The organism is Tabrizicola fusiformis (genome assembly GCF_013328815.1).
Lineage (GTDB): Bacteria > Pseudomonadota > Alphaproteobacteria > Rhodobacterales > Rhodobacteraceae > Fuscibacter.
In genome coordinates this window covers 1-55,543 of record NZ_JABUHN010000015.1, presented here as the reverse complement: position 1 = coordinate 55,543, position 55,543 = coordinate 1, and the positions used below count along the sequence as shown (strand labels likewise).

Annotated in this window: 57 protein-coding genes (1 of these 57 cut by a window edge); 30 read left to right on the top strand and 27 right to left on the bottom strand. The window is 64.8% G+C overall.

All coding sequences use genetic code 11. The annotated features are described in order from the left end of the window. The 5 genes from HS053_RS18780 to HS053_RS18760 form a co-directional block, all read left to right on the top strand. Nucleotides 1–872 carry the 3' portion of a DNA polymerase III subunit gamma/tau gene (locus HS053_RS18780; protein ID WP_174212781.1) on the top strand. 868 nt of this gene lie to the left of the window's left edge, so 872 of the gene's 1,740 nt are visible here — the last part of the coding sequence; the start codon falls outside the window, past its left edge; it ends in the stop codon at nt 870–872. Nucleotides 873–939: 67 nt separating this feature from the next. After that, nucleotides 940–1,284: a YbaB/EbfC family nucleoid-associated protein gene (locus tag HS053_RS18775; protein ID WP_174212796.1), complete on the top strand. Its 345-nt coding sequence runs from the start codon at nt 940–942 to the stop codon at nt 1,282–1,284. A gap of 1 nt (nt 1,285) precedes the next feature. Beyond that, nucleotides 1,286–1,882: a recombination mediator RecR gene (recR, locus tag HS053_RS18770; RefSeq protein WP_174212780.1), complete on the top strand. Its 597-nt coding sequence runs from the start codon at nt 1,286–1,288 to the stop codon at nt 1,880–1,882. A 172-nt stretch (nt 1,883–2,054) separates the two neighbouring features. Next, nucleotides 2,055–2,249, top strand: a complete 195-nt coding sequence (locus HS053_RS18765) for a hypothetical protein (RefSeq protein WP_174212779.1) — start codon at nt 2,055–2,057, stop codon at nt 2,247–2,249. Between the two features lie 166 nt (nt 2,250–2,415). Next, entirely contained in the window at nt 2,416–2,622 is a 207-nt protein-coding gene (locus HS053_RS18760; RefSeq protein ID WP_108436549.1) for a cold-shock protein, read from the top strand. Nucleotides 2,623–2,690: 68 nt separating this feature from the next. On the opposite strand, the gene HS053_RS18755 is transcribed toward HS053_RS18760, so the two are convergent. After that, the gene (locus HS053_RS18755; RefSeq protein ID WP_174212778.1) at nt 2,691–3,146 is read right to left on the bottom strand and encodes a hypothetical protein; all 456 of its coding nucleotides are present in this window, start codon (nt 3,144–3,146) and stop codon (nt 2,691–2,693) included. A 147-nt stretch (nt 3,147–3,293) separates the two neighbouring features. Here HS053_RS18755 and HS053_RS18750 point away from each other — a divergent pair, with 147 nt between their 5' ends. Together HS053_RS18750 and HS053_RS18745 are read left to right on the top strand one after the other, a co-directional pair. Beyond that, nucleotides 3,294–4,217, top strand: a complete 924-nt coding sequence (locus HS053_RS18750) for an alpha/beta hydrolase (protein WP_174212777.1) — start codon at nt 3,294–3,296, stop codon at nt 4,215–4,217. Further along, nucleotides 4,214–4,960 carry a class II aldolase and adducin N-terminal domain-containing protein gene (locus HS053_RS18745; RefSeq protein WP_174212776.1) on the top strand — a complete coding sequence of 249 codons (747 nt, stop codon included), beginning with the start codon at nt 4,214–4,216 and terminating at the stop codon, nt 4,958–4,960. The genes HS053_RS18750 and HS053_RS18745 overlap by 4 nt, the downstream gene beginning before the upstream one ends. A 5-nt stretch (nt 4,961–4,965) precedes the next feature. Here the strand turns inward: HS053_RS18745 and HS053_RS18740 are convergent, their stop codons facing one another. The 7 genes from HS053_RS18740 to HS053_RS18710 all read right to left on the bottom strand — a co-directional run bounded on the left by HS053_RS18740 (nt 4,966) and on the right by HS053_RS18710 (nt 13,957). Continuing rightward, nucleotides 4,966–5,808, bottom strand: a complete 843-nt coding sequence (locus tag HS053_RS18740; protein ID WP_174212775.1) for an alkaline phosphatase family protein — start codon at nt 5,806–5,808, stop codon at nt 4,966–4,968. A gap of 61 nt (nt 5,809–5,869) precedes the next feature. Beyond that, a complete protein-coding gene (locus HS053_RS18735; RefSeq protein WP_174212774.1) occupies nt 5,870–7,504 on the bottom strand; it encodes a nickel ABC transporter ATP-binding protein NikE in 1,635 nt (544 codons plus the stop codon). After that, a complete protein-coding gene (locus HS053_RS18730; protein WP_174212773.1) occupies nt 7,497–8,312 on the bottom strand; it encodes an ABC transporter permease in 816 nt (271 codons plus the stop codon). The genes HS053_RS18735 and HS053_RS18730 overlap by 8 nt, the downstream gene beginning before the upstream one ends. After that, on the bottom strand, nt 8,309–9,265 hold the full coding sequence (locus HS053_RS18725; protein ID WP_174212772.1) for an ABC transporter permease: 957 nt from the start codon (nt 9,263–9,265) through the stop codon (nt 8,309–8,311). Before HS053_RS18725 ends, HS053_RS18730 begins: the two co-directional genes overlap by 4 nt. Nucleotides 9,266–9,272: 7 nt before the next feature. Continuing rightward, nucleotides 9,273–10,862: an ABC transporter substrate-binding protein gene (locus tag HS053_RS18720; RefSeq protein WP_174212771.1), complete on the bottom strand. Its 1,590-nt coding sequence runs from the start codon at nt 10,860–10,862 to the stop codon at nt 9,273–9,275. Between the two features lie 94 nt (nt 10,863–10,956). Further along, nucleotides 10,957–12,984, bottom strand: coding sequence for a CocE/NonD family hydrolase (locus HS053_RS18715; protein WP_174212770.1), 2,028 nt, complete (start codon nt 12,982–12,984; stop codon nt 10,957–10,959). Nucleotides 12,985–13,042: 58 nt separating this feature from the next. After that, complete coding sequence (locus tag HS053_RS18710) at nt 13,043–13,957, bottom strand: LysR family transcriptional regulator (RefSeq protein WP_174212769.1); 915 nt, start codon at nt 13,955–13,957, stop codon at nt 13,043–13,045. Between the two features lie 91 nt (nt 13,958–14,048). On the opposite strand from HS053_RS18710, the gene betC reads away from it, so the two are divergent. Continuing rightward, nucleotides 14,049–15,560: a choline-sulfatase gene (betC, locus tag HS053_RS18705; RefSeq protein WP_174212768.1), complete on the top strand. Its 1,512-nt coding sequence runs from the start codon at nt 14,049–14,051 to the stop codon at nt 15,558–15,560. Between the two features lie 199 nt (nt 15,561–15,759). On the opposite strand, the gene HS053_RS18700 is transcribed toward betC, so the two are convergent. The 6 genes from HS053_RS18700 to HS053_RS18675 all read right to left on the bottom strand — a co-directional run bounded on the left by HS053_RS18700 (nt 15,760) and on the right by HS053_RS18675 (nt 24,230). Then, nucleotides 15,760–17,376, bottom strand: a complete 1,617-nt coding sequence (locus tag HS053_RS18700; RefSeq protein WP_174212767.1) for a GMC family oxidoreductase — start codon at nt 17,374–17,376, stop codon at nt 15,760–15,762. Between the two features lie 147 nt (nt 17,377–17,523). Beyond that, nucleotides 17,524–18,318 carry a carnitinyl-CoA dehydratase gene (locus HS053_RS18695; protein ID WP_174212766.1) on the bottom strand — a complete coding sequence of 265 codons (795 nt, stop codon included), beginning with the start codon at nt 18,316–18,318 and terminating at the stop codon, nt 17,524–17,526. Nucleotide 18,319: 1 nt separating this feature from the next. After that, nucleotides 18,320–20,311, bottom strand: coding sequence for an acetate--CoA ligase family protein (locus tag HS053_RS18690; RefSeq protein ID WP_174212765.1), 1,992 nt, complete (start codon nt 20,309–20,311; stop codon nt 18,320–18,322). Nucleotides 20,312–20,564: 253 nt separating this feature from the next. Further along, entirely contained in the window at nt 20,565–21,728 is a 1,164-nt protein-coding gene (locus HS053_RS18685; RefSeq protein WP_174212764.1) for an acyl-CoA dehydrogenase family protein, read from the bottom strand. 3 nt (nt 21,729–21,731) lie between these two features. Beyond that, nucleotides 21,732–23,198 (bottom strand): carnitine 3-dehydrogenase, encoded by a 1,467-nt coding sequence (locus tag HS053_RS18680; RefSeq protein ID WP_174212763.1) that lies wholly within the window; start codon nt 23,196–23,198, stop codon nt 21,732–21,734. A gap of 117 nt (nt 23,199–23,315) precedes the next feature. After that, the gene (locus tag HS053_RS18675; protein WP_174212762.1) at nt 23,316–24,230 is read right to left on the bottom strand and encodes a beta-keto acid cleavage family enzyme; all 915 of its coding nucleotides are present in this window, start codon (nt 24,228–24,230) and stop codon (nt 23,316–23,318) included. A gap of 73 nt (nt 24,231–24,303) precedes the next feature. On the opposite strand from HS053_RS18675, the gene HS053_RS18670 reads away from it, so the two are divergent. From HS053_RS18670 to HS053_RS18640, 7 genes are all read left to right on the top strand, one after another. Then, on the top strand, nt 24,304–25,332 hold the full coding sequence (locus HS053_RS18670) for a GlxA family transcriptional regulator (RefSeq protein WP_174212761.1): 1,029 nt from the start codon (nt 24,304–24,306) through the stop codon (nt 25,330–25,332). Then, nucleotides 25,329–26,207 (top strand): HAD family hydrolase, encoded by an 879-nt coding sequence (locus HS053_RS18665; protein WP_174212760.1) that lies wholly within the window; start codon nt 25,329–25,331, stop codon nt 26,205–26,207. The genes HS053_RS18670 and HS053_RS18665 overlap by 4 nt, the downstream gene beginning before the upstream one ends. A 116-nt stretch (nt 26,208–26,323) precedes the next feature. Then, nucleotides 26,324–26,767 (top strand): MaoC family dehydratase, encoded by a 444-nt coding sequence (locus HS053_RS18660; RefSeq protein ID WP_174212759.1) that lies wholly within the window; start codon nt 26,324–26,326, stop codon nt 26,765–26,767. A 27-nt stretch (nt 26,768–26,794) separates the two neighbouring features. Further along, nucleotides 26,795–27,718: a bifunctional riboflavin kinase/FAD synthetase gene (locus HS053_RS18655; protein WP_174212758.1), complete on the top strand. Its 924-nt coding sequence runs from the start codon at nt 26,795–26,797 to the stop codon at nt 27,716–27,718. A gap of 84 nt (nt 27,719–27,802) precedes the next feature. Beyond that, entirely contained in the window at nt 27,803–28,381 is a 579-nt protein-coding gene (locus tag HS053_RS18650) for a GNAT family N-acetyltransferase (RefSeq protein WP_174212757.1), read from the top strand. Nucleotides 28,382–28,420: 39 nt separating this feature from the next. Continuing rightward, the gene (locus tag HS053_RS18645) at nt 28,421–28,873 is read left to right on the top strand and encodes a YcgN family cysteine cluster protein (protein ID WP_174212756.1); all 453 of its coding nucleotides are present in this window, start codon (nt 28,421–28,423) and stop codon (nt 28,871–28,873) included. Continuing rightward, nucleotides 28,873–29,904: a threonine aldolase family protein gene (locus tag HS053_RS18640; RefSeq protein WP_174212755.1), complete on the top strand. Its 1,032-nt coding sequence runs from the start codon at nt 28,873–28,875 to the stop codon at nt 29,902–29,904. The genes HS053_RS18645 and HS053_RS18640 overlap by 1 nt, the downstream gene beginning before the upstream one ends. Before the next feature lie 5 nt (nt 29,905–29,909). Here HS053_RS18640 and HS053_RS18635 read toward each other — a convergent pair whose 3' ends face one another. Both HS053_RS18635 and HS053_RS18630 read right to left on the bottom strand, forming a co-directional pair. Beyond that, nucleotides 29,910–30,704: an alpha/beta fold hydrolase gene (locus HS053_RS18635; protein WP_347233355.1), complete on the bottom strand. Its 795-nt coding sequence runs from the start codon at nt 30,702–30,704 to the stop codon at nt 29,910–29,912. Further along, on the bottom strand, nt 30,704–31,297 hold the full coding sequence (locus HS053_RS18630) for a 2-hydroxychromene-2-carboxylate isomerase (protein WP_174212754.1): 594 nt from the start codon (nt 31,295–31,297) through the stop codon (nt 30,704–30,706). The genes HS053_RS18635 and HS053_RS18630 overlap by 1 nt, the downstream gene beginning before the upstream one ends. A 99-nt stretch (nt 31,298–31,396) precedes the next feature. Here HS053_RS18630 and HS053_RS18625 point away from each other — a divergent pair, with 99 nt between their 5' ends. Then, nucleotides 31,397–32,416, top strand: coding sequence for a ribose-phosphate pyrophosphokinase (locus HS053_RS18625; RefSeq protein ID WP_174212753.1), 1,020 nt, complete (start codon nt 31,397–31,399; stop codon nt 32,414–32,416). Nucleotides 32,417–32,521: 105 nt separating this feature from the next. Here HS053_RS18625 and HS053_RS18620 read toward each other — a convergent pair whose 3' ends face one another. The 7 genes from HS053_RS18620 to HS053_RS18590 form a co-directional block, all read right to left on the bottom strand. Next, a complete protein-coding gene (locus HS053_RS18620) occupies nt 32,522–32,872 on the bottom strand; it encodes an H-type lectin domain-containing protein (protein ID WP_174212752.1) in 351 nt (116 codons plus the stop codon). Between the two features lie 107 nt (nt 32,873–32,979). Beyond that, the gene (locus HS053_RS18615) at nt 32,980–33,372 is read right to left on the bottom strand and encodes a F0F1 ATP synthase subunit epsilon (protein WP_174212751.1); all 393 of its coding nucleotides are present in this window, start codon (nt 33,370–33,372) and stop codon (nt 32,980–32,982) included. 9 nt (nt 33,373–33,381) lie between these two features. Next, nucleotides 33,382–34,800 (bottom strand): F0F1 ATP synthase subunit beta, encoded by a 1,419-nt coding sequence (gene atpD, locus HS053_RS18610; protein ID WP_174212750.1) that lies wholly within the window; start codon nt 34,798–34,800, stop codon nt 33,382–33,384. 18 nt (nt 34,801–34,818) lie between these two features. Beyond that, complete coding sequence (locus HS053_RS18605) at nt 34,819–35,685, bottom strand: F0F1 ATP synthase subunit gamma (RefSeq protein WP_174212749.1); 867 nt, start codon at nt 35,683–35,685, stop codon at nt 34,819–34,821. Nucleotides 35,686–35,706: 21 nt separating this feature from the next. Then, nucleotides 35,707–37,245, bottom strand: coding sequence for a F0F1 ATP synthase subunit alpha (atpA, locus tag HS053_RS18600; protein ID WP_174212748.1), 1,539 nt, complete (start codon nt 37,243–37,245; stop codon nt 35,707–35,709). Continuing rightward, nucleotides 37,245–37,805 carry a F0F1 ATP synthase subunit delta gene (locus tag HS053_RS18595; protein WP_174212747.1) on the bottom strand — a complete coding sequence of 187 codons (561 nt, stop codon included), beginning with the start codon at nt 37,803–37,805 and terminating at the stop codon, nt 37,245–37,247. The genes atpA and HS053_RS18595 overlap by 1 nt, the downstream gene beginning before the upstream one ends. A gap of 320 nt (nt 37,806–38,125) precedes the next feature. Continuing rightward, nucleotides 38,126–38,896: a class I SAM-dependent methyltransferase gene (locus tag HS053_RS18590; protein WP_174212794.1), complete on the bottom strand. Its 771-nt coding sequence runs from the start codon at nt 38,894–38,896 to the stop codon at nt 38,126–38,128. 62 nt (nt 38,897–38,958) lie between these two features. On the opposite strand from HS053_RS18590, the gene gloB reads away from it, so the two are divergent. The 4 genes from gloB to HS053_RS18570 all read left to right on the top strand — a co-directional run bounded on the left by gloB (nt 38,959) and on the right by HS053_RS18570 (nt 43,538). Beyond that, entirely contained in the window at nt 38,959–39,726 is a 768-nt protein-coding gene (gene gloB, locus HS053_RS18585; RefSeq protein ID WP_174212746.1) for a hydroxyacylglutathione hydrolase, read from the top strand. A 190-nt stretch (nt 39,727–39,916) separates the two neighbouring features. Further along, nucleotides 39,917–42,238: an ATP-dependent Clp protease ATP-binding subunit ClpA gene (gene clpA, locus HS053_RS18580; RefSeq protein ID WP_174212745.1), complete on the top strand. Its 2,322-nt coding sequence runs from the start codon at nt 39,917–39,919 to the stop codon at nt 42,236–42,238. A 170-nt stretch (nt 42,239–42,408) separates the two neighbouring features. Next, complete coding sequence (locus HS053_RS18575; RefSeq protein WP_174212744.1) at nt 42,409–43,080, top strand: pyridoxamine 5'-phosphate oxidase family protein; 672 nt, start codon at nt 42,409–42,411, stop codon at nt 43,078–43,080. Further along, nucleotides 43,077–43,538 carry a low molecular weight protein-tyrosine-phosphatase gene (locus tag HS053_RS18570; RefSeq protein ID WP_174212743.1) on the top strand — a complete coding sequence of 154 codons (462 nt, stop codon included), beginning with the start codon at nt 43,077–43,079 and terminating at the stop codon, nt 43,536–43,538. The genes HS053_RS18575 and HS053_RS18570 overlap by 4 nt, the downstream gene beginning before the upstream one ends. Here HS053_RS18570 and HS053_RS18565 read toward each other — a convergent pair. Further along, nucleotides 43,523–43,837 (bottom strand): hypothetical protein, encoded by a 315-nt coding sequence (locus HS053_RS18565; RefSeq protein WP_241699935.1) that lies wholly within the window; start codon nt 43,835–43,837, stop codon nt 43,523–43,525. The two genes, HS053_RS18570 and HS053_RS18565, sit on opposite strands and share 16 nt — an antisense overlap. A 267-nt stretch (nt 43,838–44,104) precedes the next feature. On the opposite strand from HS053_RS18565, the gene lepA reads away from it, so the two are divergent. Continuing rightward, nucleotides 44,105–45,904, top strand: a complete 1,800-nt coding sequence (lepA, locus tag HS053_RS18560) for a translation elongation factor 4 (protein ID WP_174212742.1) — start codon at nt 44,105–44,107, stop codon at nt 45,902–45,904. Between the two features lie 377 nt (nt 45,905–46,281). On the opposite strand, the gene HS053_RS18555 is transcribed toward lepA, so the two are convergent. After that, nucleotides 46,282–46,794 carry a BrnA antitoxin family protein gene (locus HS053_RS18555; protein ID WP_174212741.1) on the bottom strand — a complete coding sequence of 171 codons (513 nt, stop codon included), beginning with the start codon at nt 46,792–46,794 and terminating at the stop codon, nt 46,282–46,284. 141 nt (nt 46,795–46,935) lie between these two features. Between HS053_RS18555 and HS053_RS18550 the strand changes: the two genes are divergently transcribed. Continuing rightward, a complete protein-coding gene (locus HS053_RS18550) occupies nt 46,936–47,223 on the top strand; it encodes a hypothetical protein (RefSeq protein WP_174212740.1) in 288 nt (95 codons plus the stop codon). On the opposite strand, the gene HS053_RS18545 is transcribed toward HS053_RS18550, so the two are convergent. Then, nucleotides 47,220–47,399 (bottom strand): hypothetical protein, encoded by a 180-nt coding sequence (locus HS053_RS18545; protein ID WP_174212739.1) that lies wholly within the window; start codon nt 47,397–47,399, stop codon nt 47,220–47,222. The genes HS053_RS18550 and HS053_RS18545 overlap by 4 nt on opposite strands. A 146-nt stretch (nt 47,400–47,545) precedes the next feature. Between HS053_RS18545 and HS053_RS18540 the strand changes: the two genes are divergently transcribed. Genes HS053_RS18540 through HS053_RS18530 form a run of 3 tightly spaced genes read left to right on the top strand, consistent with a single transcriptional unit; the run spans nt 47,546 to nt 48,788 of the window. Next, the gene (locus HS053_RS18540; protein WP_174212738.1) at nt 47,546–47,863 is read left to right on the top strand and encodes an antibiotic biosynthesis monooxygenase family protein; all 318 of its coding nucleotides are present in this window, start codon (nt 47,546–47,548) and stop codon (nt 47,861–47,863) included. 12 nt (nt 47,864–47,875) lie between these two features. Then, nucleotides 47,876–48,463, top strand: coding sequence for an NYN domain-containing protein (locus tag HS053_RS18535; protein WP_174212737.1), 588 nt, complete (start codon nt 47,876–47,878; stop codon nt 48,461–48,463). A gap of 55 nt (nt 48,464–48,518) precedes the next feature. Next, nucleotides 48,519–48,788, top strand: a complete 270-nt coding sequence (locus HS053_RS18530) for a GlsB/YeaQ/YmgE family stress response membrane protein (protein WP_241699934.1) — start codon at nt 48,519–48,521, stop codon at nt 48,786–48,788. A 39-nt stretch (nt 48,789–48,827) separates the two neighbouring features. Here the strand turns inward: HS053_RS18530 and uvrB are convergent, their stop codons facing one another. Next, on the bottom strand, nt 48,828–51,005 hold the full coding sequence (gene uvrB / locus HS053_RS18525) for an excinuclease ABC subunit UvrB (protein WP_174212736.1): 2,178 nt from the start codon (nt 51,003–51,005) through the stop codon (nt 48,828–48,830). 338 nt (nt 51,006–51,343) lie between these two features. On the opposite strand from uvrB, the gene HS053_RS18520 reads away from it, so the two are divergent. The 5 genes from HS053_RS18520 to HS053_RS18500 all read left to right on the top strand — a co-directional run bounded on the left by HS053_RS18520 (nt 51,344) and on the right by HS053_RS18500 (nt 55,406). After that, a complete protein-coding gene (locus HS053_RS18520) occupies nt 51,344–51,655 on the top strand; it encodes an ETC complex I subunit (protein WP_174212735.1) in 312 nt (103 codons plus the stop codon). 47 nt (nt 51,656–51,702) lie between these two features. Next, nucleotides 51,703–53,145 (top strand): hypothetical protein, encoded by a 1,443-nt coding sequence (locus tag HS053_RS18515; RefSeq protein WP_174212734.1) that lies wholly within the window; start codon nt 51,703–51,705, stop codon nt 53,143–53,145. Beyond that, nucleotides 53,142–53,606 (top strand): GNAT family N-acetyltransferase, encoded by a 465-nt coding sequence (locus HS053_RS18510; RefSeq protein WP_174212733.1) that lies wholly within the window; start codon nt 53,142–53,144, stop codon nt 53,604–53,606. Before HS053_RS18515 ends, HS053_RS18510 begins: the two co-directional genes overlap by 4 nt. A 193-nt stretch (nt 53,607–53,799) precedes the next feature. Further along, nucleotides 53,800–54,996 carry a tyrosine-type recombinase/integrase gene (locus HS053_RS18505; protein WP_174212732.1) on the top strand — a complete coding sequence of 399 codons (1,197 nt, stop codon included), beginning with the start codon at nt 53,800–53,802 and terminating at the stop codon, nt 54,994–54,996. Between the two features lie 176 nt (nt 54,997–55,172). Continuing rightward, nucleotides 55,173–55,406 (top strand): helix-turn-helix transcriptional regulator, encoded by a 234-nt coding sequence (locus tag HS053_RS18500; RefSeq protein WP_174212731.1) that lies wholly within the window; start codon nt 55,173–55,175, stop codon nt 55,404–55,406. The last annotated feature ends 137 nt before the right edge of the window (nt 55,407–55,543 follow it).

Genomic DNA, 55,543 nt, shown 5'->3' with positions numbered 1-55,543 from the left:
TGGCAGTGCTGCGCGATCTGGCCGAGATCACCCATTGGGTTTCGGTGATCAAGATCACACCCGAGGCCGCCGACGACCCCACGGTGCCGCCGGATGAACGGGCGCGCGGGCTGGACCTTGCGGCGCGGCTGCCGATGCGGGTGTTGACGCGGATGTGGCAGATGCTGCTCAAGGCCATCGAAGAGGTGGCACTGGCGCCCAATGCGATGATGGCGGCCGAAATGGCGGTGATCCGGCTGACCCATGTGGCCGACCTGCCCGACCCGGAAACCCTGATCCGCAAGCTGCAGTCGGAACCGCGCCCGCCGATGCCGGGTGGAGCGCCTGCGGGCGGTGGCGGTGGCACGCTTCATGCCCCGATGATGCGCGCACCGATGGCGCCTGCGCGCGGGCCGGCCATGGCCGCCACGGCGCCCCTGCTGGCCGAAGGGCAGTTGCAGGTTTACAGTGGCTTTCCGCAGATCGTCGAACTGATCCGCGAAAAGCGCGACATGAAGCTGCTCTATGAGGTGGAAACCGGGCTGCGGCTGGTCCGCTATGCGCCGGGCCGGATCGAGTTTGAACCGGCGCCTGGGGCCGTGCCCGACCTTGCCGCGCGGCTTTCGCAGCGGTTGCAGGGCTGGACCGGCGCGCGCTGGGGGGTTTCGGTGGTTTCGACCGGCGGGGCGCCCACCATCTCCGAAGACCGCGACCGCGAAGAGGATGCCGCCCGCGCCGAGGCAATGGCGAACCCGCTGGTGATGGCCGTGATGGCGGCCTTTCCGGGGGCGAAGATCGCCGAAATCCGCACGCCCGAGGCGCTGGCCGCCGAAGCCGCGGCCCAGGCCCTGCCCGAGGTCGAAGACGAATGGGATCCGTTCGAGGACGGGTAGGATGGGCAATATTGCCCATCCCGCGGGCGACGCCTATCTTGGACGCATGATTTGAGGAGATATGGCGATGCTGAAAGGGCTGGGCGGGCTTGGCGATATGGCCAAGATGATGAAAGCCGCGACCGAGATGCAGTCGAAACTGGCCGAGATGCAGGCCGATCTGGCCCGCGTCGTGGTGGTGGGCGAATCCGGGGCCGGTCTGGTCAAGGCGCGCTGCACCGCCAAGGGCGAGGTGACGGGGCTGGACATCGACGCTTCGATTCTGGTGCCGACCGAAAAGGAAGTGCTGGAAGATCTGATCCTTGCCGCGATCAAGGACGCACAGGCCAAGGCCGCCGGAAGGCAAGCCAGCGAGATGCAAAAGATGGCCGAGGGGCTGGGCCTGCCGCCCGGCATGTCGCTGCCGTTCTGAGATGGAGGAAACCCGCGACATCGAGGCGCTGATCGAGCTGATGGCCCGGCTCCCGGGGCTTGGCCCCCGCTCGGCCCGGCGCGCGGTTCTGGCCTTGCTCAAGAAGCGCGGGCAGTTGATGGCCCCCTTGGCCCAGGCCATGGCGACCGTGGCGCTGAACGCCCGCGATTGCGCGGTCTGCGGCAACATCGGCACGGCGGACATCTGCCCGATCTGCGCCGATCCGGCCCGCGCTACCGGCGAAATCTGCGTGGTCGAGGATGTGGCCGACCTTTGGGCGATGGAGCGGACCGGCGCCTTCAAGGGGCGCTATCATGTGCTGGGCGGCACGCTTTCGGCGCTGGACGCGGTGGGGCCGGAGGAGTTGGGCATCCCCCGCCTTCTGCGCCGCGTGGCCGAAGACGGTGTGGGCGAGGTCATTCTGGCGCTGAACGCCACGGTGGATGGCCAGACCACGGCACATTACATCGCCGATGCGCTGGCCGCGACTTCGGTGCAGCTTTCCTCGCTGGCGCAGGGTGTGCCGATCGGCGGAGAGCTGGACTATCTCGACGATGGCACCATCGGTGCGGCGCTGCGGGCGCGGCGGCGGTTTTAGAGCCTGTCCGGGCCCCCTTGAAATCAAGCGAGCGAAAATTGCCTTCGAGCATCCGCGAGGGGCCGCGAATTTCGCTTCGGATCGAACCGGACACGCTTGAGCTTTCCCAGATTTGGCCCAAGTTGTGCCGCAATCGACGCCGAATCCTTGTCCGGTAGGACAGGAGGCAACAATGGCGGCAATCGCGGTGATTCTGGGCGGCGGCTTGGGCTTCATGGCTGCCTTGGTGACATGGGCCGTCGGTCTGCCCTTCGTCACCGGGTTGGGGGTCTGGTCTCTGGGCGGTGCCGGAGTGGCAGCATTGTTGTTGCTGGCAAGCGGCGGGCGCAGGGAAGAAACCGTTTCGCTTTCGACCGAAAGCGTCTGAGCGCGCCGATTTTTCTTGAAACGCCGGGGAAACGGCCCCATATCCAACCTGCGACGTTATCTACACTCGATCCCTGTCTCCGATTTCCGGCCACAGCATTCGACTAAAGCTGACGGTGCCGGGCTGCTGCAATCTCGCGGGCGGCATATCTAGAGGAGACTTCACGATGGCCAAGGGCACCGTGAAATGGTTCAATGAAACCAAGGGCTACGGCTTCATTGCCCCGGAAGGCGGCAAGAAGGACGTGTTCGTTCACATCACCGCGCTGGAGCGCGCTGGCCTGCGTGGTCTGAAGGACGGCCAAGCCGTGACCTTCGACATCGAAGCCGGTCGTGACGGCCGCGAATCGGCGACCAATCTGTCGCTGGCGTAATTTCGCTGCTCAAGAATTGAAAAGGCGGGCCCCGGTGGCCCGCCTTTTTCATTTTGGCTCAGGCAGTTTCAGGCCGCCTTGTGCGAATTTCCGATCATGCGCGCCGCCAGACGGTCGCGCAGCGCATGTTCAAAGCCCACCCGCAGCGACACGCTGGACAGGGGCGCGCGCAGTTCGGTTGCCGCGTCGCGGCCATCGGGGAAGCGTTGCTGCCGGCATTCGGCGCTGATCAGGATGACCGGCACCCGCCGCACGGTTTCGCCCAGCATGGCAAAGGCTTTGCGGCCCACCTCGATCCCGCCGAGCGAATCGCAGTCGATCACGAACAGGCCGAACTCCACCGGATCGTCGATCACCGTGGAGAGCGCGGTAAACAGCTCTTCCTCCACCGCGACACGGCCACCAAGCCCGGCCAGTCGCCGCACGATCGGCCCGTCAAGCGGTTGCCGCGTCAAAAGCAGCACGCGAATGCCGAAACCGACGAGTGCCGCCTCTTCCTGTTCGATTGCCCGGATGAACTGCATGATAACCCCCGTGACCCTGACCCTGCCGACTCTGCCGGGCTGGTGTGGCAAAACTATGAGCGATTTTCGGCAATTCCGTCGCAACCGGACAGGCGCAGACAGCGAACCCTGTCACGATGCGCGAAGACCGGCATCACAGGCATCAGCATGGCAGCGCCCGATTACCAAAGCCTTATCGACGCCCCGACCTGGGCCTTTATCCGGGCGACCGATGCTGCCTATCCGCCCGACACCGCCAGTCTGACTATCGCCGAACAGCGCGCGATCTATGACGACATGTGCCGCACCTTTCATCGCGGCTATCCGCCCGGGGTGACGGCGCGTGACCATGCGATTGCCGGCGTGCCCTGCCGCGATTTCGCCGGGGCGGGGCCGGTGGTTCTGTATCTGCATGGCGGCGGCTTCGTGGTGGGGGGGCTTGAAAGCCATGACGATGTCTGCGCCGAAATCTGCGCCCGCACTGGGCTGCGGGTGGTCTGCGCCGATTACCGCCTGTCGCCTGAACACCGCCACCCGGCGGCCTTTGACGATGCCTGCGCCGTGGCCCGTGCCCTGCTGGCCGGGGGGCCGATCCTGCTTTGCGGCGACAGCGCGGGGGGCAACCTGTGTGCCGCCGTGGCCCATGCGCTGCGCGGGGCGGCAATTTTGGGCCAGGTGCTGATCTATCCCGGTCTTGGCGGCGATCCTGACCAAGGCAGCTATCTGACCCATGCCCATGCGCCGATGCTGACGCGCGATGATGTCCTCTTCTACAAGGACATCCGCCACGGCGCCCCGCCGCCGCAAGGCGATGCCACCGTCAGCCCCTTGCAGGACCGCGATTTCAGCCGTCTGCCGCCGACGCTGGCGATTTCCGCCGAATGCGACCCGCTGGCCGATGATGCCCGCGATTATGCTGCCCGCCTGACCGCAGCCGGGGGCCGCGCGGTCTGGGTGCAGGAGCCGGGCCTTGTCCACGGCTATCTGCGCGCCCGCGCCAGCGTGCCGCGCGCTGCTGCCAGTTTCGACCGCATTGTCACCACCCTTGCCGCCATGGCGGCAGATCATTGGCCCGAAGGAGAGACCCGATGAACGCCCATGCCAACCTGACCCATCAGGCGGACCGCGCCGACCTTGCCGCCGCCTTCCGCTGGACCGCCCGGCTGAACATGCATGAGGCGGTGGCGAACCATTTTTCGCTGGCGGTAAACCCCGAAGGCACGCGGTTCCTGATCAACCCCAATGGCCGGCACTTTTCCCGCATCAAGGCCAGCGACCTTCTGGAGCTGGACGCGGACGACGCCGAGACGATGAACCGCCCCGATGCGCCCGATCCCACCGCCTGGGGCCTGCATGGCAGCATCCACCGCGCCCTGCCCCATGCGCGCTGCCTGATGCATGTGCATTCCATCCATGCCACGGTTCTGGCCAGCCTTGCCGACAGCCGCCTGCCCGCCATCGACCAGAACACCGCGATGTTCTTTGACCGGCAGGTGGTGGACGAACATTACGGCGGCATGGCATTCGAGGAAGAGGGCGCGCGCTGTGCCCAACTGCTGGCCGATCCGAAGATTTCGGTGATGATCATGGGCAACCATGGCGTGCTGGTGGTGGGCCGCACGGTGGCCGAAACCTTCAACCGGCTGTATTACTTCGAACGCGCGGCCGAGACCTATATCCGCGCGTTGCAAACCGGCAAACCCTTGCGCGTGCTGCCCGATGCCGTGGCGGAAAAGACCGCGCAGGAATGGGAAAACTACCCGGGCTTTGCCACGCTGCACCTGCGCGAGATGAAGGCGATCCTTGACGAGGAAGGCAGCACCTACGCAGCCTGAAACCATCAGGCGGTAAAGAACGGCGCCGCCTTCATCGAGGGCGGCACCGACACCCCCAGCCGCGTCAGGATCGACGGCGCCAGCGCAAGCTGGTCCAGCACCACATCCTTGCCCGGCATCTTGCTGTCGCCAAAGTAATAGAAGGCGAAATCCTGCTGCGCCTCACCCGTGCCGCCGTGATGGCCGCGGGCATCCTGCCCATGGTCGGCGGTCACGATCACCTCATATCCCGCGGCGCGCCAGCGGTGCAGGAAGGGCGCCAGCATCGCATCCATCACATAGCAGGCATTATCCATCTCTTCGCAGTCGTGATAGAAACGGTGCCCCATGCTGTCGAGCGTGCAGGTATGCAGGATGCCGTAGTCGATCCCCTTCACCTCGGCCAGCCGGGTCAGCGTGGCGAACAGATCCACATCCGAGGGCGTCATCTGGTTGATGTTGCCATAGCCGGTCATGGTGTGGAAACGACCGTGGTGGATCGGGCCTTCCGGTTCGTCATATTCGATGTCGCGGACCAGATCGAACGGGCTGCGGTTGAACAATTCCGACCAGAAACTGTGGGTGACCGCGCCGGTTTTCCGCCCCGCCTTGGACAATTCCGAGAAGATGTCGGGTTGCTCCAGCCGATAGACCGCCTCATTCCCCCAGACCCGATGCACCTGCGGCGGTACCCCGGTATGGATCGAGGCATAGCAGGAGGCCGAGGTGGAGGGCAGCGTCGCCCGCATCCGCCAGACCCGCGCCATCCCCTGCGCCACCCAGCCTTCGAGATTGCCGAAGAGGCGCCGCCAGTTGGCATAGGGCACGCCATCAAGGATGATCAGCAGCAGTTTGCGGCCATTGGGCATCACGGTCTCCTTGCCCCGCGCGGCGGATGCCTCCGGCGGGGATATTTAGGCCAAGATGAAATCAGTTCCCGGCGCTTTCCATCTTGCGGTGGGCCAGCACCTGTTCCAGCCAGCCAAGGCGCATTTCGGGCACCGAGGACAGAAGGAGGTCGGTGTAATCGTCGAAGGGCGGCGCCAGAACGTCGCTCTTCTGGCCGTAGCGGACCACCTGCCCCTTGAACATCACCGCAATGCGGTCGGCGATGGCGCGGACCGTGGCAAGGTCATGGGTGATGAAGAGATAAGCCACGCCTTCCTGCGCCTGCAGGTTCAGCAACAGCTTCAGGATGCCGTCCGCCACAAGCGGATCAAGCGCCGAAGTCACCTCGTCGCAGATGATCAGCTTTGGCTTCGCCGCCAGCGCCCGGGCGATGCAGACGCGCTGTTTCTGGCCGCCCGAAAGTTCGGCCGGATAGCGGTTTTCATAGCCCTTGCCCATCTCGATCTGTTCGAGAAGCTCTTGCAGCCGCTTGCGTTTCGCCTCGCCCTTGAGGCCGAAGTAGAACTCAAGCGGGCGGCCGATGATGGTGCCGACCGTCTGGCGCGGGTTCATCGCGGTGTCGGCCATCTGGTAGATCATCTGCAATTCCCGCAGATCATCCTTGGTGCGGCCCGCCAGATCGGCCGAAAGCGTGCGCCCGGCAAAGGTGATGCGACCCTGACCGGGCGGCAGCAGGCCGGTGATCGCACGAGCCAGCGTCGATTTGCCCGAGCCGCTTTCGCCCACCACCGCCAGCGTCTGACCGGGGGCCAGATCGACGGTGACATTCTTCAGCACGTCGAAATTGGTGCCACGATAGCGCGCGGTCACATTGGCGACCGACAGCACCGGCGCGGCCGGCCCCTTCTCGGCATGGTCGATCGAACGGACCGAGACCAGCGCACGGGTATAATCCTCACGCGGGGTATTGATGATCTGGTCGGTGGTTCCGTATTCCACCTTTTTGCCGTGGCGCAGCACCAGAATGTCATCGGCCACCTGTGCCACAACCGCAAGGTCATGGGTGATATACAGCGCCGCCACCCCGGTTTCATGGATCGCCCGCTTGATCGCCGCCAGCACGTCAATCTGGGTCGTCACATCCAGCGCCGTGGTGGGTTCGTCAAAGATCACCAGATCGGGTTTCGGGCACAGCGCCATCGCCGTCATGGCCCGCTGTAACTGCCCGCCGGACACCTGATGCGGGTAACGCTCGCCGAATGTATCGGGATTGGGCAGGCCAAGCTGGGCAAACAGGCTTTTCGCCCGCGCCTCGGCCTCGGCCTTGGACATCAGCCCATGGGAAAGCGAGGTTTCGATCACCTGCTCCATCAGGCGCCGGGCCGGGTTGAAGGCCGCCGCCGCCGATTGCGCGACATAGGTCACCTCGCGCCCGCGCAGAGCCCGCAGCGCCCCTGCCCCGGCCTGACGGATGTCGCGGCCGTTCAGCAGTATCTGCCCGCCCGTCAGCCGCACCCCGCCCCGGCCATAGGCCATGGCAGAAAGGCCGATGGTGGATTTTCCGGCGCCCGATTCACCGATCAGGCCCAGCACCTTTCCCTTTTCAACGCTGACCGAGACATCCTCGACCAGCGTGACATGTCGGGGCGGCTCTCCGGGGGGGTAGGATGTCGCCTCGATCTTGAGGTTCTTGATCTCGAGAAGCGTCTCAGGCACCGCGGCCCCCTTTCAGGCTGGTGGTGCGGCTGAGAATCCAGTCCGCCACGAGGTTCACCGAAATCGCCAGCGCGGCAATCGCCAGCGCGGGCATCAGAGCGGCGGATTTGCCATAGACCAGCGCATCCTTGTTTTCCTTGACCATGCCGCCCCAATCCGCCAGCGGCGGCTGGATGCCAAGACCAAGGAAGGACAGGGTCGAGATGAACAGCACCGCAAAGATGAAGCGCAGCCCGAATTCGGCCACCAAGGGTGAGAGCGCATTGGGCAGCACTTCACGGAAGATCACCCATCCCTTTCCCTCACCCCGCAAGCGGGCCGCCTCGACGTAATCCATCACGGTGATGTCCACGGCCACCGCCCGCGACAGGCGAAACACCCGCGTCGCATCCAGAATGCCCATCACCAGAATAAGCACCGTCAGGTTGATCGGCAGCACCGACAGCACCACCAGCGCGATGATCAGCGAGGGGATCGCCATGACCAGATCGACCAGCCGCGACAGAAGCTGATCCACCCAGCCGCCTTGCGTCGCCGCGAGAAAGCCCAGAAAGGCCCCCAGCGAAAAGGCCAGCAAAGATGAGGCGGTGGCGACGAAAATGGTGATCTGGCCGCCATAGATCATCCGGCTCAGGATATCGCGCCCGATGGTGTCGGTGCCCAGCCAGTATTGCGCCGAAGGCCCCTCCCACACGCCGCCCACGGCGGCATCCAGCGGATAAGGCGCGATGAAATCAGCAAAGATCGCTGCCAGAAAGAAGGCGCCGGTAAAGATCATGCCCAGAAGGGCCGAGAGCGGAATTCTCATTTCGGGTGCCTCAATCGCGGGTTGGCGACGATCGAGATGACGTCGGCAAGGATGTTCAGCCCGATATAGACGGCGGCAAAGATCAGCCCCACCGCCTGCACCACCGGCAGGTCGCGCTTCGACACATGGTCAACCAGATATTGGCCAAGGGCGTTATAGCTGAACACCACCTCGACCACGACGACGCCGACCACCAGATAGGCCAGGTTCAGCACCACGACCGAAACGATGGGCGCGATGGCATTGGGGAAAGCGTGCTTCCAGATCACCTGCATCGGCGACAGGCCCTTCAGTTCGGCCGTTTCGATATAGGCCGATTGCATGACGTTCAGGATCGCCGCGCGGGTCATCCGCATCATATGGGCCAGCACCACCAGAACCAGCACGATCACCGGCAGGGCCACGGCGTGCAGCTTTTCCCAGAACCCCATGCCCGGGAAGACCATCGCCACCGGGTTGAAGATCGGAATCAACTGCGTCAGCAGATAGATCACGAAATAGGCCGCCACGAACTCGGGCAGCGAAATCGTCGAAAGTGTGATGCCCGAGATCAGCTTGTCCGGCCATCTGCCGGCATAGCGGGCCGCCACCAACCCCAGAAGGATCGCCAGCGGCACCGAGATCACCGCCGCGCAGGCGGCAAGGAAGATGGTGTTACCAAGGCGTTGGCCGATGGCCTGCGCAATGTCCTGCCCGTTGGTCAACGCCGTGCCAAGGTCACCCGTCAGCACCCCGCCAAGCCACGAGAAATAGCGGTAGAGCGCCGGCTCGTTCAGACCCAGCTTGTCACGCAGGTTCGCCAGCGCCTCGGGCGTGGCGGATTGGCCAAGGATGGCGCTGGCCACATCCCCCGGCAGCGCCTCGGTGCCGGCGAATATCACCACCGAGACGGCCAGAAGGAGCAGCAGGCCCAGCGCAATCCGCTGGGCCACGAGTTTCAGGACGGGGTGCATCCCGGCCTCAGGCGTTCAGCCAGCACTTGGCCAGCGCGCGCCCGTTCATCAACTCGCCGTTCGGGTCGGGCTGCCAGCCGCCAACTTCATCCCGCTTGGCTTCAACGAAATCGTTGAACATCGGGCAGATCAGCCCGCCCTCGTCGCGCAGCAGGTTGGCGAGTTCGGAATACATCGCCTTGCGCTTGGTGGCGTCCAGCTCGGCCCGGGCCGCGATCAGCACCTCGTCGAACTTGGGGTTTTTGAACTTGGTGTCGTTCCAGTCGGCGGTCGAGAGATAGGCCGTCGAATACATCTGGTCCTGCACCGGGCGGCCGCCCCAATAGCTGGCGCAGAAGGGCTGCACGTTCCACACATCCGACCAATAGCCGTCATCGGGCTCCAGCTTGACCGTCAGCGGGATGCCCGCCGCATTGGCCGAAGCCGCGAAGAGTTGCGCCGCCTCGACCGCACCGGGGAAGGCGCCGGGCGCGGTGCGCAGTTCGATCGGGCTGCCGTCATGGCCGGATTTCTTGTAGTATTCCGCCGCCGCCGCCGCATCATATTCGCGCTGCGGAATGGTGTCGTCAAACAGGGGATAGGCCGAGTTGATCGGGAAGTCGTTCCCGCGCGAGCCATAGCCGCCCAGAATCTTGTCCACCATTTCCTGCCGGTTGATCGCCAGCTTCAGCGCCATGCGCAGGTCGTTGTTGTCAAACGGCGCCTTGTCCACATGCATGATGAAGACATAATGCCCACGTCCAGCGACATGCTGGATCGAGATGCCCGGGGCACCTTTCAGCAGTTCGATGATCTTGGGGTCCACCCGGTTGATCATCTGGACCTGACCCGCCTGCAGCGCGGCGGTGCGGGCGGTGTTGTCGTTGATCACAAGGATTTCGACCTGATCGGCATGGCCCATCGTGCTGTCGAAATAATTGGCGTGCTTTTCAAAGCCATGGCGCACGCCCGGCTCGTTCACCACCACCTTGTAGGGGCCGGCGCCGATGCCTGCCGCCGGATTGTCCACACCACCGCCGGGCTGGATGATCAGGTGATAATCGGCCATCAGGAAGGGAAGGTCGGCATTACCCGAAGCCAGAGTCAGGGTGACCATATCACCCTCGGCCTTCATCTCGGTGATGCCCTTGACGATGCCCAGCGCGCCGGATTGCGCCTTTTCATCGGTATGGCGCTTCAGCGTAGCCACCACATCATCCGCCGTCACGGTGGCGCCGTTGTGATATTCAACGCCCGAACGGATCTTGAATTTCCATTCCTTGGCATCGGGCGAGGAGGAGATTTCCTCGGCAATGCGATAGTCGATCTCGCCCTTGGCGTTCACGTCCACCAGCATTTCGCCCCAGATCATGTTGACCGCAAAGGGCACTTCCGAAGCGGCCAGCGCCGGGTCCAGCGTGTTGGTTGACTCGCCCCCCTGCATCCCCGCGCGCAGAAGCCCGCCCTTCTTGGGTTCTTCGGCGCGCGCCGCGGTGGCGAACATGCTGGACGCGACGGCAGCCGAAACGCCCAAGGCGGCGGCGCGGCTGTTGAACTCGCGGCGGGTCATGCGGCCCTTGGCGGCCATGCGGGCCAGATGGCTCAGTTGGTCGGTCATGGTCTTCTCCCTGTCTTGCCCCACTTTTCGGAGGCCATTTCGTTTATTTTCAAGCAGTAGAAACCGATTCTTCGCTCAGGCAAAGAAGAATCGCTCAGACAAAGCGGCGCGGCACCTCAGAGTTGTAATGGCGGTCAAAGACCTGCTCCTCACCTTCCCACGCGGTCAGACGGGCGCGGAAAACCAGATGGGTCGCGGTGCCGGTCATCTCGGCCTCGGCCCGGGTCTTCACCGCCCAATCGCCGCGCGACAGGCGCTGTTCCCAGACATGCACCGCGCGGGCCGAAAGCGGGTCGTCGGGGTGAATGTCCCAAAGCTCGCTCATGGTTTCGCCGGTGCAAAGACCGTGGTCCAGATTCTCGGCGTCCCCCAGATCGTCACTGATCACCAGCGCCACGCGCCCGGTGATCAGGTCGGTCTCGATCTTGCGGGTGGTCTTGCCTGCCCGCAGCACCTTGTGCGCCCAAGGGCTTGCCGCCTCCGGTCCCGGCGGCTGCCATTCCGGCCCGCTGCCCTGATGCACCGGCAGGTCAAGCGACCCGCCCGTCACCGTGATCCGCCCCGCCTCGGGCGAGGGCCAGACGAACGGCCAATAGGCATTCGACAGGGCCAGCCGCAGCCGGTGCCCCGGCGCCAGCCGATAGGCCATCTGGTCAAGGTCAAAGGCCACCTCCACCGCCTGCCCCGGCACCATCAGCTGCGGCTGCTCGGCCCCGCCCCGATGGCACAAATTCAACATTCCATGCGCGATCCGCACCGATGCCCCATCCGGCGCCACATCGCACAGCCGCGCCACGACAAAGCCCAAAGGTTTGTCCGAAGCCAGCCGCAGCACCAGCCGCGCCGCACCCAGCACCTCCAGCGGCGCCTTCAGCACGGCGCCGTCAAAACAGAGCGACAGCGCATCGTCGCCCGCCTGATCCCCCGGCATCTCGGCATTCAGCCCCATGGGAAAGAACTCGCCCGTCTGCATCCCCAGATGCTGCGGGCTGGCGATCTCGGCCCGGAATGCAATTTCATCTTGGCCCAAATATCCCGGGGCCCGGGGCAGCGCCCCGGTGCCGACGTCAGCCCCCAAGTGCAACACCTGCCGCCCCACCCGCCGCGAGGGCCATTCCGCTTCGGCCACCCAATGGCCTGCCCGGTGGCGCGGGCTGGCATCCGGCGGTTCGGAATGCAGCATATAGGCGCGATAGGGTGCATCGCCCTCGGCCCCGTTCTCGATACCCTTCAGCCAGCGGTCCCACCAGCGGATTGCCAGTTGCAGAAAACCGATCTGCGGCCCCGGCACGGCGGTATGGGGATATTGATGCACCCAAGGCCCGACAATCGCCTGCACCGGCCCGGCGCAGCCCGCCACCAGCGCCGCTGAGGTGTTCATGTAATTGTCGGCCCAGCCGCTGATTGACAGCACCGGCACCGTCATCCGCCCGAAATCCTCGCAGACCGAGCCGTGTTTCCAGTAATCGCCGCGCTCTTGCAGCCCGGCCCAGCGCGGCGCCAGAAACGGCTCCGCCTCAAGCCGTTTCAGCCATTCCTCGCGCCAGTCCGCCCGCAGCGCGGGGTCCGGCGGGCGGCTGGAATAAGACAGCATCACCGCCCCCCAGCCGAAATTCTCGCCCAGAAGGCACCCGCCCTTGTAATGGATGTCATCGGCAAAACGGTCGGTGGTCGAGCAGACCGAGATCACCGCCTTCAGCGCCGGCGGCTGCAAGAACGCCGTCTGCAGGCAGTTGAACCCGCCCCAGCTCTTGCCCATCATCCCCACCGTGCCCGAACACCACGGCTGCGCCGCCAGCCATGCGATCACCTCGCAGGCATCCGACAACTCCTGCGCGGTATACTCATCGGCCATCAGACCGTCGCTGTCGCCATTGCCGCGCATATCCACCCGCACGGTGGCATAGCCATGGCCAGCCACATAGGGGTGCATCAATGCGTCGCGTGGCGTGGTGCCGTCACGTTTGCGATAGGGGATATATTCCAGCACGGCGGGCACCGGATTTGCTCCGGCATCATCGGGCATCCAGACACGCGCCGACAAACGGCAACCATCGGACAGCGTGATCCCCATATCCGGCGTCTCGACAACGCGGTGGGGAAACGCGGTGACGGTCTGCATCAAGGGCTTCTCCTGTGTGATGCCGCATTGGGCACCCCAAGGCCGGGGAATCTGCAGTCTATTGCGACGCATTCCGGCCGAATGCGACAGATGCCACAAGACCCGCTTGCGCCGGCCCCTCCTGACCGGCCTCTTGCGCCAGCCACTCGGCAAAAGCCCGCTGCGCCGCCGTTTGCGGCCCCGTCCCCTCAACCCAATAGCCGGTGCCCGCGCCCGGAAGCTCCGGCGCCAGTGCCACCAGCGTTCCTGCTGCCAGATGCGCGGCAACCAAGGGCAACCAGCCCAGCGCCACCCCCTGCCCGGCCAGCGCCGCCTGTATCACCAGATCATAGGTGTTAAGCTGTAACTCCCCCGCGCGCCGCCCCCGCAACACCCCCTGCGCCGCAAACCAGTCCGCCCATGTCAGCCATCCGGCCCCGGGCGGCGCCTCCAGATGCAGAAGGCTCGCCCCCTGCCCGCCCTGCCAATCGCCGCGCCAGGCGGGGCTGGCGACCGGCACCACCCGCTCCGGCATCAGCAGCCATCCGCCCAGCGGCGCGCTCCGGGCAAAGCGGATCGCCACTTCGCCCGGACGCGGGTCGGGCACCACCTGCGCCGCGGTGATCTGCGTCTCCACCCCGGGATGCCGGGCGCGAAACCCCGCCAGCCGCGGCAAAAGCCATTGCCCCGCCAGCCCGAAATCGGTCAGCACCCGCAAAACCGGCGCCCGCCCCATCGCCGCCACCTCGGCCAGCGCCGCGTCGATCTGCGCCAAGGCCGGCAACAGCGCCGCCAGCAACACCGCCCCTTCCGCGGTGGGGGCGCACCCCGGCCGGCCGCGTCGGAACAACCGGCAGCCCAGCCGCGCCTCGATCCGCGCCAGACGATAGCTGATCGCGGGCTGCGTCATGCCCAGCGCGGCAGCGGCCCGGGTCAGGCTGCCCTGCCGCGCCACCGCCTCCACCACCCGCAGCGCCTCGGGGTCCAGTCGCATAAAGATCCTTTATGATCATCATGGAAATTCAACGGCTTTTCAGCCGTCACAATATGCGATTTCAATGGCAGCACCAGCGAAAGGACGCCCGATGACCGCCGCCCGCCCGAATATCCTGATCCTGATGGTTGATCAGTTGACCGGAACCCTGTTTCCCGACGGCCCGGCGCCCTTCCTGCACACGCCGAATCTGCGCGCGCTGGCCGCCCGCTCGGTCCGCTTTCAGAATGCCTATACCGGCTCGCCGCTCTGCGCCCCGGCCCGTGCGGCCTTCATGTCAGGCCAATTGCCGCGCCGGACGCGGGTTTACGACAATGCCGCCGAATTCACCTCGGACATTCCAACCTATGCCCACCACCTGCGCCGCGCGGGCTATCAGACGGCCCTTTCCGGCAAGATGCATTTCGTCGGCCCCGATCAGCTCCACGGTTTCGAGGAACGCCTGACCACCGACATTTATCCGGCCGATTTCGGCTGGACCCCGGACTATCGCAAGCCCGGCGAGCGGATCGACTGGTGGTATCACAACATGGGCTCGGTCACCGGCGCCGGCGTGGCCGAGATCACCAACCAACTGGAATATGACGATGATGTCGCTTTTCAGGCTCAACAAAAACTCTACGACCTGTCGCGCGGCCTTGATGCCCGCCCGTGGTGCCTGACCGTCAGCTTCACCCACCCGCATGACCCTTTCGTCGCCCGGCGCAAATACTGGGATCTCTACGAAGGTGCCGCCGAACTGGAACCACCGCCCGCGCTGGCCTATGACGATATGGACCCACATTCGCAGCGCCTGATGGACGCCTGCGACTGGCGCGGGCTTGAGGTGACGGCGGACCATATCCGCCGCTCCCGCCAAGGCTATTTCGCCAACATCTCCTATGTCGACGACAAGATCGGCGAGATTCTGGCGGTGCTGGAAGCGACCCGGCAAGAGGCGATCATCCTCTTCGTCTCGGACCATGGCGAGATGCTGGGCCGCAAGGGCCTGTGGTTCAAGATGAATTTCTTCGAAGGCTCGTCCCGCGTGCCGCTGATGGTCGCGGCGCCCGGCCTGACGCCCGGGCTTATCGAAACCCCCGTCTCCACCATTGCCGTGACCCCCACCCTCTGCGACCTCGCCGGGATTTCGATGGCCGAGGTCATGCCCTGGACCGATGGCGAAAGCCTTGTGCCGCTTGCCACCGGCACCCCGCGCATGGCCCCGGTGGCGATGGAATACGCCGCCGAAGGCTCGATCACGCCACTGGTGGCGCTGCGGCAGGGGGCGTGGAAATACACCCGCTGCATGGCCGACCCCGAACAGCTTTTCGATCTTGCCAGCGACCCTGAGGAAACCGCCAACCTCGCCACCGATCCCCGCGCGGCCGAGGTGCTGACCCATTTCCGCGCCCTCGCCGATGCCCGCTGGGATCTCGCCGCCTATGACGCCGAGGTCCGCCAAAGCCAGGCCCGCCGCTGGGTGGTCTATGAGGCGCTGCGCAACGGCAATTACTACCCATGGGATTATCAACCCCTGCGCGCCGCCTCGGAACGCTATATGCGCAACCATATGGACCTGAACGTGCTGGAAGACAGCAAACGCTTCCCGCGCGGGGAATAATGCCCGCCACCTGCGCGAGCTGACCCTGCGGAGCCTCCGGCGGGAGTATTTCAAAAGGTGCAAATGCAAGGAAGCCGCCTGCGATTTGCACCTTGCCAAATACTCCCGCCGGAGGCGTCACCCGCGCCACGCCCGGCACCTTTCCGCGGCAGCCCCCCCGAGGGGGCTCGATGCCCCCGAGGGCGGCCGCCCGAGCAGGTCAGCGCGCGTCGGCCAGCACCATCTCGGCCCCTTTCCAGCCCAGCAGGATCGAAGGCGCATTGGTGTTGCCCGCGATCAGGTTGGGGAAGGCGCTGGCGTCGATCACCCGCAGCCCCGCCACCCCATGCACCCGCAACCGGGGATCGGTGACCGATGTTGCCGCATCCGGCCCCATCCGGCAGGTGCAGGACTGGTGATAGACCGTGCCCGAGCGGGCGCGGATATCGGCGATCAGGTCTTCATCGCTTTGCACCAGAGGGCCGGGGCGCAGTTCCTCTTTGGCCCAGCGGGCAAAGGCGGGCTGCGCCGCGATCTGGCGCAGGAATTTTACCGCCTCGAGCATTTCCTGAATATCTTCCGGCGTGGCAAAGGCATTCGCCGTGATCGACGGCGGCGCCAGCGGATCGGGCGAGGCCAGCCGCAGCCAGCCCCGGCTGGTCGGGCGGCAGTTTGACAGGCCCAGCGACAGGCCCGGGAACGGGTCCGGCGTCAGCAGTGGACGCTCCCCGGCCTTGGGCAGCAGGGTAGAAAACGCCTGCATGTAAAGCTGCATGTTGGGGCGCGGCAGATCGGGCCTTGTGCGGAAAAAGCCGCCGCCATGGTTGATGGACTTCGACAGCGGCCCGCCGCCCGTCAGGAAATACTGCATCCCGACCAAGAGCTTGCCCCACCAGGGCCGCAGCATGTCATTATAGGTCGGCACCTTCATGCGCCAGGTGTAGTTCAGCCCGTGGTGATCCGAATAATGTGCGCCGACATTGGCATTCTCGTGCTGCAGGCCAATGCCCATCTCTTGCAGCAGCGCCCCCGGCCCCACGCCCGAGAGTTGCAGCAATTGCGGCGAGCCGATGGCCCCGGCGGCAAGGATCACCTCGCCCCGGGCGCGCAGGGTCTGGCGCTGGCCGTCTTTCAGGAATTCGACCCCCACCGCGCGGCCAGCCTCAAAGATCACCCGCGTCGCCTGCGCGCGGGTCAGCACCCGCAGGTTCTTGCGCCGCATCGCCGGATGCAGAAAGGCCCGCGCCGATGAGTTGCGGCGGCGGCCCTTGATCGTCATCTGATAGGTGCCCGCACCTTCCTGTTCGACGCCGTTGAAATCGGCGTTATAGGGCAGACCGGCCTGTCGGCAGGCAGCGATGTAATCCTCGACCAGCCAGTGCAGCCCCTTGCGGTTGCGGCTGATGTGCAGCGGTCCGCCCTGCCCGCGCCAGTCGTCGGCGCCCGCCTCGTTATCCTCGATCGCACGATAGGCGGCCAGCACCTCATCCCAGCCCCAGCCGACGTTGCCTGCGGCCCGCCATTCGTCGTAATCGGCCCGGTGGCCGCGGATCCAGACCATGGCATTGATCGAGGAAGAGCCCCCCAGAAGCTTGCCGCGCGGGATATGGTCCTGTTGACCCGCCAGACCGGGATCAGGTTCGCTTTTGTAAAGCCAGTTCACCGCCGGATCGTAGAAGAGTTTGCCGTAACCCAAAGGAAGCTGCACATAAAACCGCATGTCGGTTCCGCCCGCTTCCAGCAGCGTCACGGTGTGTTTGCCGGATTCTGTCAAGCGGTTGGCCAGCACGCAGCCCGCGGACCCGGCGCCGACGATGATATAGTCGCTGTCCTGCAAGGGGCGCTCCCGGCATCTGCCCCCGGGGCGCTGCCCCGGACCCCGGGATATTTGGGCCAAGATGAAAGGGCCGGGGCAGGGCAAGAATAGCGCGGGCGGAGGTTTCCCCCCGCCCGTTTCCGACATTTCCTGTCGTGCTTGAAGGGGTCAGCGCCCCTTCCAGACCGGATCACGCTTTTCAGCAAAGGCGCGGGCGCCCTCAAGCTGATCCTCGGAGGAATAGAGCTTGTCCACCGTCGGCATCAGCCGCTTGGTGATGCGGTTCAGCGCATCCTGGAAGCGCATGTTTTCCGCCTCGCGCACGACTTCCTTGATCGCAGCATAGACCAGCGGCGGGCCGGACTCGAGAAGCCGCGCCAGATCCCAAGCCTTGGCCAGCAGATCCTGCGGCGTGGTGATTTCCTTGACCAGACCCCAGCGCAGCGCCTCTTCGGCGTCAAACCAGCGGCCGGTCAGCAACAGGTCCATGGCGACGTGATAGGGAATGCGCTTGGGCAGTTTGATGCTGGCGGCATCGGCCACGGTACCCGAGCGGATTTCCGGCAGCGCGAAGGTGGCATTGTCGGAACACAGGATCAGGTCCGCCGAAAGCGCCAGTTCCAGACCGCCGCCGCAGCAGATGCCGTTTACCGCCGCAATCACCGGCTTGTTCAGGTTCGGCAATTCCTGCAAGCCGCCAAAGCCGCCGACACCATAATCGCCGTCCACCGCGTCGCCATCCGCCGCCGCCTTCAAATCCCAGCCGGGGCAGAAGAATTTCTCGCCCTCGGCGCGCAGGATACAGACGCGCAAGCTGTCATCGTCGCGGAAATCGCGGAAGACCAGCCCCATGACGCGGCTGGTTTTCAGGTCAATGGCATTGGCCTTGGGCCGGTCAAGGGTGACCTCCAGAATGGCGCCCTCGCGGCGGGTCTTGATCGGGCCTTCGGTCCGCATCTCCATCTCATGTCTTCCTGATCAGGGCATCCACCGCCACGGCCCCTTGGGCGCGCACGAGGATGGGGTTGATTTCGATTTCCTCAAGGCTTTGATCGGCCAACATCCGGTGCCCCAGAGCCGCGGCAATTGCCGCCACCGCCGCCATGTCGGGCTTCGGGCGGCCACGATAGCCGTCCAGCAGCGGCCAGAGCCGCAGCCTGTGCATGGCGGCCAGAATCTCGGCCTCGGTCGCGGGCAGCACCAGCGTCACCGTATCGGCCAGCACCTCGGCGGTGACCCCACCCATGCCAAGAGTCAGGGTGACGCCGTAAACCGGATCGCGGCGCAGGCCCAGCAGGATTTCGGCCAAGGCGCCGGTCACCATCTCCTCGGCCAGATAGCCGGTGGCGCCGGGCATGTCGGCCTGACCGTCAAGGCTGGCCAGCCCCAGCCGCACCGCCCCGGCCTCGGTCTTGTGGGCAAAGCCAAGGCCCTTCAGCGCCAGCGGCGCCATGAGCGAACCGGCCTGCGCCTGCACCTCGGCGAGGGTCGCCCCCGAAACGCTGCGCGGAACCGCAACCCCGATGCCGGCCAACAGCGCCTTGCCCTCGGCTTCCGAAAGCAGCCGGTTCTCGCGCGGGGGCAGCGCCGCAGCGGGCCGCCAGCCGGGCGCCCCGGCGGGCGTCTGCGCGGCGGCAATCGCGGCCAGCGCGGTTTCCAGCCCCATCAGCGTGCAGACCCCGCGCGCCATCAGCTCTGCCGCCCGCGCCTCACCGAAATTCTCGGGCAGCGAGGCGACGGGGAGCGCAATCTTGCCAGTCGCCTCCTGCGCCGCGACGATGGCATCGAGCGCTGGCTGATAACCGGACGGGTCGCAACGGTCCGCGCGCGGCGGGTCAATGATGTAGAGACCCGCATCATACGCCTCCAGCATGGCGGAAAAAACTTCGGTGGTCTTCGGCCCGTCGCCCCAGATGAAAGTGTGATAATCCAACGGGTTGGAGATGGTGGGGATCGGGCCCAACACCTCGAACAGCCGCTTGTGCGTGGCCTCGGGCACCGGGGGGAAGTCGATGCCATAGGGCGCGGCAAGATCCGCCACCAGCCCCGCCTCGCCCCCCGAACAGGAGAGCGAGCAGATGCGCCGGCCAAGGCCCGGCCCGTGGACATGGAACAGCTTCAGCGTCTCTATCAGTTCGGCAGGGGTATTGACCTCGGCCACGCCGATCTGGCGCAGGAAGGCGCTGCTGGCCGCCCCGCCCCCGGCCAGCGAGGCGGTATGGCTGGCCGCCGCCGTGCGGCTGAGTTCGGTCTTGCCGGATTTGATCGCCACCACGCCCTTGCCCGCCGCCCGCGCCCTCTCGGCCAGCGCGGCAAAGGCCGGGGCATCGTCGATCCCCTCGATGTAAAGGCCCAGCGCCGTGACCCGCGGATCGTCCAGCAAGGCCCCGGCGAGATCGGCAAGCCCGACCACGGCAGCATTGCCAAGGCAGGCAACATAGGCCACCGGCAGCGCCCGCTGCTGCATCCCCATATTGATCACGATGTTCGAGGACTGGCTGACCAGCGCCACCCCCTTGTCCACCCGCACACCGCCATGCTGATCCGGCCAAAGGAGCGCGCCATCCAGATAGTTGATCACGCCATAGCAATTCGGCCCGAGGATCGGCATATCGCCCGCCGCGGCAACCAGCCGGTCCTGCAACTCCGGCTCGCCCGCCTCGGTCCAGCCCGAAGCGAAACAGATCGCCCCCCCGGCCCCCATGGCAGCAAGTTCAGCCACCACATCGACCGTGGCATGGCGGTTGACGCCGATGAAGGTCGCATCCGGCGGCTCGGGCAGGTCGGCAAGGCTGGCATAGGCCCGCAGCCCGCCAATCTCGGCCTTGGTCGGATGCACCGACCAGACCGGCCCGGCAAAGCCCATCTTGGCGCATTGCTCGATCACATTCAGCGCCCAACCGGCGCCGAGAACGGCGATGTGGCGCGGGCGGAGGAGACGGTCGAGCGATTTCATGCCCAACCTCCGCGCCTTTGGTCAGCGCCGGGAGGTTCACACCCCCGGACCCCCGTGGGATATTTAGGGACAGATGAAAAGCCCAACAGGCGCCCTGCCCCGGTGAGTAAGCGGGGCAGGGTTTCACCTGTCACGGTCATCGGCGTCCCCGCCTGCACCGTGGATCGAGAATCGCGCAGATTGGTTAACATATCGTTTTCATCTGTCCCTAAATATCCCGGGGGTCCGGGGGCTGGCCCCCGGTGCCGACAGTTCAGGCGCCCAGAGGCCGCAGAAGTTCGCGGCTGATGATGTGGCGCTGGATTTCCGAAGTGCCCTCCCAGATCCGCTCCACCCGCGCGTCGCGCCAGATGCGTTCCAGCGGCAGTTCGTCCATCAGCCCCATGCCGCCGTGGATCTGGATCGCCTGATCCGCGATCATCGCCAGCACTTCGGTCGCCTTCAGCTTGGCCATCGACATATCGGCCTCGGTCACCGTGCCCTTGTCGTATTTCCACGCCGCCTCGCGGGTCAGGAGTTCGGCAGCCTTCAGCTCCATCGCCATATCGGCCAGCTTGAAGGAAATGCCCTGAAACTTGCCGATCTGGCTGCCGAACTGCTTGCGCTCGGCGGCATAGGCCAGCGCATGGCCCAGCGCCCGTTCGGCCCGGCCAAGGCAGGTTGAGGCCACTTGCAACCGCGTGGCGCCCAGCCAGGTTCCGGCCACTTCAAAGCCCTTGTGAACCTCGCCCAGCACCTGCGATTTTGGCAGGCGGCAGTCGTCGAATTCCAGGATCATGTTGTTATAGCCGCGGTGGCTGACGTTGCGATAGCCGTCGCGCACCGTAAAACCGGGGGTGCCTTTGTCCACCAGAAACGCCGTGATCCGCTTTTTCTTGCCGCGCGGCGTGTCTTCCTCGCCAGTCGCCACCCAGACGATGGCGAAATCGGCGACATCGGCGTGGCTGATGAAATGCTTGGTGCCGTTCAGCACGAAATCGCCGCCGTCTTCGCGCGCGAACGCCTTCATCCCGCGCAGGTCGCTGCCCGCGCCCGGTTCGGTCATCGCCTGACAGTCGTGCTTTTCGCCGCGCACGCAGGGCAGCAGGTATTTCTCGCGCTGCTCGCCCACACAGGCCAGCAGGATGTTCGACGGGCGGCTGACGCAGTTCCAGTGCAGCGCGTAATTCGCCTTGCCCAGTTCCTTTTCGTAAAGCAGCCAGGTCAGGGTATCGAGACCGGCGCCCCCCACCTCTTCGGGCATGTTGGCGGCGTAAAGCCCGGCTTCGATGGCCTTGGCGGCGATCTCCTTGCGCAGATCTTCGCGCAAGATGCCGGTGCGTTCAACCTCGGCCTCATGCGGGTAAAGCTCGTTCTCGACGAAGGCGCGGGTGGCCTCGACGATCATCTGCTGTTCTTCGGTCAGTCCGAAATCCATGGCTTACCCTTTCTTCTGCCCGACAGCCCGGCCCGCACCCTCGGGCAGCGGCAGGGCGGCATGGGCCTCGGCAATCGCCTTGAGATTGGCCCAAACCTCGGGCGCGGCGGCAACCGTCTTGCCCTCGGCCATGTTCACATGCAGGCAAAGCTGTTCGATGGTGGCGACCACCTCGTCACCCTTCTGGATGCGCACAAAGGACCGGAACCGCTTTTCATCGGCGCTGATGATCTGCACCGTGCCCGTCAGCCGGTCGCCCAGCTTGGCCTCTCCCAGATGGCGGATATGGGTTTCGGCCGAGTAATAGCTTTGCCCCGCCGCCACATAGTCCATGCCCGCCCCGATCAGCCGCAGGAAGGCGTCGATCGTCTCGCTGTTGGCGAAGTAATAGCGGCTTTCGGTCATATGGCCGTTGTAGTCGATCCAGCCGGGCAGCACCTGCATATGGGCCATGACCAGCGGTTCGGATTTCGGGCCGGTGTCGGTGGCGGCGTGGAACAGCGCCGCGCGGGCGGCGTCATGTTCGCGCAGCACCTTGCCCGCGCCCCAGTTGCGTTCCTTCAGTGCCCGCAGGAAGCCGACAAGGTTCTGGTCGCGGATGCGTTCCAGCTCGCGGATACCATACATCCCCGATTGCGCGTCGGACTGGGAGGAGACCAGTTCGACCAGCTCGTCATTGAACTCGGGCACATCCATCAGCTTGGTCCAGGGCCATTTCAGCGCCGGGCCGAACTGGGCCATGAAATGCTTCATCCCGGCTTCGCCGCCCGCGATGCGATAGGTCTCGAACAGGCCCATCTGCCCCCAGCGCAGGCCAAAGCCCATGCGGATCGCCTCGTCGATTTCCTCGGTGGTGGCGATGCCGTCCTTCAGCATCCACAGCGCCTCGCGCCACACCGCCTCAAGGAAGCGGTTGCCGATGAAGGCGTCAATCTCGTGCCGGATGACAAGCGGGAACATCCCGATGTCTTTCATGATCTGCACGGTCTTTGCGATGGTTTCAGGCGTGTTCTTCGGGCTGCCCGAGACTTCGGAGAGCGGCAGCAGATAGACCGGGTTGAACGGATGGGCGACGATGATGTTTTCCGGCGCAGGGCTGCCTTTCTGCAAGTCCGAAGCCTTGAACCCGCTTGTAGACGACCCGATCAGCACCCCGGGGTTCGATTGTTGCAACTGGGCATAGACCTTGTGCTTCAGCTCGATCCGCTCGCTGACCGACTCCTGCACATATTCCGCGCCCTCGACCGCCTCGCCGATGGTGCCGTGGAAGGTCAGTTTGCCCTCGGGCGGCATCGGCACATCCGACAGCGCTGGAAGCGCCAGCCGGGCGTTGGCCATGACGGCGGCGATCTTGCGCTCTGCCTGCGGATCGGGGTCAAAGACGCCCACATCCCAACCGTTCAAGAGGAACCGTGCGGCCCAACCGCCGCCGATAACCCCGCCCCCGATGATTGCTGCTTTTCTGGTCATGTCCGCTCCTTGGGGCCTCGCCCCCACACCCTGCCCTTCCCCGGCGGGGAGAGGGTGGGTGCTCTTGTTGATGTCGCACTCCCTCTCCCCACCCGGGAAGAGGGCGGGGGTGAGGGGTTATTTCGGCAGCGGCGCCCGCTTTTCCAGCTTCAGCTTGGCGCGCACCTCCGCAGGCGTGATCACCCGGGCGCCCATGTTGCTGATCACGGTCACCGCCCGCTCCACCAGTTGCGCGTTGGTGGCCAGCACGCCCTTGTCCAGCCAGAGGTTATCTTCCAGCCCCACCCGCACGTTGCCGCCTGCCAGCACCGCCGCCGCGACATAGGGCATCTGGTGACGGCCCAGCGCGAAGGCCGACCAGAACCAGTGCGACGGCACGTTGTTCACCATGGCCATGAAGGTGTTCAGATCATCCGGCGCGCCCCACGGAACGCCCATGCAGAGTTGCACCAGAACCGGATCGGGGATGATCCCCTCATCCGCCAGCGCCTTGGCCAGCCACAGATGGCCGGTGTCGAAGGCTTCAATCTCGATCCGCGTGCCGCTCGCCACCATGCGCCGCGCCATGTCGCGCAACATGCCGGGGGTATTCACCATCACATAATCGGCTTCGTTGAAGTTCATCGTGCCGCAGTCGAGCGTGCAGATCTCCGGGCGGCATTCCACCACATGCGCCACCCGCTCGGCAGCACCGGCCATGTCAGAACGCGGCCCCATCCGGCTCATATCTTCCGAGCCTTCAAAGTAGATATCGCCGCCCATCCCCGCCGTCAGGTTCAGCACGACATCGGTGCCCGAATCGCGGATACGCTCGGTCACTTCGCGGTAAAGTGCGGGGTCGCGGGCCGGTTTGCCGGTTTCGGGGTCGCGGACGTGGCAATGCACGATGGCGGCCCCGGCCTTGGCGGCATCAATCGCGCTTTTGGCAATCTGTTCCGGGCTGCGCGGCACATGCGGGCTGCGGTCCTGCGTGCCGCCTGATCCGGTGACGGCGCAGGTGATGAAAACTTCGCGGTTCATGGCCAAGGGCATGGCGGTCCTCCAGATGGGTTGGCGCCATCCTAGCGGGCTTGCGGCGGCGCGCTTGACGATTTACGAAACAAGCATGACAAGAAGCGCAACGATCTTCGCCGCATCGCAGCAACCGCTGACCCTCGCCCTGCTGGTGCTGCCGCAGGCTTCGATCCTTGAGGTCGCCTCGACGCTGGACCCGCTGCGCTCGGCCAACCGGCATCTGGGGCGCGAGGCGTTCCGCTGGCGGGTGGTGTCGCCCGACGGGCGGGCGGTGCCGCTGACCTGCGGGATCGAGCTGCCGTCGGACGGGCCGCTGGCCGCCGCCGAAGGGGCCGATGCGCTGGTGGTGATCGCGGGGTTCCGGCAATCCGAGGTGGCGACCGCCCCACTGATCCGTGAGATGGGCCGGATGGCGGGCCGCTTTGCCGCGCTGGGGGGGATCGACGCCGGGGCGTGGGTGCTGGCACGGGCGGGTTTGCTCAACGGCTACCGTGCCACCGTGCATTGGGAAGACCTTGAGGATATCGCCGCCGCCCATCCCGGGGTGGATGTGGTGCCCGACCGCTTTGTCATCGACCGCAACCGCTTTACCGCCGGGGGCGCAGCGCCCGCCGCCGACCTGATGCTGCATCTGATCCGCGCCCGCCACGGGCCCGCTCTGGCCCTGCAAGTCGCGGCCAGCTTCATCACCACCGCCCGCGAAGGGCATGAGCCGCAGATCAGCCGCGCCCGCCGCGACCCGCATCTGGACCCGCGGGTTTCCGCCGCCATCGCCCGGATGGAGGCGCGGCTGGATGCGCCCGAGCCGGTGGCCGAGACCGCCGCCGCCCTTGGCCTGTCGCCCCGGCGGCTGGAGCAGCTTTTCCGCGACAATCTTGCCATGACGCCCGCCGCCTATGCCCTGACCCTGCGGTTGCAGGCGGCGCGGCGCTTTATCACCGACACCCGCCACCCCCTGGCCGAAGTGGCGCTGCGCTGCGGGTTCTCCTCGGCCTCGGCCCTGTCACGTGCCTTCGCCGCGAAATTCGGACAGCCGCCCAGCCAGATGCGGCAGGCGCGGCCTTTTGCTTTGCGCCGCGCGCCGCTACATCAGGGGGCAGCCGAAAGGAACGCGCCATGACCGAGATGATCCGCAACCTGTCCGACATTGCCAGCCGCTATGATGCGGTGCTGTGCGACCTCTGGGGCTGCCTGCACAATGGCAAGACCCCCTTCCCCGCCGCCGTGGCCGCGCTGCGGGGCTTTCGCGCCGGGGGGGGCAAGGTGGTGCTGCTGACCAATGCGCCGCGCCCGAACAGCGCGATCCAGCGCCAGCTTGAGGCGATGGGCGTGCCCGGCGACGCCTGGGATCTGATCGTCAGTTCCGGCGATGCCGCGCAGGCGGCGATGCTCTCGGGCGCCGTGGGGCGCAAGGTGTTCCACATCGGCGCCCCGAAGGACGAGCCGTTCTTCACCGAATTTCCCGGCGAAACCGGCGCATATGCCGCCAGCCAGCCGCCGATCGAGCGGGTGGGGATGCTTGAGGCCGAAGGCATCGTTTGCACCGGCCTGACCGATGATCTGACCGAAACGCCGCATGATTACCGCGCGCAACTTCTCTTGGGCAAAACGCGGGGACTGGTCATGCTTTGCGCCAATCCCGATATCGTGGTCGATATGGGCGACAAGCGGCTGTATTGTGCGGGTGCGCTGGCCGAGGATTACCGGGCCATGGGTGGCGAGGCGCTTTATTACGGCAAGCCGCATCCGCCGGTCTATGACCTTGCCCGGCGGCGGCTGGGTCTGGATGATCCGCGCCTGCTCTGCATCGGCGACGGGATTTCCACCGATGTTCAAGGCGGCGTGGCCGAGGGGCTGGACACGCTGTTCATCACCGGCGGCATTGCCACCGAGCGTTTCGGCGACGATCCCGCCAACCCCGACCCGGAATTGCTTGAGGCGTGGCTGGCGCAGCAACAGCTTTCGCCGACCTGGGCAATGCCGTTTCTGGCGTGACCGCACGGTAACAAAATTGCGCCTTTAGTATCACGCACGCACAAATCCTGCGCAACCGTATTGCGCTGCAATGCAGCATCATCTATGCTGCATTGCATCAAAACGGGAATCGCGCCATGTTCGACAACCAGCCTCGCGGCACGATCTGCATCGAAGACCTTGAAATCGGTATGACCCGCCATCTCGACAAGACGGTCACCGACCGCGACATTGAGCTGTTTGCCGAGGTTTCGACCGACCGCAATCCCGTGCATCTGGATGAGGCTTATGCCCGCGACACCATCTTTGAGGGCCGCATTGCCCATGGAATGCTGACCGCGGGCCTGATTTCCGCGGTGATCGGCGAACAACTCCCCGGTCATGGCACGGTCTATCTGGGCCAGTCGCTGCGCTTCATGGCGCCGGTGCGGCCCGGCGACCGGGTTCATGCCGAAGTGAAAGTCACGGCAATTGATCACGCCAAACGCCGGGTGACCCTTGAAACCCACTGCGCGGTGGGTAAAACGGTGGTCCTGAAGGGCGAGGCGCTGGTTCTAGCGCCCAGCCGCAAGTTCGACTAGCGGGGCCACCCCGCCCCCCGGGGGAAGATGCAGACCTATCATCACTGGCAGGGGCTTGACCCGGCAGCGCGCGGCGCCTCGGTTGCGATGGGCAATTTCGACGGCGTGCATCGCGGCCATCAGGCGGTGATCGACCTTGCACGCGGGCCAGCCCCCCTTGGCGTGATCACCTTCGAACCCCATCCGCGCGAGTATTTCGCGCCTGCCGCCCCGCCCTTCCGCCTGATGAATGCCGAGGCGCGGGCCAACCGGCTGGCGAAACTCTCGGTCGAACGGCTGTATGAGCTGCCCTTCGGCCCCGATCTGGCGGGCCTCACGCCCGAGGAATTTGCCGCGCAGGTTCTGGCGCAGGGGCTGGGCGTGGCCCATGTCGTCGTCGGTTCCGATTTCCGCTTTGGCAAGGGCCGCAAGGGCGATGCCGGAACGCTTGTCGCCCTTGGCGAGCGGTTGGGCTTTCAGGTGACGGTGGCCGAGATGGTCCGCTTTGGCGCGGATGAGATATCATCCACCGCCATCCGGCAGGCACTGGCCGAGGGCCGCCCGCGCGATGCCGCCGCCATGCTGGGCCACTGGCACCGCATCGACGGCGAGGTGATCCACGGCGAAAAGCGCGGCCGCGAACTGGGCTTTCCCACCGCGAACATGAGCGTTTCCGGCCTGCATCTGCCCAAGCTGGGCGTCTATGCCGTTCGGGTCGAGGTGCTGACCGGGCCACAGGCCGGCAGCTATGATGGGGCCGCCAGCCTTGGCGTGCGGCCGATGTTCGGCGAAAACACCCCGAACCTTGAAACCTTCCTGCTTGATTTCAAAGGCGATCTTTACGGCCAGCACCTCTCGGTCGCGCTGGTCGATTACCTGCGGCCCGAAATGAAGTTCGACGGCCTGCCCGGGCTTCTGGCCCAGATGGACCGCGATGTTGCCCAGACCCGCGAGATTCTGGCGCAACGCTGACCATCTGGCCCCGGACCGGACCTGATGGCAACGCTTGACAGGGCATTACCGCGAGAACATCCTGCGAACATCGCCGGAGGACCGATGGAAACCCTGCAAATCCACCCGCTGACACCCGATCGGGCGGCCGATTTCACCGATCTCTTCGGGCCGCAGGGGGCCTGCTATGGCTGCTGGTGCAGCTATTTCCGCCTGCCGCCCAAGGTTCGGCAGGCGCTGGATGGCGATGGCAAGCGCGACCACATGCTTGCCCGCATCGCGGCAGGCCCGCCGCCCGGGCTGCTGGCCTATGACGGCGCACAGGCAATCGGCTGGATGCAGATTGGCCCCCGCGCCGACGTGCCGCAATGGAACAACCCCAACCGCAGTTCCACCCCTCTGCCCGACGCGCCCGCGGACGATCCCGGCGTCTGGGCGATTTCCTGCTTTTTCTTCCGGCCAAAGCTGCGTGGCCGTGGCCTGTCCGGGGCAATGTTGACGGGTGGCATCGCCCATGCCCGCGCCCATGGCGCCCGGCTGATCGAGGCCAGCCCGATGGACCGGGCAAAACAGTCAAAGTCGATCGGGCTTTTCGTCGGCTCCACCTCCACCTTCCTGCGCGCGGGCTTTGCCGAGGTGGTCTGCCGCAAGGAAGGCCGCCCCCTGTTGCGTCTGGTGCTGTGACCCCTTCCCTTTCCCGCGCCGCCGCGCCAGTTTGGCGCGATGGAAAAGCTGCGCCCCCGGTTCTGGGAAACCGTCCCCCTTGCCAAGATGACCGCCCCCGAATGGGAGGCGCTGTGTGACGGCTGCGGCAAATGCTGCCTGAACAAGCTGGAATACGAAGACACCGGCGAGGTGGAGTTCACCCGCATCGCCTGCCGCCTGCTGGACGGCGAAACCTGCCGCTGCTCGCACTATGAAATCCGCCATCAATTCGTGCCGGAATGCGTGCGGCTGTCGCCCAAGACCCTGCCGAAGATCGCTTATTGGATGCCGCGAACCTGCGCCTATCGCCTGCTGCATGAAGGCAAATCCCTGCCCGACTGGCACCCGCTCAACACCGGCGACCCCGAAAGCACCCATGCCTCGGGCAATTCCGTGCGCGGCTGGACCATCCCCGAGTTCGAGGTTCCCGAAGAAGACTGGGACCAATACACCATTGATGAGACGCCTTGATGTTCTTTACCTCTGACAATGCTTCGGGCGCCGCCCCGCAGATCATGGCCGCGCTTCAGGCCGCCAATGCCGGTTACGCCCGCAGCTATGGCGCCGATGCGCTGATGGACCGCGTTCGTGCGCAGCTCCGCGAGGTGTTCGAGGCGCCCGAGGCCGCTGTCTATCTGGTCGCCACCGGCACCATCGCCAATTCGCTCTGCCTTGCCTTGGGCTGTCCGCCCTGGGGGGCGGTGTTCTGCCACGAACACGCCCATGTGGCCGAAGACGAATGCGGCGCGCCCGAATTCTATACCCATGGCGCCAAGCTGGCGCTGGTGGCGGGCGATCATGGCAAGATGACACCAGAAACCCTGCGCAAGGCTCTGGGCGCGGTGGGGGCCAGTGGCGTGCATGGCGTGCAGCGCGGGATGCTGACCGTGACCAATGTGACCGAGGCGGGAACCGTCTATACCCCCGCCGAAGTGGCCGCATTGGTGGCCGAGGCCAAGGCCCATGGCCTGCCCTGCCATCTGGACGGCGCCCGCTTTGCCAATGCTTTGGTGGCGACCGGGGCGAGCGCGGCGGAAATGACGTGGAAAGCGGGCATCGACATGGTGTCTTTCGGCGGCACCAAGAACGGCTGTCTGGGGGTCGAGGCGGTGGTGATCTTTGATCCCGCCAAGGCATGGGAGTTTGAACTCCGGCGCAAGCGCGGCGGGCATCTCTTTTCCAAGCACCGCTTCCTGTCGGCCCAGATGGCGGCCTATCTGGAAGACGGGCTCTGGCTGCGGCTGGCGGCGCATGCCAATGCCATGGCGGCCCGGCTTGCCACGGGGCTGGCATCGGTGCCGGGCGCCACGCTGCGCCATCCGGTTCAGGCCAATATCCTGTTCCCCGAATGGCCTGCGGGCCTGAGCGCGCGGGCCGAGGCGGCGGGCGCCGCCTTTTACCCCTTCCCCGCCCCCCCGGGGCGCGAGGCGGCGCGGCTGGTCACAAGCTGGTCCACCAGCGAAGCCGATGTCGATGGCTTTCTGGCGGCACTGAACGGCTGACCGCGCTACGCCTGCGCCAGATGTGCCGCGACCAGCGGCGCCAGTGCGGCGGCATGGCTGACGGGCAGCATATGCCCCGCCCCCGGCACCACGGCGCGGCTTGCCATCGGCAGCCGCCGCGCCAGTTCGGTCTGGATCGCGTCGATGATCGGCGGGCTCTGGTCACCTTCCACCAGCAGCACCGGCACCCCCAGACTTTCCATCGCCATATAGCGCAACAGCCCTGCGGCATCGCCCATCAGCACCGGGTCCAGCGCCGCGACAATGCCGATCCGCGCGCCCATATAGGCCCGCGCCTCGGGTGTCAGATCGGCAAAGGGCTGCCCGCTGCCCCAGACAGTCAGAAAGGCTTCGGTCGCCTCTTCTGCACGTCCCTGCGCCAATAGCGCGCGAAACACCCCCTCGCGCGCGGCGAAAGCGGCAAAGCGGGGGTCTTCGGCGGCTTTGGCGGCCGCGAACAGCACCGGCTCGATCAGAACAAGGCTGCGCACCAGTTCCGACCGTTCCAGCGCCAGCCGCAGCGCCACCGTGGCGCCGAAACTATGGCCGATCACATCCACCGGCGCCCCCAGCGCCGCCGCGCAATCCGCCGCCTGCCGGGTGGCATCAGCGTGGGTATCGCTCTGCCCGTCCCATTCCGGCTGACGGCCATGGCCCGGCAGGTCCGGCGCCATCAGCCGCACCCCCTCCAAGAGCCCGGCAAGCCCGACCCATTCGCCGCCATGCGCCAGCGAACAGTGCAGCGCCAGAACCGGGCGCGGCCCGCTGCCGTAAATCCGATGCGGCGGAAGATCACGCACTAAAGCCGGCCCGCCAGATAAAGGTCGAGGTCGTCCAGCCGGTCCTGCCCCCAGAACTTTTCCTCGCCCACCACGAAGAACGGCACGCCGAACACGCCCTTTGCCACCGCCTCTTCCAGATTGGCGGCATAGGTCTCGGCGGCCATCAGCATGCCGCGGTCGGCCACCGCGGGATCGAACCCCGCCGCCGCCAGTGCGGCGCGGATCACCTCATCGTCGGAAATGTCCCGCCCCTCGGCCCAGAGCGCCCGGCTGATCGCCGTGACATAGCCCGCCAGATCACCGCCCCCCGCCGCCTGCGCCGCAATCAGCGCATAGGCCGCCGGCGCCGGATTCGCGGCGCGGAACAAGGGGGCCGGATCAAGTTTCAGCCCCAGCTTTTTCGCCTGCCGCGCCCGGTCCTGCGCGGCATAGTCATTGCGGCTGGGATGACGTTCTTCCCGCACCTTTCCCCCGGTGCGCGGGAAAAGCTGCGCCACATCCACCGGCTTCAGCACCAGCGCCACGCCACTCCGGGCGGCAATCTCCCAGGGACGGCGCCCGGCGAGATAGACATACGGCGATTGCAGCGCCAGAAAATAGTCGATCTGCATCCTCTCGGACCTCATTTGCCTGCCTGCATCGGTTTGCAAGACCCTAGCCCGGTGATAAGCGGTGTCAACGTCACGAATCCGTTGCCACCGGAGTGCATCATGCCCGCCCTGACCGAACCCAAGCTGATTTCCGGCAATGCCAATCTCAGCCTTGCCAAATCCATCGCCCGGCGCATGTCGATGCACCGCGGCACCTCTGTCAATCTGGTCGATGCGAGGATCGAGCGGTTCAACGATCAGGAAATCTTCGTCGAAGTCTTCGAGAATGTCCGCGGCGAAGACATGTATGTCATCCAGCCCACCTCGAACCCGGCCAATGACAACCTGATGGAGCTTCTGATCATGACCGATGCGTTGCGCCGGTCTTCGGCGGCGCGGATTACTGCCGTGATCCCCTATTTCGGCTATGCGCGGCAAGATCGCCGCGCCAAGGCCCGCACGCCGATCTCGGCCAAGCTGGTGGCGAACCTGATCACGCAGGCGGGCGTGGACCGGGTACTGACGCTGGACCTGCACGCGGCGCAGATTCAGGGCTTCTTCGACATTCCGGTGGACAACCTTTATGCCAGCCCGATCTTCGCGCTGGATATCGAACACAACCTCAAGGACAAGCTGGGCAAGATCACCGTGGTTTCGCCCGATGTCGGCGGTGTGGCGCGGGCACGCGAACTGGCCAAGCGGATCAACGCCCCCCTCGCCATCGTGGACAAACGGCGTGAGAAGGCCGGCGAAGTGGCCGGCATGACGGTGATCGGCGATGTTTCGGGCCAGACCTGCATCATCGTCGATGACATGTGCGACACCGGCGGCACGCTCTGCAAAGCCGCCGAAGTGCTGATGGAGGCCGGCGCCACCGAGGTTCACGCCTATACCACCCATGGCGTGATGTCGGGTCCGGCGGTCGGACGCATCACCAATTCCGTGCTGAAAAGCATGGTGATCACCGATTCCATCGAACCGACCGAGGCGGTCAAAGCCGCCCATAACATCCGCATCGTGCCCACGGCGCCGATGTTCGCTCAGGCGATCCTGAACATCTGGGGCGGCATGTCGGTGTCGTCACTGTTCGAGACCGATACGCTGACGCCGATCTATGAAGGGTTCTACCCGCGCGGGTGACCCGGGGCGGTGCGTGCAAGCACGCACCCTACGGCGCAAATTTTCGGTAGGGTGCGTGCTTGCACGCACCTTGACGAAAGACCGGCGCGCACCGCGCGCAGCCTGTCAATACAGCTCCCAGTGATCCTCGTCGCGCACCGGCCCGATGGCGGTCCAGTCGGCGCGGATGCGGGCGACGCGCGTGTCGCCCCATGTGCGGAACACCAGATGGAACCCCTCGGAGGTGATCGCTTCGGCGGTGATGTCGGCGCGGGCGTTGTGCTTGTGGTCGGTGTCCCACATCGAGATTGAGACCATGACCGACGGCGCCTCGGTGAACGCCTCTTTGAAGGCCACGACATAGCGGCTTTCCCGGTCGCCCTGGCCGGTCCACATCTGACCGCCATCGGCATAATCCGAAAACAACACACGCGAACCTTGCTGGATGCCGATGGCTCCGGCCGAAAACCGCTTCATGAAAGCTCCCACTTCTTCTTGTCAGGATAGCCGAAGAATCCGGCAAGAAAAGGACGGATGAAAAAAGCCCCGCAAAGCGGGGCTTTTCAGGCGGAATGCCGTCAGGGTCAGTGCCCCGCAGCCACCCGCATCGCGGCCAGATCGGCCAGAAGCTTGTCCGCGCTGTCCTTGTCGCTGCCCACCTTGGCGGCAGCCGAAGCATCGGCCACCAGCGCCTCGATCACCGCCGGGGTGACTTCGGCCAGCGGGATCGCGCGTTCGGCCAGAACCGAGACGCCCGAAGCGGTGATCTCGGCAAAGCCGCCGGTCACGACATAGGCTTTGACCCCATCAGCGGCCAGAGCGCGCAGGATGCCCGGGCGCAGCGTGGTGATGGTGGGGGCATGCCCCTCCATCGCCGTCAGGTCGCCATCGGCGCCGGGGATCTGGACCTCGGAAGCCTGAACCGACGCAAGACGCCGTTCGGGGCTGACGAGGTCGAATTGCAGATTTCCTGCCATGATCCCCCCTTACGCCGCAGCCGCGGCGAGACGCTGGGCCTTGGCTTTCACTTCTTCGATGTCGCCGACCATGTAGAAGGCCGCTTCCGGCAGGTGGTCATATTCACCCGCGACAACCGCCTTGAACGAGGCGATGGTTTTGTCCAGCGGAACCTGCACGCCGTCCGAGCCGGTGAAGACCTTTGCAACGTCGAAGGGCTGCGACAGGAAGCGCTGGATTTTCCGGGCGCGGGCCACGGTCAGTTTGTCTTCTTCGCTGAGTTCGTCCATCCCGAGGATGGCGATGATGTCCTGCAGCGACTTGTAGCGCTGAAGGATACCCTGCACCGAACGGGCGACGTTGTAATGCTCTTCGCCGATCACAGTCGGGTCCAAGAGACGCGAGGACGAGTCGAGCGGGTCCACGGCCGGATAGATGCCGAGTTCCGAGATCGCACGCGACAGAACGGTCGTGGCGTCAAGGTGGGCGAACGAGGTCGCAGGCGCCGGGTCGGTCAGGTCGTCGGCCGGAACGTAGATGGCCTGAACCGAGGTGATCGAACCCGCCTTGGTCGAGGTGATCCGCTCTTGCAGGGCGCCCATGTCGGTCGCCAGCGTCGGCTGGTAGCCCACGGCGGACGGGATACGACCCAGGAGAGCCGACACTTCCGAACCGGCTTGGGTAAAGCGGAAGATGTTGTCCACGAAGAACAGCACGTCGGTGCCGGACTGGTCGCGGAACTGCTCGGCCAGCGTCAGGCCGGTCAGCGCCACGCGGGCACGGGCCCCCGGCGGTTCGTTCATCTGGCCGTAAACAAGGGCCACTTTCGAGGCGGTCAGGTCGTCGATCTTGATAACGCCCGACTCGATCATTTCGTGATAGAGGTCGTTGCCTTCACGGGTCCGTTCGCCCACACCGGCGAACACCGAATAGCCCGAGTGAACCTTGGCGATGTTGTTGATCAGTTCCATGATCAGAACCGTCTTGCCCACGCCGGCGCCGCCGAACAGGCCGATCTTGCCGCCCTTGGCGTAAGGCGCCAGCAGGTCGATCACCTTGATGCCGGTCACGAGAACCTGGCTTTCGGTGGCCTGCTCGCTGAAGGACGGGGCCTTCTGGTGGATGGCGCGGAATTCGGTCGCCGCGACCGGGCCCTTTTCGTCCACCGGCTCGCCGATGACGTTCAGGATGCGGCCCAGCGTGGCGTCGCCCACCGGCACCGAGATCGGCGCACCGAGGTCTTTGACGATTGCGCCGCGGACCAGACCTTCGCTGGCGTCCATGGCGATGGTGCGCACGGTGCTTTCGCCCAGGTGCTGCGCCACTTCGAGGATCAGCTTCTTGCCGTTGTTTTCGGTTTCCAGTGCGTTCAGGATCGCCGGCAGTTCGCCGTCGAACTGCACGTCAACCACGGCGCCGATCACCTGCGTGACTTTGCCTTGTGCCATTGTCGTTTCTCCGGTTCCTCAGAGCGCCTCGGCGCCCGAAATGATTTCGATAAGCTCTTTGGTGATCGCGGCCTGACGGCTCCGGTTATACTGGATCGTCAGCTTGTTGATCATGTCGCCCGCGTTGCGCGTCGCGTTGTCCATGGCGGACATCCGCGCGCCCTGCTCCGAGGCGCCGTTTTCCAGAAGAGCGGTAAAGACCTGCGTGGCCACACCGCGCGGCAGAAGATCGGCGAGGATCGCCTCTTCCGAGGGCTCATAGTCGTAAAGCCCGCCGGCGCTGGCGCCTTCATAGCTGGCCGGGATGACCTGCAACGCGGTCGGGACCTGACTGATCACCGACTGGAAGCGGTTGTAGAACAGCGTCGCCACATCGAACTCACCCGCGTCGAAACGGGTCAGAATGTCACGCGCGATCGTCTGGGCATTGGTATAGCCCACCCGCTTCACTTCGCTCAGATCGACATGGCCGACCATGTTGGCGGCAAAGTCGCGGCGCAGTTGTTCGCGCCCCTTCTTGCCGACCGTCAGGATCTTGACCGTCTTGCCCGCCGCCAGCAGCTCATTCGCCTTGGCGCGGGCAAGCCGCACGATGGTCGAGTTGAAGCCGCCGCACAGGCCCCGCTCCGAGGTCATCACGACCAGAAGCTGCACCTGATCCTTGCCGGTTCCGGCCAGAAGGCGCGGAGCGCCTTCGGCATTGCCGACCGAGGCCGCCAGCCCCGCCATCACGGAATTCATCCGTTCGGCATAGGGGCGGGCGGCCTCTGCCGCATCCTGTGCGCGGCGAAGCTTCGCCGCGGCGACCATCTGCATGGCCTTGGTGATCTTCCGCGTGTTCTTCACGCTTCCGATCCGGTTCTTGAGGTCCTTCAGACTGGGCATTGTGCCTCTCCCCCGACCCGCTTACGCGAAGTCTTTGGCGAAAGCGTCAAGCTCGGCCCGAATGGCTTTTTCCAGATCACCGGCAACCTTGCGGTCGTTCTTGGTGATGTCTTCCAGCAGCGCCGCGCCCTTGGTGCGCAGGTGCTTCAGAAGACCCGCCTCGAAACGGCCCACGTCCTTGACCGCGATCTTGTCCAGCGCGCCCGAGGTGCCCGCATAGATCACGACCACGATTTCGGCGTTGGTCATCGGCGCATACTGGTTCTGCTTCATCAGCTCGGTCAGACGGGCGCCGCGGTTCAAGAGGGCCTGGGTCGAAGCGTCAAGGTCCGAACCGAACTGCGCAAAGGCCGCCATTTCGCGGTATTGCGCCAGCTCCAGCTTCACCTTGCCGGCCACCGACTTCATCGCGTTGGTCTGCGCGGACGAACCCACGCGCGACACCGACAGACCCGTGTTCACGGCGGGGCGGATGCCCTGATAGAACAGTTCGGTTTCCAGGAAGATCTGGCCGTCGGTGATCGAGATCACGTTGGTCGGGATGAAGGCCGACACGTCACCGCCCTGGGTTTCGATGATCGGCAGCGCGGTCAACGAACCGGCACCAAAATCTTCGTTCAGCTTGGCCGAACGCTCCAGCAGACGCGAGTGCAGATAGAACACGTCGCCCGGATAGGCTTCACGCCCCGGCGGACGGCGCAGCAGCAGCGACATCTGGCGATAGGCGACGGCCTGCTTGGACAGGTCATCATAGATGATCAGGGCATGGCGGCCATTGTCGCGGAAGAATTCCGCCATCGCGGTCGCGGCATAGGGGGCCAGGAACTGCATGGGCGCCGGGTCCGAAGCAGTGGCGGCCACGACGATCGTGTATTTGATCGCGCCGGTCTCTTCCAGCTTCTTCACAAGCTGCGCCACGGTCGAACGCTTTTGCCCGATGGCGACATAGATGCAGTAGAGCTTCTTGCTCTCATCATCGCCGGCAGCTTCGTTATAGGTCTTCTGGTTCAGGATGGCGTCCAGAGCCACGGCGGTTTTGCCGGTCTGACGGTCGCCGATGATCAGTTCGCGCTGGCCACGGCCAACCGGGATCATCGCGTCCACGGCCTTGAGGCCGGTTGCCATCGGCTCATGCACCGACTTGCGGGGAATGATGCCGGGGGCCTTCACGTCGGCGACGCGACGCTCCGAGGCGGCAATCGGACCCTTGCCGTCGATCGGGTTGCCCAGACCGTCCACGACGCGGCCCAGCAGGGCCTCACCGGCGGGCACGTCCACGATGGACTTGGTGCGCTTGACGGTGTCGCCTTCCTTGATGTCCTGGTCGGAACCGAAGATCACGATACCGACGTTATCGACTTCGAGGTTCAGCGCCATGCCGCGGATGCCGCCGGGGAATTCCACCATTTCACCGGCCTGAACATTGTCCAGCCCGTGAACGCGGGCGATACCGTCGCCAACCGACAGCACGCGGCCCACTTCGGCCACTTCGGCGTCCTTGCCGAAGTTCTTGATCTGCTCTTTCAGGATCGCAGAGATCTCAGCAGCCTGAATTCCCATCACCCAACCTCTTTCATGGCATTCTGCAGGGAAGCGAGCTTGGCCTTGACCGACGTGTCGATCATGGTCGAGCCCAGCTTGACGATAAGTCCACCGATGAGGCTTTCATCGACGGTGGTGTTCAGCTTGACGTCCTTGCCGACCTTGGCCTTGAGCGTGGCGGCCAGACGGGCGGCCTGCTCGGGCGAAAGGGCGGCGGCGGTGGTCACCTCGGCGGTGACTTCACCCTTTTCGGCGGCGATGCGCGCCTTGAGGTCGGCCACCAGTTGCGGCAGCACGAACAGACGCCGCTTGGAGGCCATCAGGGCGATGGTGTTGGTCACCAGCTCGGACAGGCCCAGCTTGGCGGCAACCGCCGCCATGGCGCGGGCCTGATCATCGCGCGCCACCACGGGCGAAGCGATCAGCGATCCAAGTTCGGGGCTGGCGGCCAATGCGGCCCCCAATGCCTCGGCGTCGGCTTCAAGCGCTTTGAGCGCCCCGGCGTCCTTGGCAAGTTCGAAAAGCGCCTGTGCGTAGCGCCCCGCGATGCCAAGCGAGATAGATGCTGGTTCGGACACGTCATCCCTTCCGCTGCTTTGGCCCCCACCCCTCGCCGCCTTCGGATTTCAGCCCGATTGCGGCGCATACTGGGGGCATGCGTCTTCAGATTTTGCGCGTCTCTAGCAGAGCCATGGGCACCCCGCAACCTCACAGGCAGGTGTTTTGGTGTGAAAAGGATGCGGCAAAACGCTTCCGGGCGCGGGGCGGCGAAAGGCCGGGGCAAAGCGACCCATTCTGCGGGCGCAAACAGGGCCATCCGACACCCTTCCGGGCGCGCGCGGCGCACCTGCGCGAGTATTGAGGGAATCGGGCAAAGCCCCCAAAGACCGCCGGCGCGTCAGTCCGCCCGGCGGGCCGTGCCCCGGGTCTGCGGCACCGGGGCGGGCTGGCCCACCCCCTCAAGCACCCGCAACGGACGCCGCACCACCGCGCCCAGCCCGCCCCGCGTGGGCGCATAGACCTGCTTGGTCGCCTCGACCATCAGCACCCCACCCGACAGCCAGGGCAGATGCCGTCCCACCCCCTCCCAGAAGCCCGCCGTGCGCAGCCAGAACGGCGCCTGACTGGGCGGGGCGTGCAGCACGGTCAGGCTGCGCTCGGGCGTGAAGGCGTGGCGGCGCAACTGCGCCTCAAGCTGGGCCGCCGAATAGGGCCGGCCGAAGCCGAAGGGCGTCGCATCGCGCCGCGACCACAGGCCCGCCCGGTTCGGCACCACGATGAGCGCCCGCCCTCCCGGACCCAGCACGCGATGCGCCTCTTCCAGCACGGCCGAGGGGTTTTCTGAGGTTTCCAGCCCGTGCATCAGCACCAGCCGGTCCACCAGCCCGGTCGGCAGCGGCCAGTGGGTTTCCTCGCACAGCACGCTGACATTCTCCATGCCGGCGGGCCAAGGCATCACCCCCTGCGGGCCGGGCATCAGCCCGATCACCCGCCGCGCCTCGGCCAGATAGGGCCGCAGCAGCGGCACCGCAAAGCCGAAGCCCGCCACGGTCTGCCCGCTCAACGGCGGCCAGATTTCGACCACCCGGTCGCGGATCGCACGCTGTGCCACCCGGCCCAACTGCGTGCGGTAGTAGAAATTCCGCAGGTCAAGCACGTCGAGGTGCATTGCAGCCGCCATCCCTTCGGGTCACATTGGCCGGCAGAATAGCGACTGACGGGACAAAAGCCATGGCGCTTGAACTGGTCACGATTCCCTGCCTGCAGGACAATTATGCCTATCTGCTGCATGATCCGGCAACGCGGCAAACCGCCGTGGTCGATGTGCCCGAAGTCGCGCCGATCCTGAAAGAGTTGCTGCGCCGCGAATGGCTGCTGACCAGCATCTTTCTGACCCATCACCACGACGACCATATTCAGGGCGTGAACGAGCTGCGCACGACCACCGGCGCCCGCGTCTGGGGGGCAGATGCCGACCGCCACCGCCTGCCCCGGCTGGACTGGTCGCTGTGGGAAGGGGACGAGGTGCAGGTGGGCCGCGCCCGCGGCACGGTGATCGACGTGCCCGGCCATACCCGCGGCCATGTCGCCTTTCACTTTCCCGCCTCGAGCCTTGCCTTTACCGGCGACAGCCTGATGTCGGGCGGCTGCGGGCGGCTGTTCGAAGGTACCCCGGCCGAGATGTGGTCCAGCCTTGGCAAACTCGCGGCCCTGCCGCCCGAAACGCTGATCTGCTCGGGCCACGAATACACCACCTCGAACCTGCGCTTTGCCGCCACGATCGAGCCGGACAATCCCGCCCTTGCCGCCCGCATCGCTGCCGTGGCTGCGGCCCGGGCCGCTGGCCGCCCCACCGTGCCGGTGCCTCTGGCCGAAGAGCTTGCCACCAACCCGATGCTGCGTGCCGCCCTGCCCGCGGTGAAGGCCGCCATCGGCCTGCCGGACGCCTCCGACACCGAAGCCTTTGCCGAGATCCGCGCCCGCAAGGACCGCTTCTGACCGCCCCTTGCCGCGCGCGCTCGTGCGTCTTTGGCAACAGACGATCACATTTTGTGCCATCGCCGGAAGAATGGACAATCCTGACCGATTAGGACTTGAAACCGGGCGCAGAAAACCGATCCTTAACATCATGAGGCCATGGTTGGGCAGGGGCCACCCTCCGACCCGCAGGAACAGGAGCACGAAACAAGTGCCATCGTTTTCGACCACGCTTGAACAGGCCATCCACGGGGCGCTCGCGCTTGCAAACGCGCGCCGCCACGAGCTGGCAACGCTGGAACATCTGCTTCTGGCCCTGATCGACGAACCCGACGCCGCGCGGGTGATGAAGGCTTGCTCGGTCAACCTTGACGAGCTGCGCAAGACCCTAGTGGAGTTCATCGACGACGACCTTTCCACGCTGGTCACCGATGTCGAAGGCTCCGAAGCCGTGCCGACCGCCGCGTTTCAGCGGGTGATCCAGCGCGCCGCGATCCATGTGCAATCCTCCGGCCGGACCGAGGTGACGGGCGCCAACGTGCTGGTCGCCATCTTTGCCGAGCGGGAGTCGAACGCCGCCTATTTCCTGCAAGAACAGGACATGACGCGCTATGATGCGGTCAATTTCATCGCCCATGGCGTGGCCAAAGACCCGTCCTATGGCGAAACCCGCCCCGTCTCGGGCGCGGATGAACCGAGCCACGAAACCCCCAAGGGCGAAGCGGGTGAGGCCAAGGAATCCGCCCTGTCGAAATATTGCGTCGATCTCAACGTCAAGGCCCGCAAGGGCGACGTTGACCCGCTGATCGGACGCGAGCAAGAGGTGGAACGCGCCATTCAGGTTCTCTGCCGCCGCCGCAAGAACAACCCGCTGCTGGTGGGCGATCCGGGCGTGGGCAAGACCGCCATCGCCGAAGGTCTGGCCAAGAAGATCGTGGACAAACAGACGCCGGAAATTCTGGCCCATGCCACGATCTACAGCCTTGATATGGGCGCGCTTCTGGCCGGCACCCGCTATCGCGGCGACTTTGAAGAGCGTCTGAAGCAGGTCGTCAAAGAGCTTGAGGATCACCCCGACGCGATCCTCTTCATTGACGAGATTCACACAGTCATCGGTGCCGGTGCCACCTCGGGCGGCGCCATGGATGCCTCCAACCTGCTGAAACCGGCGTTGCAGGGCGGCAAGCTGCGCTGCATGGGCTCCACCACCTACAAGGAATTCCGTCAGCATTTTGAGAAAGACCGCGCCCTGTCGCGCCGCTTCCAGAAGATCGACGTGAACGAGCCGACCGTGCCGGATGCCATCAAGATTCTTCAGGGTCTCAAGCCCAATTTTGAAGAGCATCACGATGTCCGCTACACCGCCGACGCCATCAAATCGGCGGTGGAACTGGCCGCGCGCTATATCCACGACCGCAAACTGCCCGACAGCGCCATCGACGTGATCGACGAGGCGGGCGCGGCGCAGCACCTTCTGCCCGAAGGCAAGCGGCGCAAGACGCTGGGGATCAAAGAGATTGAGGCTGTGGTGGCCAAGATCGCCCGCATCCCGCCGAAATCGGTCTCGAAAGACGATGCCGAAACCCTGCGCGACCTTGAGAAAACCCTCAAGCGCGTGGTCTTCGGTCAGGACAAGGCGGTTGAAGCCCTGTGCAGCGCCATCAAACTCGCCCGCGCCGGTCTGCGCGAGCCGGAAAAGCCCATCGGCAACTATCTGTTTGCCGGGCCGACGGGCGTGGGTAAGACCGAAGTGGCCAAACAACTGGCGTCTTCGCTGGGCGTGAAACTGCTGCGCTTCGACATGTCGGAATACATGGAGAAACACGCGGTTAGCCGTCTGATCGGCGCCCCGCCCGGCTATGTCGGCTTTGATCAGGGGGGTATGCTGACCGATGGCGTCGATCAGGATCCGCATTGCGTCCTGCTGCTGGACGAGATGGAAAAGGCCCACCCGGATGTCTACAACATCCTTCTGCAGGTGATGGACCACGGCAAGCTGACCGACCACAACGGCCGGACGGTGGATTTCCGCAACGTGATCCTGATCATGACCTCGAACGCCGGCGCACGCGAGCAATCGCAGGCGGCCATCGGTTTCGGGCGCGAGCGCCGCACGGGTGAAGATACCGCCGCCATCGAGCGCACCTTCACTCCCGAATTCCGCAACCGTCTGGATGCGGTGATCTCCTTCGCGCCGCTGTCGAAGGATGTCATCATGGAGGTGGTGACCAAGTTCGTGCTGCAACTCGAAGCGCAACTGATGGACCGCAACGTCCATATCGACCTTGCGCCCGAAGCAGCCGCATGGCTGGGCGACAAGGGTTATGATGACAAGATGGGTGCGCGTCCGCTGGGCCGCGTTATTCAGGAAAACATCAAGAAGCCGCTGGCCGAGGAACTGCTGTTCGGCAAGCTGGTCAAGGGCGGCACCGTCCATGTCGGCGTCAAGGATGATGCAATCCACCTGACCTATGAGGAGCCGGGCAAACCCCGGCTGACCCGGCAAAAGCCGCCGCTCCTGACCGCGGAATGAACCGAAAGGCCCCCCATGCGGGGGCCTTTTGCGTTCAGGGGTGCGTGAAATCACGCACCCTACCCGACACGTTCAATCCGCCCGTAGGGTGCGTGCCTGCACGCACCGCCCCGGGTCAGACCGCAGATTGCCGGTTCCCCTCAAACCCGATCCTGCGCTAGCCTGCCGGCATGACCCAAGCCCCCTCGCCCCGCACCCGCGCCCGCCGTCTGCACCACAAGGCCGCCTATGACCGCGCCACCATCGACGCCATCCTCGATGCGATGCCGGTCGCCCATATCGGCCATCTGGTGGACGGTTTTCCCGTCGTCACCCCCACCCTGCAATGGCGCGAGGGGGACCGGATTTACTGGCACGGCTCTTCGGCCAGCCGCATGGTCCGCGCGGCTGCAAATGCCCCGGTCTGCGTTACCGTCACGCTCACCGATGGCATGGTGCTGGCCCGCTCGGCGCTGGAGCATTCGGTGAACTACCGCTGCGTCATGGCCTTTGGCACGGCCGAGGCTGTGACCGACCCCGCGCTCAAGGCGCGGCATCTGGAAACCATGGTGGAACAGCTTTTTCGCGGCCGCTGGCCGCAATTGCGCCCGATGACCGCGCAAGAGGTCAAGGCGACCGCCGTTCTCTCGCTGCCGCTGACCGAGGCCAGCGCCAAGATCTCGCAGGGCAACACCGAAGACCCAGAGGAGGATATCGGCTGGCCGGTCTGGGCGGGCGTGCTGCCCATCACCCTTGGCATGGGCGCGCCGATCCCGGCGCCCGACCTTGCACCGGGGCTGGCCTTGCCCGATCATGCCCGCGACTACCGCTTTGGCAAGGCGCCGGAAAGCCCCCCCGAATGACCGCAGTCCTCTTCGTCTGTCTCGGCAATATCTGCCGGTCCCCCACCGCCGAGGCGGTGCTGCGCGCCCGTGCGGCGGCGGCGGGGCTTGACCTCACGGTGGACAGTTGCGGCACCGGCGGCTGGCATGTCGGCGAGCCGCCCTATCTGCCCGCCATCGAGGCCGCCGCGAAACGCGGTTATGACCTGCGCAGCCTGCGGGCCCGGCAACTGACCCCGCAGGACTTTACCCGCTTCGACCTTGTGCTGGTGATGGACCGCTCGAACCTGCGCGATGCGGAGGCGCTCTGCCCGCCCGATGGCAGCAAGCCCCGGCTTTTCCTGACCTATGCCCCCGGCTCAGGCCGCACAGACCTGCCCGACCCGTGGTATACCCGCGATTTTGAAGGCACATTGGACCTGATCGAGGCCGCCAGTGACGGCCTGATCGCGGCCCTGCGCGGTCAGCCGCCGCAATAGGCTTCGGCTTGGGCCGAAAACGCCTGATAGCGGTCCCAGAACGCATCATCCGCGCCGCGCTTGGACATCTTCACGTCCTGCGCCTTGTCGGGGTCCTTGAAGAAACCCGCCACCCGGCGCTGATCGGTGCTGCGCAGGGTGAAATCCGCCACCTGCTGGATGCAGTTGCACAGGGCGCGGTTGGCCGCATCGCGGTCGGACCGGTTGCAGGCGCTTTCGATCGGACCCGCCGAAGCCGCCCCCGCCACACATGCAAAAAACGCGGCCCCGCAGGCCAGCTTCAGTCTGGAAATCGTCATGCTCTGCCTCATTGCCCCCGGCATTCCCCGCCAAGGGTCATTTTCTGCCGCCTATTATGCCGATTCGGGACAGATTTTTCAATAGTTGGAAACAGTTGGCGGATTTTGGCCGATTTTGTCACCCCCTCCCCCGAGTCTGGTGTCGCTGCCCCTTCCCGCCCCAACATCCAGCGGTGCCCGGCGCCGTAGGGCGGGGTTCACCCCGCCTTCCCGACACCGCCACACGCCCCCTTCCCCGCGGCCCTGCCGCGCGCTATACGCACGCGCATGACCCAGCTTGATCTCATCCGCAATTTCTCGATCGTGGCCCATATCGACCACGGCAAATCCACCTTGGCCGACCGGCTCATCCAGATGACCGGGACCGTGGCCGAGCGGGACATGAAGGCGCAGATCCTTGACAGCATGGATATCGAGCGTGAGCGGGGCATCACCATCAAGGCCAACACGGTGCGGATCGAATATCCCGCCAAGGATGGCAAGACCTATATCCTGAACCTGATCGACACCCCCGGCCACGTCGATTTCGCCTATGAGGTCAGCCGCTCGATGAAGGCCGTCGAAGGCTCGCTTCTGGTGGTCGATGCGTCACAGGGGGTCGAGGCGCAGACGCTGGCCAATGTCTATCAGGCGCTGGACGCCGGGCACGAGATTGTCCCCGTTCTCAACAAGATCGACCTGCCCGCCGCCGAGCCCGAGCGCATCAAGCAGCAGATCGAAGACGTCATCGGCCTCGACGCCTCCGAAGCCATCGCCATCTCGGCCAAATCCGGCCTCGGCATCCCCGACGTGCTTGAGGCGATCGTCACCCGCCTGCCCGCCCCCAAGGGCGACCGCGATGCGCCGCTCAAGGCGATGCTGGTCGATAGCTGGTATGACGCCTACCTTGGCGTCGTCGTCATGCTGCGCGTCATCGACGGCGTGGTGAAAAAGGGCGACCGCATCCGCATGATGGCGACCAATGCCGTCTATGGCATCGACAAGCTGGCGGTGCTGAAACCGCAGATGGTGGACATCCCCGAGCTTGGCCCGGGTGAGATCGGCATTTTCACCGCCTCGATCAAGCAGGTGCGCGACACCCGTGTCGGCGATACCGTGACCCATGAACGCAAGGGCTGCGACACGCCGCTGCCCGGGTTCAAACCGGCGCAGCCCGTGGTGTTCTGCGGCCTCTTCCCCGTCGATGCCGCCGATTTCGAACCACTGCGCGACGCGATCGAGAAACTCTCGCTCAACGATGCCTCCTTCTCGACCGAGATGGAAACCTCGGCCGCCCTGGGCTTTGGTTTCCGCTGCGGCTTCCTTGGCCTTCTGCACCTCGAAGTCATCCGCGACCGGCTGGAACGCGAATATGACCTCGACCTGATCACCACCGCGCCTTCGGTGGTCTTCAAGCTCTACATGAAAGACGGCGAGGTGCGCGACCTGCACAACCCCGCCGACATGCCCGACCTCACCTATGTCGATCACATCGAAGAGCCGCGGATCAAGGCCACCATCATGGTGCCCGACGAATATCTGGGCGATATCCTGAAACTCTGCCAGGACCGCCGCGGCATCCAGATGGACCTCTCCTATGCCGGAAGCCGTGCCATGGTGGTCTATGACCTGCCCTTGGCCGAGGTGGTGTTCGATTTCTACGACCGGCTGAAATCGGTCACCAAGGGCTATGCCAGCTTCGACTACACGATTTCCGAATACCGCGAAGATCACCTCGTCAAGATGTCGATTCTGGTGAATGACGAGCCGGTGGACGCCCTTGCGATGATGGTCCACCGCGACCGCGCCGAGGCCCGCGGCCGCTCGATGGTGGAAAAGCTCAAAGAGCTGATCCCCCGCCACATGTTCAAGATCCCGATCCAGGCCGCCATCGGCGGCCGCGTCATCGCCCGCGAAACCCTGTCGGCCATGCGCAAAGACGTGACCGCCAAATGCTACGGCGGCGACGCGACCCGGAAGAAGAAGCTGCTTGAGAAGCAGAAAGCCGGGAAGAAGAAGATGCGCCAGTTCGGCAAGGTCGAGATCCCGCAGGAAGCGTTTATTTCGGCGTTGAAGATGGATGGGTGAGGCGCGACCCCGGCTTTGCCGGGGAGAAAACGCTCCAGTGGAGCGTTTTCAGCGCCGAACGCCCGCGAACGCCTTCGCGGGCGGGACCCGATCAAAAGGTATAGGGTGCTTGCACGCACGCCTTTATTCCGTAGGGTTCGTGCTTGCCCACACCATCCTCTCCGTGCCCTCCAAGCTGCGTGAAATCGCGCAGCCTACGCAAATCGTCGCTCGGCCATTGCCCGCTGAACCTCGTCACACAGCCGGCGGCTTCCCCGCTCGGCAAAAGCGACGGTGAAGAGGACGGTGGCCCCCTGTGACCTGGGGGCGACGATAATCTGACGTGCGGTCAGAAAGCCATGCCGAGGTTAATTCCAGGTTAATCAGAGGACGCCCCTTCACACCCTCGGCAGCCCGCTCACATCCGCTTCCGGCATCCCCTCTTCGCCATAGCGCTGCTGTAGCAGTTCGATCCCCTTCGCCTTGGCTTTGTCGGGCACCTCCGGCCCTTCGTCCGACCATTCATCCCCGATGAACTTCGCAAACTCGCCGAATTGCGGTTTTGGTCCATCAAACGCGGCTTCCCGGCGGCGGAAATGCGCCGTGGTCTCGGCGCCGCGGATCACGCCCGCCAATCGCGCGTGCATATAGCTTTTCAGGACGGCATTGATGCGCGGACCATAGCCTTCGCCCATCGACTTGAAGAACCTCACCACATCCTCGTCCAGCCCGAGATTGACTTTCATCTTGGGCCGGTCCGGGGTCTGACGGGCGATGTCGTGCCACGCGTCCGGGATGCGGCCCGTCATCTCGATGGTGTTGTGAAAGTCCCATTCGAGGCGGGCCATCACGTCCATCATGTAAGAGTAGTGGGCGGACTGTTTCGGGGTCAGCTTCTTCAGATCGGTCATGGCGGGGCCTCCTACGGGCAGCATCGCCGCGAGAGGTTAATCAAGGGTAAGCGGCGGGGGCGTAGAGACGGAAGAAAGACAGCAAGAAGACGAAAAAAAGACGTAACGCTTTCTTAACCGTTTTGCCGACAAAATGCCAATATGCAGTTGATTCCGCTCCTCTTTCTTCTGGCCGCCTGCGCCGCCTCCCCGGCGCCCGAATTTTTCGGGGCAAAGCGGGTTGAGGTCACGCGGGAGGGGCGGAATTACACCGTCTGGCACACCGAAAAACGGGTGGAAGTGGTCCGTCACGGTTATGCGAAACCGGGCGAGCATCAGGCGATCCGCGCCACGATGATCGCACTGATCCCCGAGGTAACGGGTTGCAAACTCTATGAAAAATCGCTGCAAGGTGACAGTGGTGAGATGCGGGGCAGCATCCGCTGCTAGCGGCGCAGGAACAGCTCCCACAGCGCCCAAAGCCCCGCTGCAAGGAACATCAGTCCCCAGCCGGGGCTGTTGAACCAGAACTCCACCGCCGCCCACACCAGCGGTAGCCCCGCGGTCGCCACCCGCACCCACATCTTGGCAAATACCGGGTGATCCCGGTCCAGAAACTTGGTCATCAGCGCCTCCCTTTGCGCCCAGATAGGTGCAGCCCGCCCCCGGCACCAGCCCCGTTGACACAATCTTAAACCTGTTGCGGCAGATTGCGCGTGACAAGTGAATTCGCCACCGATCTGTGCCAGACTGAGGGAAGGGAGGACCATTCATGCCGCAGATCGACGCCAGTTTCGCCGGGCAAACCGTCATCACCACGTTCGAGATGACCCCCGCCACCGCCCATGACCTGCTGGAGAAACTCCAGTCCGCCTATCAGGAGGTGATCCGCCATCAGCCGGGCTTTCTTGGCGCCGGGCTGCATATGAACGACGCGATGACCCGCATCTGCAACTATTCGCAATGGCAGCGGCGCGAAGACTATCAGGCGATGCTGCGCACCCCCGAAATGCGCGAACGAAACAGGGAGATCAACACGCTGTGCAAAGGGTTTGAGCCGGTGATGTATGAGGTTGTCGGGGTGGTGTAACGCGGGTTCACGATGTTGCGGGTCATTCTTGCCGTCTCGCTGCTGGGCAGCGGCGCGGCGCTTGCCGTTCCGGGGCAGAGCGATTGGTTGCTGCTGACCGCACCTTGTGCGGTGGCATGTTTGTTTCTGCTTCTGCGGCGTGCTCCGCACAGCCGCAAGACGGAAGAGCGGGTTATCATCGACGGCTCGAATGTGATGCACTGGGCCGATGGCGCCCCCTCGCTCGACCCCGTGCGGGCGGTTGTGGCAGAGGTGAGCCGGCGCGGTCTGACACCCGGGGTCATCTTTGATGCCAATGTCGGCTACAAGATCGGCGACCGTTATCAGGACGATCAGGAACTGGCCCGCAAGCTTGGCCTGCCCGAGGCGCAGGTTCTTGTGGTGCCCAAAGGCACTCCGGCAGACGATTATATCTTGCGGGCGGCCCGCGATATGGGTGCGACGGTGGTCTCGAATGACCGCTACCGCGACTGGCAACGGACCTATCCCGAGGTGGTTTCGGATGAGGTTCTGCTGCGCGGCAGTTTCCGCGAGGGGCGCCTGCACCTGAAAGAAGGCGGGCGACGGCCCCGGGATGACGCAAGGTCAGGCGGCAAATGATTGCCCTGCGACAAATTGCCCCTATGTTAAAGCCATGCGGGCAGTCCGCAGGGTCATGAAAGGAACGGTCATGGGCATCGAAAGTCTGCTGATTCTCGTCATCATCGGCGCCGTCGCCGGTTGGCTTGCAGGCCGGTTGGTCTCTGGCTATGGCTTTGGTCTGATTGGCAATATTGTCGTCGGCATCGTCGGCGCCTTCATCGCAAGCTTCATTCTGCCGCGCGTCGGGCTGGCCATTGGCGGCGGCATTCTGGCCAGCATCATCCATGCCACCATCGGGGCGGTGATCCTGCTGGTGCTGCTGCGGGTGGTCAAACGCGTCTGACCGTTTCCGGGCGGCCCCGGACGAGGCCCGCCCGGACGCTTACCGCCGCCGCGCCTTGCCGCCGCGTTGGCCGGCGCGGCCGGCGGTGCTGCGGCCGCGGGATTTGACGGCCTCTTCCACCGCCTCCTCGACCACCGATTGCCGGGCGAGCGGGTCGTCGGCGACGGTCAGTTCCACCGCTTCCAGCCGCTTGACCTCATCGCGCAGCCGGGCCGCCTCTTCGAATTCAAGGTTCTCGGCCGCCTTGCGCATCGCCAGCCGCAGCGCGTCGAGATGGGCAGCAAGGTTCTGCCCCACCTGCGCTTTTTCCACCTTGGCGGTAACGCGCGACTGGTCGGTGTCGCCCTGCCAGAGACCGGCCAGCACATCTTCGACGTTCTTTTTCACCGTGGTCGGCGTGATGCCATGCGCTTCGTTATAGGCGATCTGCTTGGCGCGGCGGCGGTTGGTTTCGGCCAGCGCCCGCTCCATGCTGCCGGTGATGCGGTCGGCATACATGATCACCCGGCCCTCGGCATTGCGCGCCGCGCGGCCAATGGTTTGCACAAGGCTGGTTTCCGACCGCAGGAAGCCTTCCTTGTCGGCATCCAGAATGGCCACCAGACCGCATTCGGGAATGTCGAGCCCCTCGCGCAAAAGGTTGATCCCGACCAGCACATCAAAGGCGCCAAGCCGTAAATCCCGCAGGATTTCAATGCGTTCCAGCGTGTCGATGTCGCTGTGCATATAGCGGATGCGGATGCCCTGTTCGTGGAAATATTCGGTCAGGTCTTCGGCCATCCGCTTGGTCAGTGTCGTGACCAGCACCCGGAAGCCATTGGCCGCCACCTTGCGGATTTCGTCCAGAAGGTCGTCCACCTGCATTTCGACGGGCCGGATCTCGACCGGCGGGTCGATCAGGCCGGTCGGGCGGATCACCTGTTCGGTAAAGACGCCGCCGGTTTGCTCCAGCTCCCATGCCGCCGGGGTGGCCGAGACGAAGACCGACTGCGGCCGCATAGCATCCCATTCCTCAAATTTGAGCGGCCGGTTGTCCATGCAGCTTGGCAGACGAAAACCGTGTTCGGCCAGTGTCATCTTGCGGCGGAAGTCGCCTTTATACATGCCGCCGATCTGCGGCACCGAGACGTGGGATTCGTCAGCAAAAACAATGGCATTATCGGGAATGAACTCGAAAAGGGTCGGCGGCGGCTCACCGGGGGCGCGGCCAGTGAGGTAGCGGGAATAATTCTCGATCCCGGCGCAGCTTCCGGTCGCCTCCAGCATTTCCAGATCGAAATTGGTGCGCTGTTCCAGCCGCTGCGCCTCAAGCAGCTTGCCCTCGCCGGTGAGCTGCTTCAGCCGGTGAAACAGCTCGTCCTTGATGCCGCGGATCGCCTGCTGAAGCGTCGGGCGGGGTGTCACATAGTGGCTGTTGGCATAGATGCGGATCTGCTTGAAACTGTCGGTCTTGGCCCCGGTAAGGGGATCAAATTCCACAATCGCTTCAAGCTCTTCGCCAAAGAAGGAAAACCGCCAGGCGCGGTCTTCAAGGTGGGCCGGCCAGACTTCCAGACTGTCGCCGCGCACCCGGAAAGAGCCGCGGGCAAAGGCGGCATCGTTGCGGCGGTATTGCTGCGCCACCAGTTCGGCAATCACCTGCCGCTGGTCGTAAAGCTGCCCCACCAGCAGGTCTTGCGTCATGGCCGAATAGGTCTCGACCGAGCCGATGCCGTAGATGCAAGAGACCGAGGCGACGATGATCACATCGTCCCGCTCCAAGAGCGCCCGGGTGGCCGAGTGGCGCATCCGGTCGATCTGTTCGTTGATCTGGGATTCCTTCTCGATATAGGTGTCGGTGCGCGCCACATAGGCTTCGGGTTGGTAGTAATCGTAATAGCTTACGAAATACTCAACGGCGTTGTCGGGAAAGAAGCCCTTGAATTCCCCATACAATTGCGCTGCCAGCGTCTTGTTCGGCGCAAGGATGATCGCCGGCCGCTGAGTTTCTTCGATCACCTTCGCCATGGTAAAGGTCTTGCCGGTGCCAGTGGCGCCCAGCAGCACCTGATCGCGCTCTCCGGCCAGAACCCCGGACGAAAGCTCGGCAATCGCGGTGGGCTGGTCGCCGGCGGCCTGAAACGGCGTCTGCATCGCAAAGCGCCGCCCGCCTTCCAGCTTGGGCCGGGTCAGGACATCGGGGCGGATCGAGGGCAGATTGGTGTTGTTGTGGGGCATGGGTGATTCCCTTTCGCCCCCAATCTATTCCGTTTTTGTTCCCATTAAAGGGCGCTGGAAAGCCGGTGTTAACCGAGGTTGCGACAGGATGAAGAAAAGCCGTTCAATTTTAGCGAAAACTTCCCGCATCTCTGCATCTTTTGGTTGCATTGCGACCAGAGCTGCCGCAGATTTGAGGGGCAAGCAGCACACTGAAGCTGTCGGCTGGTTGCACCACACACCCCACCCACACTCCCCGTGACCAGCCGACAGCACCTTTGGCCGCAGCCGGGGCCGAGAGCCTTGCACTTTGCCCGCACATTCGGGATAACCGGGCAGACCCAAAGGGAGATTGCCCCATGCGCGCGCGCATCTATCAGCCCGCCAAGACCGCCATGCAGTCCGGCACCGCCAAGACCAAAACCTGGGTGCTGGATTACGAACCCGACAGCGCCCGTGTGGTCGATCCGCTGATGGGCTGGACCGGCTCGGGCGATACGCAATCGCAGGTGCGGCTGCGCTTTGACAGCAAGGAAGCCGCCCTTGCCTATGCCGCCGAAAAGGGCATCACCGCCGACGTGGTCGAGCCGCAGGGCCGCAAGCACAACATCCGCCCGCGGGGCTATGGCGAGAATTTCGCCACCGACCGCAAAGGCGCCTGGACCCATTGATCGACCGCCTGCCAGCGCAGGCAACCCATTGAACCAAGGAGATTTCCATGCGCCATTTTGCATTCGGCCTTGTCGCCGCCCTTTGGGGCACGACCGCCCTTGCCCAAGCCACGCCTGAGGGGGCGGCGGACCTGACCGCCCTTTTGCAGACCTATCTCGGCAGCGCGCCGGGTGTGGTGACCGTAGCCCCCGAGGGGGAGGTTTACGGAGTCAAGCTGGATTTCGCACCGCTTCTGGCCAAGCTGCCCGATGCCGGAGCCGAAGCCTCGATCACACCGATTGAGTTCAAGCTGACCGACAATGACGACGGCACCTGGGAGATGACGCAGGATCAGAGCTTTGACCTGCAGATCAAGGTGCCGGGGCAGATGGAGATGTCGCTCCATATCGCCAATGTGACGGGCGAAGGCACGTTTGACGCCGGGTTGCAGACCTTCTCGACCTCGTCCACCAGCTTCACCGATCTGGCCATGGTGCAAAAGACCACCGACCCGGCCATGGGCGACAATACGGTGAACTACACGATCGCCTCGGGCAGCTATGAAAGCACCGCCGAGGAGGGGGCCGACGGTGGCGTGGATACGACCATGACCTATGCGGTTGAGGGGGTTGCCGAGACCTTCTCGCTGCCGCCGATGGGCGAAGGCGCCCCGCCCAGCAAAATCACCCTGCGCGCCGAAAGCTATACCGGCAACGGCGGTGCCGAAGGGCTGCGCCCGGATGCAATGTATAAACTGCTGGCTTTCTTCGTGGCCAACCCGTCAGAGGCGGCGATTGCCGCCCAGCAAGGCGAGTTGAAGACCATCCTGACCGACGGGTTGCCGTTGTTCCAGCATCTGGTCTCCACTTCGACCACGACTGCGATCACCGTGGAAACGCCCATGGGCCCCGCCGCGCTGGCCAGCGCCGAAATCACCGTCGAAGCGAATGGCATCGTCGAAGAGGGTCTCTTCCGCGAGGCTTTCGTGCTGAAAGGGCTGGAACTTCCCGCCGGGGTGGTGCCCGAATGGGCGGTGCCGCTGGTGCCGTCCGACCTGTCGCTGGACTTCAAGGTGACGCGGTTCAACCTGCTCGCCCCGGCGCAACTGCTGCTTTCGGCGCTGGACCTGACCAAGGACCCGCAATTGCCGCCCGAAGTCGAAGGTCAGCTTCTGGGCGCCCTGCTGCCCGAAGGCGTGGTCGATGTGACGCTGGCCCCCGGCGGTGCCACGGCGCCGGTCTATACCCTGGGCTATGAGGCCACGATCACCGCCGGTCCGATGACGCCGATGCCGACGGGAACCGCGAAACTGAGCCTCACCGGCATGGCCGAGATCAACGCCGCGCTGGCCGCCGCGCCGGAAGAGGTGAAGATGCAGGCCGGGCCGATGCTCGCCATGGCCGAAGGCATGGCCAAACCGGGCGACAACGGCGCCTTGGTCTGGGAGGTCGAGATGACCGCCGAGGGTGCGCTTCTGGTCAACGGCACCAACATGATGGGCGGGCAATGAGCCTGACGATCACCCGGGAAAGCCCCCTTGGGGGCGATCTCGCGCTGTTGATGGCGCGGCACACCGCCGACATGCACGCCGACACCCCGCCTGAAAGCATCCATATGATGGATGCCTCGCAGCTTGCCACGCCCGGCATCGCCTTCTTCGTGATGCGCGACGCCGGGGCGCCGGTGGCAATGGGCGCCTTCAAGCGGATCGACGATACCCATGCCGAAGTGAAGTCGATGCATGTGCTGACCGAGGCGCGGGGGCGGGGTCTGTCGAAGGCAATGCTCGACCATCTGGTGGGTGAGGCGAAGGCGGCTGGCTTTTCCCGCCTGTCACTGGAAACCGGGGTGCAGCCCACCTTCATCGCCGCCCGCGCGCTCTATGAACGGGCGGGCTTTGCCTATTGCCCGCCGTTTGAAGGCTATGCCGAAGACCCCAACTCGGTTTTCATGACGCGCAGCCTTGATTGACGCCGCGCCATGGCCCAAAAGGGGCGCACGGTCCCGTAGCTCAGTTGGATAGAGCAGCCGCCTTCTAATTCCAGAATCCGACCATGCTGACCCGTGCTGACGGTGGAATTACCTAATAAAATCAGCATCTTCGGTTGATCAGACCGGGTGATGGGTGACATGCAATTGCATAGACAATTGCATGAGGCCGATCATGGCAACGCTGGAAATGACATTCACGAAGGGCGCGCTCGACAAGGCGGCTCACACTGGCGGCGCAGCAACCCGCTACCGCGACACCCGCTATCCCAACCTCTACCTTGAAGTCGGCGCGCGGTCGAAGACGTGGCGCTTCCGCAAGTTTTGGAAGGGGCAAAACTTCACGGAAACCCTAGGGACGTGGCCGCAGATGACCGTGATCGAGGCGGCGCAAACGGCGGCCGAGTTCAATACCCGCATCGAGGAAGCAGGCGTGATCGTCCGCAACGATGCCCCGCGCAACGCGCCCGAGATCACCCTTCGGGTCGCGCTTGAGCAGCACGTCACGAAGGCCCTCGACCCGCGCCAGCGTCATGTGTCGGCGGAAACGGCGGCGGGCTATGCCGCCATGCTGCGCCTTCACACGCCTCGCTGGCTCGACATGCCCATCACGGACATCACGCGGCAGATGGTCAACGAAAAGATCAAGGCGATGGCGAACAAGCCTACCACGGCAAGCTGTCTGCTGCGCGCGCTGGGCGCGATCTACGGCACCCAGCTTGCCTACCGGGACGACGGTTATGAACATGACCCCACCTATCGCGTGAAGGGGTATGAGGCGCGGACGCGGGAACTGCTGTTCGATGAGGCGAAACGCTGGCCCGCGATGGAGGCAATATCGAAGGTGCCGAACATGACGCGGCGTGCGGCGTGGCTCGCGCTGCTGTTCACAGGGTTCCGCATGAGCAACATTCGCGCCCTGCGCTGGCAAGACATCGACTTCGACGAAAAGATGCTGACCCTTGGGCGGATGAAGAACGGCCTTCGGCGCACATTCCCCCTGTCGGACGCCGCCCTCGACGTTTTCCGCCTGACACCGCGGACACATGATCAGATCGTCTTCGAGGGGCGGCACTACAACAAGCCCATCACGGGCCTTCGCCAGATCGACATTGACGGCAATGACGTGGACAACGGCGGCGTGCTGCGGCCCCACGATACCCGCCACCTGTTTTCGTCGGCGGCGGCAAAAGCAGGTCTTTCAGGGCCAGTAATCAACTGGATGCGCGGCGACGTGACCATCATGCAGGGTGCCGCTGGCCGCTATATGCACGATCTTGGGTCACATGCCGATGCGAACGCCATCGCGAACCAGATCGTTTCCAAAAGCGCACCTGCCTTGTCGGTTGAAGACATGCTCAGACGTGCTTAGATTGGATATACCTTGCCTCCACTCGCGGGAAACCCCCTGTCGAGTGAGGCCGTGACGCGACTGCGAAACTGACAGGCCGAGGAACCCGAAGCAGCCCAAGGGCGTGTGAAGGCGGTCAGTGGAGAGGATGGGAGGAAAGCGCGCGGTCATCAGGTGCCCTCAATGTGAGAACACCCATGACTCCAGACGCCCTCCTTGCCGAGTTGCGCACGGCTATCGAAGCGCAGAATTTCCCTGAAATCATGACCCCGGCGCAGGCCGCGCAATTCCTTGGCGTGTCCGAGGACTATCTGCGCGATCACCGCAAGCGCAGGTCGGGGCCGCCCTACAGCCAGCCCGCATCGAAGATCGTCCGCTATATGCGGTCGGATTTGATCGCTTGGCTGAACCGTTCGCGCATCGCCGCATGAATTGACCGAGGCAAGCTGGCACTCGCCTCGGTCGGTATCATGCGCGCAGAGCATCGAAAGGGCTCTGTTGCACAAATCCCGTGAGGGATTCATCTCGTGAATCCAGCGTGGTAGCCGGCGTGCATGAGCAGACCCAT

Bases quoted from the DNA above. Each gene is read 5' to 3' on its own strand.
- HS053_RS18775 (WP_174212796.1), top strand. From the start codon at position 940: ATGCTGAAAGGGCTGGGCGGGCTTGGCGATATGGCCAAGATGATGAAA.
- recR (WP_174212780.1), top strand. From the start codon at position 1,286: ATGGAGGAAACCCGCGACATCGAGGCGCTGATCGAGCTGATGGCCCGG.
- HS053_RS18765 (WP_174212779.1), top strand. From the start codon at position 2,055: ATGGCGGCAATCGCGGTGATTCTGGGCGGCGGCTTGGGCTTCATGGCT.
- HS053_RS18760 (WP_108436549.1), top strand. From the start codon at position 2,416: ATGGCCAAGGGCACCGTGAAATGGTTCAATGAAACCAAGGGCTACGGC.
- HS053_RS18755 (WP_174212778.1), bottom strand. From the start codon at position 3,146: ATGCAGTTCATCCGGGCAATCGAACAGGAAGAGGCGGCACTCGTCGGT.
- HS053_RS18750 (WP_174212777.1), top strand. From the start codon at position 3,294: ATGGCAGCGCCCGATTACCAAAGCCTTATCGACGCCCCGACCTGGGCC.
- HS053_RS18745 (WP_174212776.1), top strand. From the start codon at position 4,214: ATGAACGCCCATGCCAACCTGACCCATCAGGCGGACCGCGCCGACCTT.
- HS053_RS18740 (WP_174212775.1), bottom strand. From the start codon at position 5,808: ATGCCCAATGGCCGCAAACTGCTGCTGATCATCCTTGATGGCGTGCCC.
- HS053_RS18730 (WP_174212773.1), bottom strand. From the start codon at position 8,312: ATGAGAATTCCGCTCTCGGCCCTTCTGGGCATGATCTTTACCGGCGCC.
- HS053_RS18725 (WP_174212772.1), bottom strand. From the start codon at position 9,265: ATGCACCCCGTCCTGAAACTCGTGGCCCAGCGGATTGCGCTGGGCCTG.
- HS053_RS18720 (WP_174212771.1), bottom strand. From the start codon at position 10,862: ATGACCGACCAACTGAGCCATCTGGCCCGCATGGCCGCCAAGGGCCGC.
- HS053_RS18715 (WP_174212770.1), bottom strand. From the start codon at position 12,984: ATGCAGACCGTCACCGCGTTTCCCCACCGCGTTGTCGAGACGCCGGAT.
- HS053_RS18710 (WP_174212769.1), bottom strand. From the start codon at position 13,957: ATGCGACTGGACCCCGAGGCGCTGCGGGTGGTGGAGGCGGTGGCGCGG.
- betC (WP_174212768.1), top strand. From the start codon at position 14,049: ATGACCGCCGCCCGCCCGAATATCCTGATCCTGATGGTTGATCAGTTG.
- HS053_RS18695 (WP_174212766.1), bottom strand. From the start codon at position 18,318: ATGGAGATGCGGACCGAAGGCCCGATCAAGACCCGCCGCGAGGGCGCC.
- HS053_RS18690 (WP_174212765.1), bottom strand. From the start codon at position 20,311: ATGAAATCGCTCGACCGTCTCCTCCGCCCGCGCCACATCGCCGTTCTC.
- HS053_RS18685 (WP_174212764.1), bottom strand. From the start codon at position 21,728: ATGGATTTCGGACTGACCGAAGAACAGCAGATGATCGTCGAGGCCACC.
- HS053_RS18680 (WP_174212763.1), bottom strand. From the start codon at position 23,198: ATGACCAGAAAAGCAGCAATCATCGGGGGCGGGGTTATCGGCGGCGGT.
- HS053_RS18675 (WP_174212762.1), bottom strand. From the start codon at position 24,230: ATGCCCTTGGCCATGAACCGCGAAGTTTTCATCACCTGCGCCGTCACC.
- HS053_RS18670 (WP_174212761.1), top strand. From the start codon at position 24,304: ATGACAAGAAGCGCAACGATCTTCGCCGCATCGCAGCAACCGCTGACC.
- HS053_RS18665 (WP_174212760.1), top strand. From the start codon at position 25,329: ATGACCGAGATGATCCGCAACCTGTCCGACATTGCCAGCCGCTATGAT.
- HS053_RS18660 (WP_174212759.1), top strand. From the start codon at position 26,324: ATGTTCGACAACCAGCCTCGCGGCACGATCTGCATCGAAGACCTTGAA.
- HS053_RS18655 (WP_174212758.1), top strand. From the start codon at position 26,795: ATGCAGACCTATCATCACTGGCAGGGGCTTGACCCGGCAGCGCGCGGC.
- HS053_RS18650 (WP_174212757.1), top strand. From the start codon at position 27,803: ATGGAAACCCTGCAAATCCACCCGCTGACACCCGATCGGGCGGCCGAT.
- HS053_RS18645 (WP_174212756.1), top strand. From the start codon at position 28,421: ATGGAAAAGCTGCGCCCCCGGTTCTGGGAAACCGTCCCCCTTGCCAAG.
- HS053_RS18640 (WP_174212755.1), top strand. From the start codon at position 28,873: ATGTTCTTTACCTCTGACAATGCTTCGGGCGCCGCCCCGCAGATCATG.
- HS053_RS18630 (WP_174212754.1), bottom strand. From the start codon at position 31,297: ATGCAGATCGACTATTTTCTGGCGCTGCAATCGCCGTATGTCTATCTC.
- HS053_RS18625 (WP_174212753.1), top strand. From the start codon at position 31,397: ATGCCCGCCCTGACCGAACCCAAGCTGATTTCCGGCAATGCCAATCTC.
- HS053_RS18620 (WP_174212752.1), bottom strand. From the start codon at position 32,872: ATGAAGCGGTTTTCGGCCGGAGCCATCGGCATCCAGCAAGGTTCGCGT.
- HS053_RS18615 (WP_174212751.1), bottom strand. From the start codon at position 33,372: ATGGCAGGAAATCTGCAATTCGACCTCGTCAGCCCCGAACGGCGTCTT.
- atpD (WP_174212750.1), bottom strand. From the start codon at position 34,800: ATGGCACAAGGCAAAGTCACGCAGGTGATCGGCGCCGTGGTTGACGTG.
- HS053_RS18605 (WP_174212749.1), bottom strand. From the start codon at position 35,685: ATGCCCAGTCTGAAGGACCTCAAGAACCGGATCGGAAGCGTGAAGAAC.
- atpA (WP_174212748.1), bottom strand. From the start codon at position 37,245: ATGGGAATTCAGGCTGCTGAGATCTCTGCGATCCTGAAAGAGCAGATC.
- HS053_RS18590 (WP_174212794.1), bottom strand. From the start codon at position 38,896: ATGCACCTCGACGTGCTTGACCTGCGGAATTTCTACTACCGCACGCAG.
- gloB (WP_174212746.1), top strand. From the start codon at position 38,959: ATGGCGCTTGAACTGGTCACGATTCCCTGCCTGCAGGACAATTATGCC.
- HS053_RS18575 (WP_174212744.1), top strand. From the start codon at position 42,409: ATGACCCAAGCCCCCTCGCCCCGCACCCGCGCCCGCCGTCTGCACCAC.
- HS053_RS18570 (WP_174212743.1), top strand. From the start codon at position 43,077: ATGACCGCAGTCCTCTTCGTCTGTCTCGGCAATATCTGCCGGTCCCCC.
- HS053_RS18565 (WP_241699935.1), bottom strand. From the start codon at position 43,837: ATGACGATTTCCAGACTGAAGCTGGCCTGCGGGGCCGCGTTTTTTGCA.
- lepA (WP_174212742.1), top strand. From the start codon at position 44,105: ATGACCCAGCTTGATCTCATCCGCAATTTCTCGATCGTGGCCCATATC.
- HS053_RS18555 (WP_174212741.1), bottom strand. From the start codon at position 46,794: ATGACCGATCTGAAGAAGCTGACCCCGAAACAGTCCGCCCACTACTCT.
- HS053_RS18550 (WP_174212740.1), top strand. From the start codon at position 46,936: ATGCAGTTGATTCCGCTCCTCTTTCTTCTGGCCGCCTGCGCCGCCTCC.
- HS053_RS18545 (WP_174212739.1), bottom strand. From the start codon at position 47,399: ATGACCAAGTTTCTGGACCGGGATCACCCGGTATTTGCCAAGATGTGG.
- HS053_RS18540 (WP_174212738.1), top strand. From the start codon at position 47,546: ATGCCGCAGATCGACGCCAGTTTCGCCGGGCAAACCGTCATCACCACG.
- HS053_RS18535 (WP_174212737.1), top strand. From the start codon at position 47,876: ATGTTGCGGGTCATTCTTGCCGTCTCGCTGCTGGGCAGCGGCGCGGCG.
- HS053_RS18530 (WP_241699934.1), top strand. From the start codon at position 48,519: ATGAAAGGAACGGTCATGGGCATCGAAAGTCTGCTGATTCTCGTCATC.
- uvrB (WP_174212736.1), bottom strand. From the start codon at position 51,005: ATGCCCCACAACAACACCAATCTGCCCTCGATCCGCCCCGATGTCCTG.
- HS053_RS18520 (WP_174212735.1), top strand. From the start codon at position 51,344: ATGCGCGCGCGCATCTATCAGCCCGCCAAGACCGCCATGCAGTCCGGC.
- HS053_RS18515 (WP_174212734.1), top strand. From the start codon at position 51,703: ATGCGCCATTTTGCATTCGGCCTTGTCGCCGCCCTTTGGGGCACGACC.
- HS053_RS18510 (WP_174212733.1), top strand. From the start codon at position 53,142: ATGAGCCTGACGATCACCCGGGAAAGCCCCCTTGGGGGCGATCTCGCG.
- HS053_RS18505 (WP_174212732.1), top strand. From the start codon at position 53,800: ATGGCAACGCTGGAAATGACATTCACGAAGGGCGCGCTCGACAAGGCG.
- HS053_RS18500 (WP_174212731.1), top strand. From the start codon at position 55,173: ATGACTCCAGACGCCCTCCTTGCCGAGTTGCGCACGGCTATCGAAGCG.